The sequence below is a fragment of the Streptococcus sp. Z556 genome, from assembly GCF_053010225.1.
Genome location: NZ_JBRKNU010000001.1, coordinates 1 through 57,671, shown reverse-complemented (window position 1 = coordinate 57,671; position 57,671 = coordinate 1). Strand labels below are relative to the sequence as shown.

The following is a 57,671-nucleotide window of genomic DNA, read 5'->3' as shown; positions in this document are numbered from 1 at the left end:
AAGTCAGAGAGATACTGCTAGTAGCAGGAACCATCTCTTTTTCTTTTTTCTTTCCCCAGTATTTGATAATGGCAATATTTGCGTAGGAACGTACTGTTACAGGCTTTCGATCCATGTCTGAACAGCTCCTTTCTCTTCTAATCGTTTTGCTAGTTCTTGTGCTTGATCCAGATTGGTTGCCAAGGCAATGATACAACCTCCTAGGCCACCACCACTCATCTTGGCACCCAGAGCACCGTCGCTCAGAGCCGTTTCAACGAGGGAATCTGCCTCAGGGCTACTGACACCAATTTCTTTTAGATGTAAATGTGCCTGACTGAAGATTTGTCCCAGTTTTTTAGCATCTTTTTGTCTAATCGCATCTTCTGCCTGCTGGGTCAATTCTCCCAAGGCATGCAAAAACGGTAGGGCATCCTTCCCCTTGCTTTGAACCACTTGGATGGCTTCACGAGTGTGACCATACACGCCCGTATCTGCAATGACCAAATAAGCGGATAGGTCCATCTTAAGCTCTGTAAATCCAACATTTTTAATAAAGCGAATAGGTTGGTCACTGAGGCAGGTCTTAGCATCCAACCCGCTTGGATTCATATGGGCAATCATCTCAGCCCGATTGACCAAGATTTCTAGTATATCATGAGGCAGTTCGGCTTGATAGTAGTCAAAAACCGCACGAATGGCTGCTATGCTGATAGCTGCTGACGAACCCATCCCTCGTTTTTCAGGAATAGCTGAGTCAATCTGACAACGAATGCAAGCATCCTTGATATTTAGATGCTCAAGCGAAGCATACACCGCCATAGACAAGGTATCCTCCTCATAAAGACGCCATGGACTTTCAGCAGGGACCACCTTACAAGTCACCTCCACCTCTAAGAGAGGCAGGGAAATGGCTGGATAACCGTAAACAACAGCGTGCTCTCCTATTAAAATAATCTTACTATGTGCCTGACCGACACCAACTTTTTTTGTCATGTTTTCCTTTAACCAGACGAAAAGACCGTCTCATTTCATACAGTAGTATTTCTCCTATCTATTTTATTATATTTTCACAAAAAAAGCGATTGTTTCCTTTACAATCGCCTCTTTCATTATTGAACCCACTCGCCATTATAGTTGACGTAGTAGCCATCTACAGTGGTATTCACTGCTAAGGCACCTGAGCTATAAGCGTAGTACCATTTGCCATTAACCTGGAACCAGCCTGTCTTCATGTCACCATTATTTGCGTTTAGATAATACCAAGTTGAACCTTCTTGATACCAACCTGTTGCCATAGCTCCTGATGAACGGAGATAGTACCAACTGTTAGAAACATAAGCCCAACCTGTCTTCATATCACCATTTTGAGCATCTAGATAATACCAAGTTGAGCCTACCTGATACCAGCCAGTCGCCATTGCTCCTGATGAACGGAGATAGTACCATTTATTACCAAGATGTTGCCAACCTGTTTGCATTGCAGCGGTTGTTGGATCTAGATAGTACCAAGTCGAATCATCATTTATCCAGCCACGCGTTCGTTCTCCGACCTTTAAACTGTTGATACGAGATTCGAATCCGCCATTCTTTTGTAAATAATACCATTGCCCGTCGTCATATACCCAACCAGTTTTTAAGGTGTGATAACTTCGTTGGTCTTCAAAATAATAGACTCGTTTCTCTGCTGGGCTATCATATTGTTCACCATGATATTTATCGATATTTGTATCAGTTTTCGCTTCTAAAACTTGCTTGCCAACAAATTCTTGTAGTACCCCATCTTGACCAAAGTAGTACCATCTTGACATTGGCATATATTCTAATCTGATACCATTTGGGTAAGGACCAATTGTAGTACCTTTATCTGGCATGGGAATATACTGCCATCCAACAACCATCTCACCTGATACATGATCAAAATAATAGTACTTCCCATCAATCACTCGCCAGGCCGTTTCTTTGAGATCCCCCTTCTTGTAGTAGGTTCTACCATTTTCTTGGACAAATTGCCAGCCTTCTGAATCAGCATCATCCGCAAAGACGGTGCTTGTCGCTAGCAAAGCAAAGAAAAAGACTGCCAGTCCAACTTGCGTCATTATTTTAAATTTTTTCATTAGATCTTCCTCCATAACTGATTGTAGCAAAGACCCGACTGTATGTCAATATATAGAAATCCCTCAAAAAAAGCAGTTACACAACTGCAACTGCTTTTCTATTCTTGCATGGTGTAACCAACACCACGAACGGTTTTAATGTAGCTTTTTTGACCTTTAACATCAAGCTTGCTACGTAGATAACGGATATAAACATCCACGATATTGGTTTCTGTCGCACTTTCGTACTTCCAAACACTTTCCAACAACTGCTCACGAGTCAAGACTTTCTTGCTTCCCATGAGAGTAGCCAAGAGGTCATACTCACGGCGCGTCAGAGCAATCATCTCCTCGCCACGATAAACGGTATGATGTTCTACATCCATACGTAGGTTGCGGTAAGACGTTGGAACCTTCATCTGACTACAGTGTTGGTCAATGAAGTCCCGACCTCGGAAAATCGCTGAAATACGAGCTACCAGATTATCAATAATCACTGGCTTATAGATGTAAGAAACGGCGAAGCGCTGGATTGTCTCAATCTGGTCTTGCAATTCTTCGCGATGGTCCAAGACCATAATCACTGAGGCTGGTTTTGTCCGACTCAGCTTGTCCGCAAAATCCTGGGCCGTCATATCCCCCAGATGAGCATTCAGTAAAATCAAGTCATAATCTGTCTGGAGAGCCATGGAGAGGGCTTTTTGCCCCTCCTCTACCAAGTCAACACGGTATTGCTCTTTTTGGAGTTCCAGACTGAGAAAATGAGCTAGATTTCGTTCTTTCTCAAGTAATAAAATCCGTTTCCCCATGGCAGACCTACTTATTTTTCGTCATACCAAGAGTAGTGGAAGGTTCCTTCTTTGTCTTTACGTTGGTAAGTGTGGGCACCAAAGTAATCACGTTGCGCTTGGATCAAGTTAGCTGGAAGGTCAGCTGAACGGTAGCTATCAAAGTAAGTAATAGCTGCTGAGAAGGTTGGCACTGGCACACCAGCTTGAACCGCAAGAGCTACGATATCACGCACTGCTTGTTGGTACTGAGCAGTGACATCCAAGAAGTACTCATCCAAGAGAAGGTTGGCAAGATCTGCATCACGGTTGTAAGCATCTGTGATCTTTTGCAAGAAACGAGAACGGATGATACAGCCATCACGCCAGATAGATGCGATGTCTGCAAATGGCAAGTTCCAGTTGTTTTCTTTAGAAGCCACACGCAATTGGGCAAAACCTTGTGCGTATGAGATAATTTTTGAGAAGTAAAGGGCTTGACGGATCTTTTCAATCAACTCAGCCTTGTCTCCTTCAAACTTGAAGGCAGCTGGTTTTGGAAGCACCTTGCTAGCATGTACACGCTCTTCTTTGTATGTAGAGATGTAGCGAGCAAATACTGACTCAGTGATAAGTGACAATGGCACACCAAGGTCAAGTGATGATTGGCTAGTCCATTTACCAGTTCCCTTATTACCTGCGGCATCAAGGATGTAGTCTACGATTGGTCCAGCTTGACCTTCATCGTCTTTGCGTCCAAGAATATCAGCTGTGATTTCAATCAAGTAGCTATCCAATTCACCCTTGTTCCACTCAGTAAAGATTTCAGCCATATCTTCTGCAGAAAGACCGAGCAAGTGTTGCATGAGGTCATAGCTTTCTGCGATCAATTGCATGTCACCATACTCGATACCGTTGTGGACCATTTTCACATAGTGACCAGCTCCATCAGGACCGATGTAAGTCACACATGGTTTGCCATCTTCTGGTGCTTTAGCTGAGATTTCTTCGAGAACATCAGCAACCAATTCGTAGGCTTCTTTTTGTCCACCTGGCATGATAGAAGGACCTTCAAGGGCACCTTTTTCACCACCAGAAACCCCAGTACCGATAAAGTTGATGCCTGAGTTAGCCAACTCTTCGTTACGACGGATGGTATCTTTGTAGAAAGTGTTTCCTCCGTCGATCAAGATATCACCCTTGTCAAGGTGTGGAAGAAGGGCTTGGATAGTTGCGTCTGTACCAGGTCCAGCTTGAACCATGAGCATGATACGACGAGGTTTTTCGATTGAGTTTACAAAGCTTTCCACGTCATAGCTTGGTACAAAGTTCTTTTCAGGATGGCAAGCAATCACATCTTCTGTTTTTTCTTTACTACGGTTGTAAATGGCAACTGTATAGCCACGAGATTCGATATTTAGGGCAAGGTTACGACCCATCACGGCCATACCTACGACACCAAAGTTAGCTTTTGTCATGTGACACTCCTCTTGTTTAATATGTTTTATTTTATCATTTTTACCTATGAAAGGAAAGAATTTTGTAACGGTCTCCTAGTAGTCCAAGTCGTCAGCGTGACCAGAACCATTCCCTACAAAGTAACCCGTCTTACAGTTGAGGGTGAAAAGATAGGTTCCATCTGGTTTGTAGAGGTTGTAATAACCATTTCCGTTTACGATATTGACCCGTTCTAGGATATATTGGTTGCCAGTGATATAACCGCGAGCACGTGATGTTGCTAGGATTTGTTCCAAAACACCATCCGCAAACGTCCAAGCAGGGTTGTTGCTATCGTCTACAGCTGTTTGGTTGTACGGTACACGACTAGCACTTCTTTGAAGGTTGACACCATCGCTAGACAAACCACCATTCGTTTCTCTAGCTGGTGCTGTGGTACTTGTTGAAGGCGTCGTGCTGCTCGCATTGCTTTCTGTAGCTGAACTTGAACTTGCTTGACTAGAGCTTGAACTTGAACTTGAAGCACTTGTTTGTTGGCTCTTACCGAGGCTAATAGCTTTATCCAAGAGCTTGTCTAATTCTGTGTTACCTGTTTTGATTTCTGTAAACTTAGCGTCTGCTTTAGCTTTCGCATTGGTATCCAAGACACCGTCAGTGATTGCCGGACTTTCAAAGAGGGCATTGACATCTTGGATGGCCTTGATTTGAGTTGCTAAACTATCGTATTTTGACTTAGCTAATGTATGATTACGACTACCTTCTAACTTATCTAGCAAGGTTTTCAGTTGACTCAACTTATCGAACTGGCTATTTTTCAAAGCTGTCTTATTTTCATCTGTATAAAAGGCATCATAGAGCGTATTAAACTCTTGCAAGTCGGTTTGCGATTCCTGATTGCTTGAAGATGATTGAGAAGCCTGAATTTCTTGATTTGAACGAGATACTTGTCGGTAGACATAATACGTTCCAGCAAGAACAAGAATTGCAGCCACCACTGAGGCAATGATGATGACACCTTTCTTCTTAGAGCCTTTCTCAGGCTCTGCCTGAGCCGAGCGTGATAGAGGAACAATCACTTCTTCCTCTTCTAGACTTTCTGTCTCTTCTTCTGTTGATGTGTTGGTTAATACAAGTGGTTCCAGTTCTTCATTTTCTTCATCTAGAGGAGACAGAACAACACTAGCAGCCTCCGTTTCCTCTGTATCGCCAGAAACTTCCTCCGTAACAAGATGTGTTTCTTCAACTTCTTCAGAAGCCTCGCTAGATTCTCGCACTTCTTGAATCATGTCTTCTAAACTTTGAGTGGAAGCTAGTTCTTCTTTTTTAAACTGACGAGTTTCAAACTTGTCAGCTTCAATCTCTTCACGGTGTTGTTTGATGTATTTGTCCAAGATATTGTCCTCAGGCAATACTCCTGCCTCCACCTCTTCATTCTTACGAATCACTTGACCAACAGTCAAATCTTTTGCTTCATCAAAGTCAAATTTGGGTTCTTGATGTCCTTTTTTATGACGATCACGTCTTTTCTTACTCATGAGTTCACCTTTCTATTTTACCTCCTGACGTTTCACACGCTGACCAAAGTATTGATATAAATCCACTTTTAAGGTCCCGTTATACAGTTTTCGTTTTTTATCAGCTGGTCTTCCGTACTTACTTTCAAAAGCTTCATCACTGGTCAGGATAAATTTACTCCAGGTTTTCAGTGGCGCAAATACTTGTCCCATCTCAGCATATAGCTTGGTAACTCCTGCATCATCAGACAAACGCTCACCATATGGCGGATTGGAGATGATGACACCATTTACCTTGTCCGAGCGCAAGTCTTGTACCCGCATTTGTTTAAAGGTGATATCACCTGCCACACCTGCTGCTTGGGCATTGGCTTTGGCAATTTCCACCATACGAGCGTCTATATCACAGCCCATGATATCCAGTTCCAGTTCACGGTCAATTTTCTTGGCAGCATCCGTACGCACTTCTTGAATTAACCGATCGCTGACCCAGTTCCATTCTTCAAAAGCAAAGGAACGGCGAAGACCAGGGGCCATCTTCTTAGCTATCATAGCCGCCTCGATACAGAAGGTTCCTGAACCGCAGGTTGGATCAATCAAAGGCTTGTCTGGATACCAGTTTGAGAGTTGTAAAATGGCTGCTGCCATGTTTTCTTTGATAGGAGCTCCACCCTTTTCCGTACGATAACCACGTTTAAAAAGGCTAGAACCTGTCGTGTCAATCATGACAGTTGCCACATCTTTCAGGATAGATACCTCAATCTTAAACTCGGGACCAGTTTCCATCAAGGGAACACCTTCTGGACGGGCATAGTGTTTTTGCAGTTTCTTGACAACGGCCTTCTTGGAAATAGCCTGAACACTGGGCTCGTTATGGAGTTTAGACTTCACACATTTTGCCTTTGATATCGGGAAACGTGCACCTAGCGGGAGATAGTTTTCCCAATCTAGAGCAAAAACTCCTTGAAAGAGCTCTTCAAAGGTCTTTGCAGGGAAGTTTCCAACTACAATCTTGATGCGATCCGCTGCACGAAGCCAAAGATTGGTCTCAATGATTGCCCGCACATCACCGTGGAAACGAACACGGCCGTTTTCAACCTGGCAATCATAGCCTAGTTCTCGCACCTCACGTCCAACGACAGCCTCAAGACCCGCTGCAGCAGTTGCGATTAAATTAAATTCTTTTTTCATTTTACAGTCTTGTAAGACCTTTCTTTTGTTCACTTTAAAAAATGAGGTTGAGAAAGATTTCTCAGCCCCAACCTATATGCAATTTTCTATAAGCCATGTTTTGTTCCAGAAGTGACTAGGACCACTTCCTTCGATAATCATCTGTCTACCACTAACAGCATCTAGCTACTAGCAGTCAGAGTACTACGTTCGTTTCCGTGCACTCCATGCCCCGACCAAAATTTGGGTTGCTAGCTTGAGGGGTTTACCGCGTTCCACTCTCTCCGTTTCCAGAGAGACTCCGTCACTGTGGCACTTTCAAGCCTAATCTGACTTATCCGAAGACTTAGCCATTTCGGCTGCCGTAACGATCTCTCGTCCCTAGGCTTATGGTTTCGCCTAGCACAAACACTACAGGCATCACAGCCTGTGCTAGCATGGACTTTCCTCATGAAAAGAGAATCTCTTCACGCGATTATCCAAAAATTGCATTTATGCACTTGATAGACACTCAATTATACATCTTCGTTGTCTAAAATTTGTTTACCAAACACTTCTTTTTCGAGTCTATTCAATCGTTTCAAGATATCAAAGTTTGTCATCGAGGTAGAAGCGGTAACTTCGATAGAATCAGGCTGAGTTGGAACTGACTGTGGTTTACGAGACAATTCGTCCTTCAAATCCGCTATCTCTTGACGAAGAGATTTGACCAAAGCTGCATAAGTCTCATAATCCTTAATCACATCATCAAGGAATTCATCCACTTCTGCTTTGCTATATCCACGAACTTCACGTCCGAAGTCTTGTTCAAAAATATCTTTCGCTGAAAATATAATACTTGCCATGTCTCTCTCCATTCTGGGTTACTAGTATTATTATATAAAAAAAGACAAGTAAAAATCAAGGTCAAAGCCTTACTTTTCGGAAAAATTTTCTACTATTTCATTCAAGTCCTCAAATGTTAATCGTCTTGTAACATAGTCCGCTTGATTTTTCATCATTTGGTAAAAATATCGTAACTTGGTTTCCTTTTCTTCGTCGTAAAAAAGATAACAAGTATCTGTATTCTCCAGCAGAAATTTCTGATAATCACGCAGTTGCCCCTTGTGCTCATATTGTGGATAGGCATATTTGACGAAGTCAACCTGCTTAAACTCACTCAATTTGGCTTGATTTGCTTCATTCCAATTACTGCCATGGGTTTCAAAATCAAAAATGGTCGCCAATTGAAATCCATAGTCTTCTTTCATTTCTTTAGCTACTTGAAGCACCCAGTATTCAAAACCCAGAGTCCCTGTAAAGACAAGCCAGGTCACCCCTTCCTCTGCTAGACCTTCCAAGTCTCTACCAATGGCTTTTTTGATAATGTCAATACGAATATCCTTGTCATTAAAGAGACCAAGGTCGAAGGCAGAATAGCCTAAAATCAAGGCTGTATGCATTTTTTCATCCTTTCTGTATACTTTTATGGTATAATAGAGTGATGTTATTGTACCAATAAGGAGAATTATGGTCAACTATCCACATAAAATTTCATCACAAAAAAGACAACCATCCCTTTCAAAAACTAAAAATTTCGCAAATCGGGGGATGTCCTTTGAAAAGATGATCAATGCTACGAACGACTACTACTTGTCGCATGGGCTGGCTGTTATCCACAAGAAACCGACTCCCATCCAAATCGTACGTGTCGATTATCCCCAAAGAAGTCGAGCCAAGATCGTTGAAGCCTACTTCAGACAGGCCTCAACAACAGACTATTCGGGGGTTTATGATGGATACTACATCGACTTTGAAGCAAAGGAAACTAGGCAGAAACATGCGATTCCGATGAAGAATTTTCATCTCCATCAGATCCAACACATGGAACAAGTCCTTGCCCAACAAGGGATCTGCTTTGTACTCCTTCACTTTTCTTCTCAGCAAGAAACCTACTTATTGCCGGCCATTGACTTGATTCGTTTCTATCATCAAGATATGGGACAAAAGTCAATGCCACTTGGATATATTCAAGAAAATGGATATAGGATTGAGCCTGGTGCCTTTCCTCAGATTCCCTATCTCGATATTATCAAAGAACATTTACTGGGTGGTAAAACAAGATGAACAAACAATTTTTCCTGCGAATAGCTAAGTATGTCAGTATCTGTCTCTTAACTGTATTTATCGCAGCAGTTGTGCTAGGCGGGGGACTCTTCCTCTACTATGTCAGCAAGGCTCCGGCCCTATCTGAAAGTAAACTAGTCGCTACAACGTCTAGCAAGATCTATGACAAAAACGATGAACTCATTGCCGATCTTGGATCAGAACGTCGGGTCAATGCGCAAGCAAACGAAATCCCTACTGAGTTGGTTAATGCCATCGTCTCAATTGAAGACCATCGTTTCTTTAATCACCGTGGGGTTGATACTATTCGTATCCTCGGTGCCACTCTACGAAATCTTCGTGGTGGTGGAGGCCTTCAGGGAGCTTCAACCTTAACGCAGCAGCTGATTAAATTAACTTATTTCTCTACATCAACGTCGGACCAGACCCTTTCACGTAAGGCTCAAGAAGCTTGGCTGGCCGTTCAACTAGAACAAAAAGCAACTAAGCAAGAAATCCTGACCTACTACATCAACAAGGTCTACATGTCAAACGGTAACTATGGTATGCAAACTGCTGCCCAAAATTACTATGGCAAGGACCTCAAAGATTTGAGTATCCCGCAGTTGGCTCTCCTTGCCGGAATGCCTCAGGCGCCAAATCAGTATGATCCATACTCACATCCAGAAGCGGCTCAAGAACGACGCAATCTCGTCCTCTCTGAGATGAAGGGACAAGGTTACATTTCAGCTGAGCAGTATGAAAAAGCAATCAATACTCCAATTACGGACGGACTTCAAAGTCTAAAATCGGCTAATAGTTATCCTCCACACATGGACAACTATCTCAAAGAGGTAATCGATCAAGTCGAACAAGAAACAGGCTACAATCTCTTAACGACTGGTATGGATGTCTACACCAACGTTGATCCTAAAGTTCAACAACATCTCTGGGATATCTACAATACTGACGAGTATGTCAACTATCCAGATGATGAAATGCAAGTGGCATCAACAATCGTTGATGTGACAAACGGGAAAGTCATTGCCCAATTAGGTTCTCGTCACCAATCAAGCAATGTTTCTTTTGGAATCAATCAAGCTGTTGAAACCAACCGAGACTGGGGATCAACGATGAAGCCAATCACAGATTATGCACCTGCTTTGGAGTACGATATCTATGATTCAACTGCTTCAATTGTTCACGATGTTCCTTACAATTATCCTGGAACAGACACTCCCGTCTACAACTGGGATAGAAGTTACTTTGGAAATATTACCATCCAATATGCGCTCCAACAATCACGAAATGTTACAGCCGTAGAAACCTTGAATAAAGTTGGTTTAGACAGAGCCAAAACCTTCCTAAATGGACTTGGTATTGACTATCCAGATATGCACTATGCAAATGCCATTTCAAGTAATACAACTGAATCTAATAAAAAGTATGGAGCAAGTAGCGAAAAGATGGCTGCTGCTTACGCAGCTTTTGCTAACGGTGGTATCTACCGCAAGCCGATGTATATCAACAAAATTGTCTTCAGTGATGGCAGTTCAAAAGAATTCTCTGATCCTGGTACTCGTGCCATGAAAGAGACAACAGCCTATATGATGACGGATATGATGAAAACTGTCTTGTCATACGGAACTGGTCGTGGCGCTTATCTCCCTTGGCTACCTCAAGCCGGTAAAACTGGTACATCAAACTACACGGATGATGAGATTGAAAACTACGTCAAGAACACTGGTTATGTAGCTCCTGACGAATTGTTTGTTGGCTATACCCGTAAATATTCAATGGCCGTTTGGACTGGTTACTCGAACCGCCTGACTCCTATTGTTGGTGATGGCTTCTATGTTGCTGCTAAGGTTTACCGTTCGATGATGACTTATCTATCTGAAGATGATCATCCTGGCGACTGGACTATGCCAGAAGGACTCTACAGAGGTGGAGAATTTGTCTTTAAAAAAGGTGCACGTCCTGCTTGGACTGCTCCTGCTCCTCAGCAAAGTCCAACACCTGAAAGCTCTAGCTCAACTTCAGAGAGTTCTAGTACACAAGCAAGTACAACAACTCCAAATTCAGGTACAAGCGAGAACAATACGCAACAACCGAATACCACTCCTGGTCAACAAAACCAGAACCAGAACCCGCAACCAGCACAACCATAAAATATGATCCACCCAAAATTGGGTGGATTTTTTTCATACCATACAAACTTTCTTTTTTATTAAATTCGAAAAACCTGAGAAAAAATCTTCTCAGGTTTTTCTATTCTATAAACCTCACTATTATTGATTTAGAGAATATACTCTTAGTCAATCTTAGAAGGTTTTATAATCCTAATCTTTCTTCGTTTTTGCTACAAAGAGAGCAGATAGGGCTAGGCTAACTCCTGCTAGGAAGAGGGTTGTGTCAGATTGACTCTCACCAGTTGCTGGCAAGCTTTGTTCAGCTGTTTCTCGGTTCGTCACTTCTTGTTTTAGATCCGGTGCCGGTTTCTTACCTTCATCTGAAGCAAGTGAGCTAAGTTTAAACTCAGGTTTCTCTACTGTTGGAGCAGCTTGGTCGCCTACTGTCGCTACTGGGCCTGTGTATTCTGGCAATTCATGCACTAGAGCCATCACTGCATTGACACCGCCCTTGAACTCAGGTTTCTCTACTGTCGGAGCAGCTTGGTCACCTACTGTCGCTACTGGACCTGTGTACTCTGGAAGTTCATGTACTAGAGCTTCAACTGCATTGACACCGCCCTTGAACTCAGGTTTCTCTACTGTCGGAGCAGCTTGGTCACCTACCGTTGCTACTGGGTCTGTGTACTCTGGAAGTTCATGTACTAGGGCTTCAACTGAATTGACACCGCCTGTGAATTCAGGAACCTCAAGAACAGGTGCTGGCTCTTCGCCCTTACTTGATTGAACAGGTTCTTCTGTTAATTCTTGATGGAAGCTCGCCAATTCATAAAACTCGGCCTTGCCACCTTCCCAGACTAATTTGACGTCTAAAAGAGAGCCGCCATTTCGGATAGCGAAGGTTTGGAGACTAGATGTAATGGCACCGAGGTCTGTCCAACTGTCTTGACCATCCTTGAGTGTTCTAGCAAGAACACGTGCCTTAGCTCCTTCAGGAAGACTGGAAACGAGACGAAGGTGGTTAGCATTGGTCGGCTCAGACAAGTGATAAACCAACTCGCCCTTCTCTTTTTCAGACTTATAGCTAGTCAAGACTTTTCCGTCTACAAGATTATTATAAAGGTTGCCTTGGCTTTCTCCACCACTTCCTTCTACTGTTGGATCATTGATTGGTTTGACAAATTCACCATCGTTGATGACCAATTCTGTAAAGCCTACAAAACGGGCATCATAGTCTGCCGTATAGAGGACACGGAGATAGTTGGCTTTGACTGGTGTCGTCAATTCGCCCTCGATGTAGCGATTTCCTGGCATCTTAGAATCATGTGTCCAACCATCTGTCAATGAATCATCGTGTGTGCTATTGGCCACACCATCTCCTACTGTAACGACATCAGTCCAAGTTTTACCGTCTTGGCTGACTTGAATTTTACCATCACGAAGATAGTTTTGCGTTCCGTCTTGGATATAGGCTCTAATCTTCTTGATAGTGCGTTCGCTGCCAAGTTTCAAGGTCACATGACCATCTTTACGAGCATAGTCTGAAAACTCAACGAAGTTGTTGTAAACACCATCAAATAATTGATCTAGGTTGTTCAGTTTACGAACATCATTGCTACCATATGCTGGGTGAATTCCCATTGAAGTTGATTCCAATTTTGTTGGTTGCACTTCTTTAGTCGTCACAAGAAGAGAAGTTGCTGTAATAGCTTGTTCCTGATCTGTTTTGTTGACCAGACGCACATAACGTACTAAGTGGCTTGCTGCAGATCTGTCTGTCAACTGGCTAGCTGGCAGCCATTCTTGAGCGTTTGCAGAGTACTCAAGGCTAAGAGCTGGGTTGGCTTGGCCTTGGAGCTGGATGCTCTTGACCTGATGGATACGGTCGAGTTTCATACCTAGATAGCTATTTGCAGGAAGTTTGGTTCCAGCTGGAATTTGAAGCTCATAATGTCCCAAACTATCCACTACCGGCGTTTCCTTCAAGGCATCGACGTTGGTGTCCGTCAACTCACTGTTTCCAGAGCGTGTCTCAACAGAGAAGTCTTGGATACGCCACCAGAGGTCGAGCGCCTTAGTATTGCGTACTCGGATGTAACGAGCATTGATTGCTCTAGTCACTTCCTTGGTTTGCTCACCTGACAAGCGATCGAGTTCCTGCCAAGTAGTACCGTCTGTAGAATACTCAAGCACACCTGCTGCAAGTTTATCACCCGTTCCTTGGCGAAGTCGTACTTTAGTGACTGACTTGACTTCACCGAGGTCCAGTTGTGCCCAGGCATCTACTGGAGTGGTATTACTACCGTCAGCATTTGCCATCATGGCTTCTGTATTGTCCTTGCCATCAGTGATTTGACGGGCTGAGGTATTTAGTTTGTAAACTAAGTTTGAACTTAGACTAACTGTCGTTGCTTGTTGGCTACGAGCTTTTTCAACTGGACGGTTAACTGCAATTTCCTGAACTGCAAACCAGGTATTTTCACGATCTGCTGTCGCAATCATACGAACTGCTTTGGCCTTGATAGTGAGATTTTCAAACTTAAGAAGGGATTCATTTCCGACATAGCTTGGCTCTTTCAAGGTTACCCAGTTGTCATTTTCATCTTGATACTGCACTTCTGCCTTACTAAAGGTATCACGTGGATTTGCCTGCGTTCCCATAGCAAAGGTCAAGGTTTGGATTGATACCGGCTTGTTGAACTTCATACCAATATAATCACCTGTCTTGATGCTGTTTGGTGATTTAATAATCGCATGGGTTGCCAAGTCGCCATCCGTTACTTCTGCCAAACCACCTTCTACACCTGTTCGATTGGTGATAAAGGTGCTGATGATTTGGTCTGGATGCAAGACTTTTTGAACTTCAGATGCTAGAACTTCCTTCAAGGATAGGATAAATGGACGAATATGTTGAACACCCAATTCAGCTTTTTCCATATGGTCTACATAGTGGAAGGTGTGAGTTTGAGACTGTTCATACAATTTCAATCCTTTATAGTAGCTATCCCAGAGTTTGGCTGCATCGTTTGTAGCCATGGCTTCAGTTCCTGTAAGGAAGGCATCGAGAGCATTCATTTGGTCGATTGCATTATCCAACCAATAGTGGATTTGGGCAACCATTTTTTTATCGCCTGATGCTTTATAGAGTTCAGCTGCTTCTTTAATCTTGGCAAATTCTGCACGCAAGGCTGCACGTTCTGCAGTCACATCCTGACCTGCTTTGAGTTTGGTCATGAAGTCTGTTAATTTTGGAGCCAAATCTACAGATTCTTCTAGTTTGACGACACGATTATCCATGTTTTGGTTGATCATGTGCTTACCAAGTTCGCGGAAGGCTGCTGATACCTTGCTATCTTCAAAATGACCATTTTCTACAAAGTTGAAGGCAATGTCATTGATTTTCTTAGCTTCTTCTTCTGATTTCCACTGTTTCCATGAGTATTGAGCTCCTGAAAAGAGGGCTATCTTAGATGGTTCAGACTGTTGCATTGGGTTCAACATGATACCAGATAGCAAGCTTGGATCCACATTTGGATGAAGGAATTTCTCACCACCGCCTAGAATCAAGTGTTGTTTAGAGTTGTCTGTTACCGGCCAGTTAATCCAAAGTGAAACTGGGCGATAGGTCTTGCCACCTGCGGATAGATTGTTCTTGAGAGTGGAAAGGAAGCTTTCAGAGACTTCACCCCAAATCTTACCACCCGTCAAGGTCATGGATGCTGAACTTGGGAGATTTTCATTGAGGGATTTCAACTCATCTTCACGTCCATTACCCCAATACTGACCAGGAACAAAGATCATTTCTTTACGAAGACCGCTGTAAGTTCCCTGCATTTCAGTCAACCAATCCGTCATATCTTTCATCAAGCGGTTGTAGCTATTGTAGCCTCCGACTGGGCTCGGTGCATCATCTGCTAGAATACCAAACTCACGGACACCCACTTTCATCAACTGGGTAAATTTAGCCTTGATGGTTGCCAAATCTTCTTGGTAATGCGCTTCATTTCCAAAACGGATACGGTTGTTCATGAATGGGTGGATGGTCCAGACATAGCGGGTTTTACTTTGATTTCCGACACGAGCAAGTTCATGAATTTCAGCTAATTTTTCTTCTGGATAGAGTTCTCGCCATTTCTTGTTGTGGTATGGATCATCTTTTGGTGCAAAGAAGTATTGGTTCAATTTCAAATCGCCACCAAAACGCATGAGTTCTGCACGATCTGCGTTAGACCATGGATTTCCATAGTAACCTTCGATGAAACCACGGTTCTTGAGCTCTGCGTAATCTTCTACTGTCACATTGCGAAGGACTGGAACTTGACTTTCCTTGAGCATGTGTTTCAAGGTTGTCAAACCATAGAAGACCGCATCTGTGTCTTTTCCGACGATGGAAATCGAGTTATCCTTAATCGTCAAGGCATAGGCATCAATCTTATCAAAGAGGCCTGCTGAAACGTTAGACAAGTTTTGTTCTGCTTGTGAACCTTGTCCATGCACTCCAAGATAGATATTGGTTGCACCAGCGATTGCCGCCTTACCAGTTGTATAAGATACTTGATTGTCCTGCAAGACACTCTTCAAACGATTGCGAGTATAGATATCGAGTTGATCGCCCATAACCAGATTGACTTGCTTACGAAGAGCCGTAACACCTTCGCCATAGGTCACTTTTTGTGGCGTTGGGAAGACCTTGTACTCTTTCTTAAGATAGTCATTGCTCTTGCTAGCAGCTGCAATGCTGTCTTCGCTAGCTGGTTTGCTTGCAGTGAATTGATCCGCCAATTCAACTGTTCCATCACCAGTTTGGTCTACTTTTGGTTTTTCAGGAGTAGATGGTGGTTGAGGCTGGCTTGGTTCAGGTGTTTCTTGTCCTTCTTTGGCAGGTTTCAATAGATGAACTTCAGCTGCACTTGCAAAACCACCAACGCCTTCCAATACTTTTAACTCAATCTTGTTGGTATGTACCGCCGCAAAGTTGACTGTTTTTTCTTGGGCGTTGTTGTCCCAGCTTCCTTCTGAAACCTTGACCATTTGGCCATCTTTTTGTGCGTAGATTTCGTAGCGGGTAACGACACCATTTCCACCACCAGGACGTGGGAGATAAGTCAAGCCATTGACTTTTTCTGCTTCTTTCAAGGTCATAGTAAGAGTGTATGGCGCAGTGTCACCAGTCCACTTAGTATGCCAGAAGGTATTTGGATCATTGTCAAAGGCCTTTTCAACAGCGCCTTCAGTCGCATTTCCTGGAAGTTGCTGACTGCTTGCGGTTGCTGTAATCTTATCATTCGAAATCAAACGAGGATTTACAAATGGTTTGTCTGACAACTCTGCACTATGCAGAATTCCTTTGAAGCCACCGATGCTTTCAAGTGGTAGAACCAAGCTATTGTGGGCAAAGCGAGGGTAGGCTGGATTTGCGATACGCTCAATCTTCTCACCATCCACATAGACTTCAGTTGATTGTGGTTTGGTCACAATAGAGATTTGATAACGTTTGTTCTTCTCAAGTTTTTTCTTGAACTGGATATGGAACTGTTCAAACTGGTAAGCAAGGTAGCCGTCTTTATCAGCTAGATAGATACGGTTGTCACCACTTGTTGAGAAGGTTTGTTCCCCATCTCCAGTAACAGTCACATCAAACTTCAAGACGTGACTTGGACCAACATCACCTGCCAAGCCTTCGATACTGCTGTCTTTCTCAAAAGCCAACCCCTGCTCGCTTGTCTTCACTTTCTTGCTTGCATAGTTCTTGACTGTTTCAGAATTGATGGTAAACAAATCACTTTGATTAATCGCTCTATCAGGATTTGACTGTGGTGCATAAGGGCTAGTTGGTAGGGTACGTTCTGCAAAGGTCGCAGCCGCACGATCAGATCCCCAAGTACGTTCTGCAGTAGTTTGCATGCTCTTGAAGAAGCGTTTAAAGATATCATAAGAGGTCAAACCTGTCTCATGAAGGTCGATATTGTCATTCCAAACTGCGTGCCCACCACCAATAATACTTGGATGAGAAGCTGCTAGAAGCGGACCTCCACCTGTTCTGAAATCATTCGGTGTCCAGCTATTGTACTGACGTTCGTAGTTGGCATAGTCCCCATAGGCTGCTTGACTATTGCTTCCACTTGGTACACTATATGTAGGTACATCCGTGATGTTGATAATCTTAGCTCCCTGAGCAATGGCTTCATTTGGTCGTTGCCAATGAATACTCCAAATATCAACTTCTACTCCGTTCCAATCAACAGGAGTGTTCCCACGTTTCGCACTGAGCGAGCCCCAGATACGAGGGGTATAGCCTTTTCCTTTAATGTATTTGATAAGGTCATTGACATAGCGACGGTAACTTTCTCTGCTACCATAGTATTCGTCCGTTCCGATATGAACAGTGGATACACCATGCAAAGGGGCATCTGGGCCATCTAGGAGTTTGTCATAGACGGATTTGACAAATTTAAGAGTTTCTTCATACTTAGTATCCAAGTCTAGCATGGCAACTCGTTCGACATTGTGCTTGCCTGCATAATCGCTCAGGCTACCTTGATACATGAGGTCTGGGCGAACTTTGACAAAGGACAAGGCATGACCTGGTGTGTCAATTTCCGGCACTAGGTTGATATGCAAGGCCTTGGCCAATTTAATCAGGTTTTGCATTTCTTCCTTGGTATAATGCTCATCTGATGTTAATTTTTGACCATTCTTACCGACAATATCTGTCTCCAAACGGAAACCAGTCTTGGCATGTTCAAGTACATACTTGAGTTGTTCTTCTGGACTTAAATTCTTACCTGCCAAGTGTTCCTTAAGGAAGATATAGTTATCATTAAGGTGCAACTGCAAGTCGTTCATCTTGTAGTAGGCCATGTTTAGCATGATGTCTACAAGGGTGTCATAAGGGATAAATTTACGACCTGTATCTAGCATAAAGCCACGGTGGCTGAAACTTGGGAAATCACGAATTTCGCCATTTTGTAGGTCTGTTTCTCCCATTTGAAGAAGCGTACGAGTTGCGTAGAAGGCTCCTGTGTTTGTTGCAGCTTCGATGGTAATCACATCATCTTGGATAGTGATGCCATAGCCTTCCTTACCGTAACCCTTGTTTTCAACCTTTTTAAATTCGATTCGTTTTTGAGCCTGTTTGTCACCTGTTGCCAGTTCCAATCCACGGCTTGCAAGGTCTGACTGGTAGAAGGTTGCAGCCTGATCAAAGCCTGAATCTCCTGTCGCAAGAACTGTATCTGAAGTGATAGAAGATTGACCTTCTTTCCCATACCATTGTTGAACAGCTGGTGCTACTTTTGGTTTCACACCCACACCCTCGTCCTGATGTAGACCCTTGATGACTACTTCAAATTCCTTAGTGAAAGTATGGCTGTCTTTGATTTGCTGCACCATAACCTTAACGCGTTGATCTGTCAGAGGTTTATGGATACGATTTTGAAGGTCAATTACACCTTGTTTGTTGCTTCCGATGAGACTGACTTTCCCTGGTAGACTAGGCAAGACAAGAGACTGTCCGTCTTCTGCTACTGTTAGTTCTGTTACTTGGCGGATATCCGTTACCTTACTATGGTCCGGAACGTTAGAATAAGCTCGAATTTCTTGGATTCCAACGTTTCTCCAGCCCATTGTCCCCGCTTGGTAATCATTGATCTCCAATTTGAGATACTTAGCTTGGATACTGTCAGCCAGGTCTACTTTCTCGTCTAAAACTGGATCTCCAGTTTTGGTATGAGCTAGTTTCCATTGTTTTTCTCCATTAGCGCCCACGTCTTCTTGACCTGCGTAGTAGAGACTCCAAGATTTGATATTGGGGTCATTTTGCCCATTACGAAGACGACGATCCCAATCAATTTCTACATGTTTGATCAAGGTAGTCTTTGGCAGAGTTAGTTCAAAAGTTGGTTTTGGTACATCTTTGTCTGTAGCCCAACGAGTATTGTCATCTCCGTCGATGGCCTTATCCGCAGTAAAGTTGGTACCAGTCTCATGGTTGCTCGCCTGAGCAGTAGCACCTTCGAGATGGTTGACATCTTCTCTATCTTCGATTGGCTTTTCAGCTGGTTTTGGTGCGGGCGTAGCAGTTTCAGCTGGTTTATTGTCTGCCTTTGGTGTTTCAACCGGTTTCGGCGTTTCTGCTGGCTTAGGACTTGCAGGACTTGTCTCTGGTTTTGCCTCTTCACTTGTTGCAGGATTGCTTCCTTCGTCAGTCGCTGGAGTCTCTTCATGACTTGCTTCTGTTGCAGCTTCCGCATTCGCCTTTTCAAGCGCAGCGGCTAAATCATCAGGTAACTTATCCAGTGCTTGAACATGGGTGATGCTTCCCTCTGTTTCTGAAGGCGCTGCTGTTTCTGCCGCCTGAACCATATTGGCACCAAAGATACTAGCACCAATCATAACGGAGGCTGCACCGATTGCAAATTTTCTTATACTATAGTGACAGCGTTTCTCAAAAAAATGTCTATCCATCTTTCTCCTATTCCTTTCATCCGCGTACATGAGTAAGCGGTATCATTTCTCCTTTGAAAAAGGAGAGAACCTAGAGGTCCTCTCCGGCTGTTTGATCCTATTTGATTCTAGATCTTTTAGACTTCTAAAACCAAATCTGTTTAGTCTTCTTTTCGTTTTGTCGTAAGAACAGCAGCAGATAAAGCGATACTCACACTTGCTAAGAAGAGGGCTGCTTCTGAACCATGTTCTCCTGTAGCAGGAAGCTTCTCTTCATCTTTAGCTCTTGGAGTTTTGGCATCAGCTACTGGGCTTGGAGTGAGCGGGTACTCAGGTTTTTCAACTGTTGGTGCTGCTTGATCTCCAGCAGTAGCCAATACACCTGTGTAGGCTGGTTTTTCATTTACCAAGGCCTCAACTGCATTGACTCCACCTCTATACTCTGGAACTTCATTTGTAGCTGCTAGAACTGCATTGGCTCCACCTTTATATTCTGGCAATTCGTTTACCAAGGCTTGAACAGCATTGACTCCACCCTTGAACTCAGGGACTTCATGTACAACTGCTTCTGCTGCATTGACTCCGCCCTTAAACTCAGGTAGGTCATGAACAGCCGCTTCTTCTCCAGCTGTTCCGTAAGGGCCTGTGTATTCAGGAACTTCAAGAACTGGAGGTTGCTCCTCACCCTTGCTGCTTGTAGGAGCGTCTGGTTTAGCAACCTTATCTTGTAATTGGTTGAGATAGTCTGAGAAGAACTCGACCATTCTTTCAGTCAAGAGATGATTATCCGTCGCATATTTCATGCTGGCCTGAACTCCAGCCACTTCCTCTTGATTTTCTTTGTCTGTCAATTTCTGCGCCTTAGCTAAAGCCACTTCATAGCCTGACAAGTCAAGAGGTGTCTCTGCTACTTGTGGACGAGTAAAGATGAGTTCCGCTGCAGATTGGTATTTATCTCCACCATCTCCGTATGTCTTGGTACCAGTAAGGACAATTTTCTTAGCCTTGATTGTCTTACCAAAGTCAATGTCTTTTGGCTTATTGTTATTTGGCCAATCTGTTACGGTAAAGGTATGTTCCTTGCCAGACTCATCTGTGACAACCAGTTTCACATCTCGCAAGTTTCCATTTGAATCAGATGCACGTGGAACATAGCGAAGTCCTGTGATTTCAGTAGGTTCTTTCAAGACCATTGTTGCAGGCTTGCCTACATCTCCACCACTCCAAGATGTATGCCATAGGCTAGATACATTGCCATCAAAGGCATTCTCTAGGCCTTCACCTGGTTGGGCAGGCGCATCCAAACTTTCAAAGTCTTCTGCTACCAAGGCTGTTTTCTTCTGAACCAAAGCATTCTTCAAGGCTTCAATCTTGGCAATCTCTGCACGCGCTTCTTCTACGCTAATGTCATCATCTGCTTGGCTGAGGTTAAAGACCGCCTCTTTCAAAGCATCCATAGACTCTTTGGTGTAGTTGGTCATGGCTACAGTTGGCAAGTAGTTTTTCAGAGCATTTTCTGTCAACATCTTACCTGTTAGAGTAATTTCTTCGATTTGAAGATTATCCATCATGAAGTCGTTGTAACCACGGAAGTTGGCATTTCCACCAGAATCACCACGAGTATTGCTTGCGTTTCCAGTTGAGTAGATACCTACCCAAGTATCGCCTGTTTCTGCACCTGTCACGAGGAAGGTTGCCTTCTTGGCTTTCTTAGAATCCGTCCAAGTATTTGGCAATTCATGCATTTCTATGTTGCTTGCTTGAGTGCCACGACGACCTGACTGGAATTCTCCCTTACCGACTACAAAGGCATAGGTATTGTCTGATCCTGCTTCGTATTCAAAGGTTACACGGTAGGTCTTACCAGCTTCAAAGCGGAAGTTTTGTGGGATGGTTTGGTAAACCAAGTTACGACGGCTAACCAGTCCATTGGTCTTGAGTGACCAATTTCCATCGATAACATCATCAACTTTCTTACCGTTCCAACCACGTTGTGTATATGGATCATGCTTTTCAGACAAGTGAGTGCGGTTGTCTTCAACACCTTCGACACCGCCCACTACGAATGGGAAGATACCCTGAGCAACATTTTCAAAGTCTTGTTTGAAGGTTCCTTGACCTGTATCGTGCTTGTCTCCATACATGCTTGAATTATTTTCAAAGGTACGAATTTCATCAAAGTAAGTTGCTTCATCACCAGCTTCGCGACTCAAAGTAAGAGTGACATTTGAGACGTCCGATCCAGTTGTAAAGAAGGCATACATGTTTTGGAAGTAACTTGTATTGTCAACTGTAGCATTGTCACGACGTGTATTGTGGGCGTAGGCCTTAACATGGTTGAGTGCGAGAGACTTATTGGTATAAGTAGTCACTTCTTTTTCACCAGTGTTTACAGTGATGCTCGCCTTGGCATTACTACGGTTATCGACACCGACATAAACGGCATACTTAGTATTTGGTTTCAAGCCAGTTAATTTCTGAGTGAGACTAACTTTTTCTTTGTTTCCTTGAATACGAAGCATATCGTTTGCGCCTTGAGACTTGACGATTTCTGCCTTAGAAGCATCGCCTGAAATGGTCCAGTGTTTCAAGGTTCCACTGTTAAATCCTTGGTCATAGATGTGCATGCCTTCGCTCCATGACATTTCAGGATTGGTTTGTTTTGAACGGTAAAGAACGTATGGTTGATTTGCGAGAAGGTCTAGGGTAATCTTACCATCTGTTACAGTGAGTTCTTTCTCTTCTGTCTTACCTTGGTCCGTTAGCTTGTAAAGGTAAACCTTGCTATTTGCCCAATCGCTTGGAAGTGTCCAAGTTGTTGCACCGGCTTGCGTATTGAAGTAGTACATTTTTTCCTTATCAGTAGGAAGTTTCTTACCATTCGCATCCCAGTTCCAAGGAGTCAAGTAAGCTGAACCATCTTGGATGACACGTCCGTTGAGCGTTACTGTTCGTTCACGGTATTGTGGGCTATTGACATCGTTTGACTTACGAGTCACAACAACCTTGTTACCTGCTGCATCGACTAGCTCAACCTTCATTTCTGGAGTCCATTTATAGGTGCTACCGTTATCGGTCATGGTAACTGGTGTGCCATTTTCCCACTTGCTTACAGTGAAGTGTTGGAAGTACTTAGTCATGACGTCATGGGCAAAGAGGTTGGTTACATAGCCATTGTAGTCGCTTCTTCCTTGCCAGCCTTCAAAGTCCTTCATGCTGTAACCACCTAGAAGTGGGTAGTCTGCAGCACCACCGTAACTTCTGTAGTCACCTACCCAAGCATCTTTTTGGTGGTTACGGATAAAGCGCGTGATGGCACTGTTGATACCTTTGTTAGTGTAGCCACCATAGGTCAAGTCAGCTGCCCAATGATGGAAGGTAGAGTCGTACTCACCACCATGGCCCCACTCAATCGCAAAGCGCCAGCCTTGTTTGTTGATTTCTTTAGCAAGAACGTGAGTAGCCCAGGCACCGTTGTCACCAGATTGGCCATTGCCCCAAACGTCCACATAGATAAAGTCGAGGCCTTCACCAAGTTTATTCTTCAAATCTTCCCAACGTGCCAAACGGCCATGTGCCAAGTCATAAGCTGCATCAATGTTGATCCCTTGGTCTAGCCAGTTCCAGCCATAGCTATAGCTGCCATCTGGATTCTTACGAAGAATATTTTCATTGAAGTATTTAGATTCAGGATAAGTTTCAGAAGCGTTAACGTGGATACCAAGATATGCACCATACTTCTTAGCTTTCTCAATCAAGGTCTTAAAGTCTTTAGCTCCACCAATACGTTGTCCAATATCTGCGTAGTTCAAGTGACCAGAGTCATGTCCCTCACTACCATATCCTTTAAGGAGAACACCCTGTCCAAGACCATCTGTATGGAGATTGATCTTCTTGATACCATCTAGAGTCATAAGGAATGGGTTTTGTGCTTGTGAACCAAAGTTCATCGCGATACGGTAAGCCGTGATATCCTTGACTTTTTCCCAACCTTGAGGGTTGTTCATAATGCTACGGTAAGCAATAGCTCCATCCTGCCAGTCGACCTTATTATCCGCATTGGCATCCTCAGTAATGACAACTTTAGCACTTGGAAGTTCCTTAGTGTACTCTGGATATACAATCCCTTTATAGGCTTTTTCCCATTGCCATTCAGAACTTTGAATTCCCACATAGTTTGTATTTCCAACAGTTTGTTTGAATGCTGTCAAACGAGTCCAGTCATTCGAACCACCACCGTAGCTGTTTTGAGAGTTACTCCAAACACCTGCAGCAAGCTTATCTGTAGAAACAAAACCATACATGTAACCCTTAGCCAAATTTTTCATTGGATTTGTTACAGCAATATGTTCATCTCCACTGACATGGGTATTGTTTGACATCGTTGCTCCGTCAAACTTAGCTCCAGTTTGGTCGCTTGAAACCGACACAAGTGAGTTCCCTAAGAAATTGATAGAGGAGAGAAGTTTTCTTTCATCATCAATCTTCTGACCTGGAGTAACTTGATTGTGGTTGACAATCTTGGTCACATCAAAATGCAATTGATTTTCCACAACTTGCAAGCGTACAATCATATCTGCATTGATGAAATTCTTCTCATCACGAAGCTTCATCAAGTACTCTGCAGTAGTATCATTGATCTTCTTATAGGTGACTTCAGGTGTAATTTCGTGATTGTTTACTAAGATTTTCTTAAGTTGTTGAACTTGTCCTGGCAAAGTATGACCATTCAAAGTATATTCTTTCACACGAGGAAAGGCTTGGTCAATCACTGCCTTGAGAACCTTAGACTGGATCGTATCATAAGTCACCTTGCTATCGTCAACAACCGGACCTGTTTCTTTCTGGGCAGGAGTATCATCCGCTTTTACGCCTTCTTGATTGTCTGTTTTAACGCTGACAACCGTACGGTCATTGCCATAAGTTCCTGCCTTGAGAAGGATCTTCTTCTCATTTTTCAGATTATCATTGACCGCCCCTGGCAAGGTCACTGTATCAAAGAGATTGACATCGTTATTGCTGGCATTAAGCTGGCCATCTGACTTAAGAGTGATTGATAGACGGTTTACAGAACCTGTTTCTGGTGCTGCTACACGGTTGCCTTTATACCAAGTGCTATTTCCTGGTGTTTTGTATTCCCAGAACCAACCACCTGAGTCATATCCTACAAAAACATTGTTATTGGTATCTTTAAATTTCAAGAAGACACCAAAGCGTGATTTGCCTTTTTCCGAATCTTCTTTGAAGGTTAGAGCAACAGTCGCATTTCCATTAGCGTCAACTGTCAATCCTTGTTTTTCAAACAAGGCTGGTTTATCGCCATTGTCGTTCTGTGCAGTTGAAGACAATTGATTGTAACGAACACCCTTTTCTTCGCGAATAGTGACGGTTCCTTGTTGCTCTTTATTCGCTACTGTTTGCCATTCAGGAGTGACTGTCTTAGGTGTTTCAGGTTTCGCAGCTGCAGGTTTATCCTCTTTTGGTTTTTCTTCAGCCGGTTTTTCTTTTTCTTCCAAGTCTGCTGGTTTCACACTTGAAATCCCTTGCATGTGGTCTTGGATCCATTTTAGTTGAGCTGGTGAGAAGAGAATGCCTCCACTCCGTTTTCCAACTACACCATTTTGGTGAACACCGACGAGTTTTCCTTCTGTATCAAAGATACCACCGCCACTAGCACCAGGTTTTCCTCCTTGGTACCCAATTCCTTGAACGCCTTCTCCATATGGTTCTGCAAAATCAACTGTAGTATTGACAATCGGTTCCAATTTCCCTTCTGGATAACCAAAGACATGGAGTCTATCTCCGATTTTCTTAACAACTGGCTTTTTAGTCACTTCTACTGGAGTGTTTTCAAGAACCGTACGCAATCTCACAAGCGCCAAATCATTCTTAAAGCCTTTTAGATAGCCCTCACGATCCCAGTGGATGACGTCTTTCTTGCCAAACTTAACATCTGGCATACCTGGGTAGGAAATGCTATAAATATCTCCATCCCCTTGGTCATTGTCAACAACCTTACGGATATTTCCATCTTGGCTGTCCTTGATAAAGTTATGGGAAACAGTCAAAACAAGGTCTTTCCCAATAACAATACCGCTACCTTCGCCAGATGGCGTCTTGATTTTAACAGTTGCTCCGTAGTTTAATTCCCCGTTAGTCGTTTTAGCCACATCTTCTGGGACAAGCTTCCCAGTATCTTGGGCCAATTGATCCTTGTCAACTTCGCGCCCATTGTCTTCAGCTTTCTCCAACTTATCTTCTAGTTCTTTTGGAAGATTGCTTGGTTTTTCTGACTTTTCCTTTTCTTGAGCTAACAATTCCTCTTCAGTCTTAGGTCCGTCAGTTATTTCATCAGAACCAGGATTCTGAGCAGCAGCTTCTTGATCAAAATCTCGCCCCTCATCACTAGCCCGCTTGTCCAAATCAGCCAGTTCGCTCGGTAAATTATTTGTTGAGCCGACAGTTGCTTGATCTGCTAAGACTGGAGCAGCAGCAAAGAAAGTCGCCCCAATCATTACCGAAGCTACTCCAAGCGTAAACTTACGAATACTGAACTTACAGCGTTTTTCAAAAAATCGTTTATCCATGAACTCCTAAATCCTTTCGTTTTCACGTAAGCGTTTACATTTCTTTTTTAAAAAATACTCCTTCCTCCGAAAGTGCAATGCTTAAGCGTAATAAAAAAATAATTGTACTTTTAATATAACAAATAATGAGGAAGAAAGCAATAGGAAAAACTAAAAATGAAGAATTTTTTCTCTATTCTGAAAAATTCTGTTTCTCATCTTACAGAGTCTTATAGCAATGATAAAAAAGGACCTAACCATCATCTCAATGGCTAAATCCTTTATTTTTAAAAAGTTATTTCACATGGTTTGCGAGATCTTCTTGAGCCTTTTTATTTGACTCTTCTTTTTCTTTCAACCATTTTTCTTGAGCTTTTTGGTATTCATCTGCTGTTACTGGTTTATCTTGTACATCTAGGTATTTATACAAGAGGGCTTCGCTCATACCCTTGTTACCAGAGTATGCAAACGGAAGTGTAAATGGTACCATCTTAGACAACATTGGACGACCAGTTTGAGAAGTTGTTGGGATGAGCAAGGCGCTGTCGGTCAACCAAGCTTGGGCAGCAGCATATTTTTCATAACGTTTTGAAACGTCATTCACTTCTTCACCAGCTTCCACAACCATTTTTTCGTAGTCTTCCAAACCAACTTGCTTAGCTGCAGCGTTGTTTGTTCCAGAGTCAAATCCTAAGTAAGTCTTTGTATTTTCCCCTACAGATGGCTTGATGATATCAAGGTAAGTAGATGGGTCTGCAAAGTCTGGAGACCATCCAACGTTATCTGAGATATCCCAGTCTTCTCCAGCAGCTGTTTCAGCAAAGTAAGTGATATTCAAGACATCATCTTTTTGAAGTTGTTGGATATCGACAACGACGTTCTCTGCCCCTAGAGTAGCTTCAAGCGATTGTTTGAAGGATTGAACACGTTGAACTTTTGTTGTATTGGTTTGGTCTACAGGCATATCCAAGTGAATTGGGAATTGCACACCTTCAGCTTGAAGAGCTGCCTTAGCTTTGGCAAATTCTGCTTTGGCCTTATCTGGGTTGTAGAGTCCATCTTGAGCATCGGCCAAGTTCACGTTGCTCCACTCGTCACCATAAGTCACCAATTTCTCTTTGACCATTTCGCCAAAGTTCTTTCCATCTGCCTGCACGAATGCTGGCGGTACAAACAAGTTACGAAGCAGCTTAGTAGCACCACTTGCACCATTGACTTGAGAAGCATAGGCTGTTCTATCAAAACCAAAGGCAAGTGCTTGACGGAAGTCTTTGTTTAGGAGAGCTTTCTTGGTAGAAGTTTTTTGTTCATCAGTTGTTTTAGACGAGTATTGATAAGACTGACGATCGATATTGATACCAACTAAGAAAGTTGATGAGTCTTGTTGTGTATAAACAATATTGTCTTTATATTCTTTTTCAGTCTCTGGGTAGCTAGCGCTTGTTGGGAAGAGACGGGCCATTGTAAAGCTGCCATCTTTGAAGGCTTCGGTTGGTTTGTTAGTATCTTGACCATCCCAGTAGGACAATTTCACTTTATCGAGATGAACATTGTCCTTATCCCAATAGTTTGGATTTTTTTCAAACTCAACAGAAGATTTGGCTACGATAGATTTTAGCAAGAATGGGCCATTATATAGGATGCTACTTGGATCTGTTCCTTTAGCGAAATCATCCCCTTTAGAGTTTAAGAACTCTTCATTAACTGGAGCCATTACCCCCATCGTTGTCTTAGAATTCCAGAAGCTTTCTGGCTTGTTCAAGGTGTACTGAACAGTGTGGTCATCAAGAGCCTTAATACCTACTTCAGCGAAATCTTTGATTTCTCCTTTCACATAGGCATCCAATCCTTTGATTGATTCCTGAACAAGATAAAGACCATCTGATTTTTTATCAGCAGCATATTTTAGACCAGTTACAAAGTCTTGCGCTTTAACCGTTGCATACTCTTCTCCTTCAGAAGTATACCATTTTGCATCCTTCCGAATGGTATAAGTATAGGTCAATCCATCCTTGGATACTGACCAATCCTCGGCCATTGACGGTACAAAGTTACCATAGCGGTCATTTTCTAGCAAGCCATCAACAACGTTACTGGTAATATTTGCAGTAGCCGCCTTACCAGTTGTCAAATAGTTGAGGTTGTCAGGGTCTGTTTCATAGATATATGAGAATGTTTTCTCAGATTTTGCACTCGATCCTGATCCAGAGCAAGCAGCTAGAGTCGCAGCCGCCAATAAGGTTACACCCGCAAGGGCAAATATTTTTGAACTTTTCATTTATTTCTCCTTTAAAACTTTCTCTCCATTATAGACTCTTTTTAGAGAGATGTCAACAGAATTTTCTGAATTTTTTACTTAATTTGGTAAATTCTGATAAAATGATTTTCTATTAAAAAATTTACCTCACATTCATATCTCCTAGCACGATTTTTTTCTAGCATAAATCCTTAAAATAAGACCGAATAACAGATTTTTTATCATTTTTTTGCTATGATTAGTTAGAGAGAAGAAAAGTGAAGGAGAAGACAATGATATTAATTACAGGTGCGAATGGTCAACTCGGTACTGAACTACGTTATTTACTAGATGAACGAAATGTGGACTATGTTGCAGTGGATGTGGCCGAAATGGATATCACGAATGCTGAAATGGTTGAGAAGGTATTTGCTGAGGTTAAACCAACTCTGGTCTATCATTGTGCAGCCTACACTGCTGTTGATGCAGCAGAAGATGAGGGGAAAGAACTGGATTTTGCCATCAACGTAACTGGAACTGAAAATGTAGCCAAGGCCTCTGAGAAATACGGAGCTACTCTGGTCTATATCTCAACAGACTATGTCTTTGATGGGAAAAAACCCGTTGGACAAGAATGGGAAGTTGATGACCTACCTGATCCTCAGACAGAGTACGGGCGTACCAAGCGAATGGGGGAAGAACTTGTTGAAACCCTTACGTCACAGCATTACATCATCCGCACTGCTTGGGTTTTTGGAAATTATGGAAAAAACTTTGTCTTTACCATGCAAAACCTAGCCAAAACCCATAAAACGCTCACAGTGGTCAACGACCAACACGGTCGCCCAACTTGGACACGTACCTTGGCTGAGTTCATGACCTACTTGACTGAAAATCAAAAAGCATTTGGCTACTACCACTTATCAAATGACTCCACTGAAGACACCACTTGGTATGACTTTGCTGTCGAGATTCTTAAAGACAGTGATGTCGAAGTAATCCCTGTAGATTCCAGCAAGTTTCCTGCCAAGGCCAAACGACCTCTCAACTCAACTATGAGCTTGGCAAAAGCAAAGGCGACAGGTTTCGTCATTCCATCCTGGCAAGATGCCCTTAAAGAGTTTTATAAACAAGAAGTAAGAAAATAAAAGATTACGACATACATAAAAAGCAAGAGACCTTGAGGCCTCTTGCTTTTTAGTGTCTGATTATTTAATCACTTGTTGCGTTTTAGCATAGTTAGCCTCTACCGCTTCTTTCTCAGATTTCCACCAGTCTTGGTTATCTGTGTACCACTTGATGGTCTCTTTGAGACCTGCTTCAAAGTTGGTAAACTCGGGTTTCCATCCTAGTTCATCACGAAGTTTGCTGGCATCGATGGCATAGCGGAGGTCGTGACCAGCTCGATCTGTCACGTGGTCATAAGCATCAGCAGGTTGTCCCATTTCCTTGAGGATGAGTTCCAACACTTCCTTATTGTTCTTCTCACCGTCAGCACCAATCAAGTAGGTTTCACCGATTTGACCCTTTGTCAGAATCGTCCAAACCCCTGATGAGTGGTCATTGGTATGGATCCAGTCACGGACATTCTTACCTTCACCGTAGAGTTTTGGCTTGATACCACTCAAGATATTGGTGATTTGACGAGGGATGAACTTCTCGATATGCTGGTAAGGACCATAGTTGTTTGAACAGTTAGAAATAGTCGCTTTGACACCAAACGAGCGAACCCAAGCTTTGACAATCAGATCTGAAGCTGCCTTGGTTGATGAGTAAGGCGAGCTGGGATTGTACTTGGTTTCAGCCGTAAATTTCTCACCTGGACCTTCTCCATGACCTGGCAAATCTTCACGCAGAGGTAGGTCCCCATAGACTTCGTCAGTTGACACATGGTGGAAACGAAGGTCGTATTTACGAGCTGCTTCCAAAAGAGTGTAAGTCCCAATGAAGTTGGTGTGGATAAATGGACTCGGATCATTGAGCGAGTTGTCATTATGGCTTTCTGCCGCATAGTGAACAATGGCATCTGCTTGAGCAGCTAGCTTATCGACCAAGGTTGCATCTGCAATATCTCCAACAACCAACTCAACACGATCACCTAAAATTGCTTCAATATTGGCACGATTACCCGCATAAGTCAGCTTGTCCAGCACTGTCACATGGACATCTGGGAAGTTGTTATAGACATAATGAACAAAGTTAGAACCGATAAAACCAGCCCCACCTGTCACGATGATATTTTTGTATTCAGTCATTTTTATTCCCTAATTTTTTTACAAATCTTCTTTTCTTAGTGGTTTGACATCCTTAAGTAGCGGATGATTCTTATCTGCTTCCGAAACTTCTGCTTCTGCTAGGTTTTCCCACTGGATGCCCAAAGCTGGGTCTGCATAGTTGACGAAAGCATATTTAGGCTTGAGTTCAAGTGCCCAGTAGTCATTGACCAGATAGCTATAAGAAACTGTATCCGAGAGGACTTGGAAACCATTGGCTACGCCACGAGGGACAAAGATTCCCTTACTTGCATCAATCTCGGTCTGATAAACATTTCCAAAAGTCTCGCCTTCACGTAGGTCAACCCAAGAACCCAGAACCTTGCCACCATCTGCTACTGAGATATACTTGTCCCAAGGTTCAGCATGGAGACCTCGAAGAACATTTTTGCGAGAAAAGCTGACATTGTTTTGCAGTTTTCCTTCAGCAAAGAAGCTTTCAGGAAAACCAAGCGGTAGCATCTTTTCTTTCTGAAAATTTTCCTTAAACCAGCCACGATTGTCACCATGAACCGGAATGTCGAACTCTAACAAACCTGGAATGGCATCAATCTTGTGCACTGCAAGTGTTTTGCCGAAAAAATTATCTGTCATCTAGATTTCTCCAATCAAACGGAGCAAGTATTGCCCGTATTCATTCTTCTTGAGAGGTTGCGCCAACTTCAGCACATCTTCGCGGCTGATATAACCCATTCGGTAGGCAATTTCTTCTAGGTTGGCAACCTGAACATTTTGCATCCTTTGAACCGTTTCGATATATTGGGATGCTTCTAACAGACTCTCATGTGTCCCAGTATCCAACCAGGCAAAACCACGTCCCATAACTTCAACTGACAAATCCCCTCGTTTCAAATAAGCATTGTTAACATCTGTGATTTCCAACTCTCCACGAGCACTCGGTTTTATCTGTTTGGCAATCTCCACAACGTCATTGTCATAGAAATAAAGACCGGTCACTGCATAGTTAGAGCGAGCATTCTTCGGTTTTTCTTCTATGGAAATAGCATTCATGTCTGTATCAAACTCGACCACACCAAAACGCTCTGGATCCTTCACTTGGTAGCCAAAAACAGTCGCACCCTTCTCTTTCTTAGCTGCCTTTTGAAGCATTCTGCTCAAACCAGGTCCATGATAGATATTATCCCCCAAGATCAATGCAACACTATCGTCACCGATAAATTCTTCACCGATAAGAAAAGCCTGAGCAAGTCCATCGGGACTAGGCTGTTCCGCATAGGAAAGCTTGATCCCAAATTCGGAGCCATCCAAGAGCAGGTCCTTAAAACGGGGTAAATCCTGTGGTGTTGAGATGATCAAAATGTCCTTAATCCCAGCCAACATCAAGGTTGACAAAGGATAGTAAATCATGGGTTTATCATAAACCGGCATCAGCTGTTTTGACGCAGCTCGAGTAAGTGGGTACAGGCGCGTTCCCGAACCACCCGCAAGAATAATACCTTTCATAATAGGTTTCCTTTCTGGCTAATTACCTATCCTATATTATATTTCATTTTGTCCCAAATTCCCTAAGGAATTTACTTCAATTTGGATAAGGCAGCTTTTAAATAGGCTCCATCTCGAAGAGCAGCTCCAACTTTCCTAGCCTGTTCTGAAAGTTCCTTGTAATCTTGAAGTGTCAAATCATCTAGTACTCTTTGGAGGTCATGTAAAGAATCAACTGCTATTCCACACTGTTTGTCCAGTACAAAGTGGGCCAGAGCCGATTCCTTCCACACTACTAGTGGGAAACCTGATGCCAAATAAAGAGAAGCCTTGTGCGAGTTGTTAAAGCGTAGGTAGTTTCCGTAAGAACCTTGACAGGTTTTTGAGCTGTCTCCGTCCCAGACCAAACCAAAACTACCTTCAAGAGCAGCTGGGAGGTCATCTGGCATAAAGGAACCAAAGTAGCTAGTGTTTTTCAATGCACGACTTTCATCATAGCCCACTCCGTACAAGTTATAGGCTGGCTGTTCTGGCAAGTTATAAAGATAACCTGACTTTGCAGGGTTCAAATTTCCAGCAACTATGATAGGTTGATCTTTTTGAGGAAGAGATTTTTCTTGGAAGTCTGGAATCAAATAATCAAAAATCTCTAGACTTACCATTTTATCAGACGGAAATCCTTGACCGGCTAAAACATTTTTCATGATATCGTTATGAACGATAATCCCATCCACTGACATCAAAGCTTTCTTTTCCTGGAAGTAATTTCTCACTTTATGGCGAAATTTCACTTCTGAACCTGCTGCATGACGCAAGGTTTCAATATCATGGATCAAAAGATAGAATTTAACTCCTCTTTTTTGCGCCTGCTTGATGAGTTGTAAGATGAAAAATGTATGGTGGATAATCGGGAACTGAATCAGCAATTCATCTCCAGCCCCCAACTGATCAAACACAGACTTGGTCGCCCGATATTTGTGTTTCTGAGCTTTAAAGAAATTCATCTTATACCAATTCTCAACCTTGAGTTCCAACCCCTTATAACCCTCTGAGATTAGAATAGCTTCCACGTCATTCCGTGCCTTACTCCCTGCATTCTTTTCATGTGCATTATGCAGAAATGAATCCTTCAGATAATATTTCACCTTTTCTCCCCTTTATCTGTGAAGTTCTTAGATGCTCCCTAGTTCTTCTTCTACCACATCCAATGCACGTTCAACAGTCACATGCATATCATAGTATTTATAATCTGCCAAGCGACCACAGAAGATCACGCGTCCATTTTTCTCGGCTTCTGCTAGATACTGCTCATAAATAGCATTGTTTTTGGCATCATTGATTGGATAGTAAGGTTCATCTCCTCTTTTCCAATCTGCTGGATATTCACGAGTAATAACCGTCTTGTCCTGAGTCCCAAACTCAAAATGTTTGTGTTCGATGATACGCGTATAGGGAATATCTCGCTCAGTATAGTTGACTACAGCATTTCCTTGATAATTTTCTTGGTCCAGAATCTCATGCTCAAAACGGAGACTACGATACTCTAGTTCACCAAACTGATAGTCAAAGAACTGGTCAATCATCCCTGTAAAGACAAGCTTAGTTGCTGAAGCCTCCAAGTTCTCACGATCAGCAAAGAAATCTGTATTAAGCTCTACTTCGATTCCTTCCAACAACTTTTCGATGATGACATTGTAACCACCAATTGGAATCCCTTGGTAACGGTCGTTAAAGTAGTTGTTATCATAGGTCAATCGAACTGGCAAACGCTTGATGATAAAGGGTGGCAGTTCAGTAGCGGAACGTCCCCATTGCTTTTCGGTATAGCCCTTGATTAGCTTTTCATAGACATCCATACCAATCAACTTAATGGCTTGTTCCTCTAAGTTTTTTGGCTCAACATCTTGCATGTGAGTCGTCTGCTCAGCAATCTTGTCCTTGACTTCTTGAGGTGTCTTTGTTCCCCACAAGGCGTAGAAAGTGTTCATATTAAAAGGCAGATTGTAAAGATTCCCTTGATAGTTGGCGATAGGGGAATTGATGTAATTGTTAAACTCTGCAAACTGATTGACATAGTCCCAGACCTTTTTATTGGATGTATGGAAGATATGAGCCCCATACTTATGGACATTGATACCCTCAACATTTTCACAGTAGATATTTCCACCGATGTGGTCACGTTTGTCAATCACCTTGACTTTCTTGCCACGTTTGTTAGCTTCGTGGGCAAAGATTGCACCTGACAAGCCAGCACCAACGATAAGATAATCGTACATAAGTTCTCCTTATTTTTTTAAAACACTTTTTAGTTCTTGAAAATCCAAAACTCGTAAGACCAAAATCAAGCCACCGTAGACTAGGAAACCAAGCACAGCATAGATCAAGACATTCACAACAGATGAGAAGTGGATGAAAGCTTGTACAGAATACAAGGCGCCGTACATCAGGAGTGATGCTAAAAGTATTTTTAGCATAGACGGTAGAATCTTGACCTCTTTTAGATACGAACGTGTAAAGTAGAGCTGGATGAACCAGACTAAACCTTCCGTTGCAACAGATACGATTGACGCCCCAATATAGCCTAGAGGTGGGATCAAGAGGAAATTCAAGCCAACACTAAAGACAGCTGGAATGGTTGTTGATAGCATAAATTCACGATTGCGATTATGAGGTATCAGAATCTGGATTCCCATTATGTTAGTCCAGCCAATAAAGAACATTCTAAAGACCATGATGGCAATCGCATAACGAGCATCTTGGAAGTCTTGCCCCAAGAAAAATTGAACAAAATCTTTGTTGACAATCAAAATCCCCGCAATCATCGGAAAGATAACCAAGTTATAAACCAGAAAGGACATTTCATGTAACTTGTTAACCGCCTTTTTATTCCCTGATGAGAGGAGGTTGGAGACCCGAGGCAACATAACACTACCTAGCGACGTTACCAAGGTCAACAAAATATTCAATAATTTCAAGGCTTGGTCATAGATCCCGACATCCTTGGTCGAAGACAAGGCACCTAACATTGTGCGATCTAGCGTGATGTAGAGCGAAATGGCAATCTGCGGCAGAAACAAAAGAATGACTGGTTTGATATGCTCTTTGGCATAGGCTATATCCAGATGTGGCTTGCTAATGTGTTCCCGAGCAGGAAGCCACATACTCAACTGACCTAGTAGATCATAGGCAACCAGGAGGATGATATACAAGTACAAGTCAGATGGTTTCTTAACAAATAGGAAAATCGAAACAACACCTAGAAGTTTGACCATTGTGTTACGAGCTGTAATTTTTTTGAAATCTTCTAATCCTTGAAAAAGCCAAGAAATATCAAAACCACGAGACAGCAAACTAAAGCCAAGAATATAAGCAATTGGATTGTTCATTGACGGTACAAGCAAGCAGACAATGATATAAAGCGTAACTGCTAAACAGGTTGAAAGAACTTGTAAACTGTAAATGCCCCAGAAGGTCTTTTCGATTTTCTTACGATGGCCGGAAATTTCCTTGGTCCCATAATTCGCTACTCCAAGCGTCGCTAGTAGGATAAAATAAGTCACGATAGAGTTATAGTATCCGTAAGACCCCAAATCATCCGAAGAAAAAACCCGAGTGATATAGGGAGTTGTAATCACTGGCAAGACGATGACAAGTAGTTGATAGGATAGATTGTACAAATAATTTTTTAAAACTCTCACACAGCTTCCCTCATCTCAGATTTTTCCCCTTCAAATTCCATCACTGGGATAGTAGCAAAGAGAAGGAACATAAAGATATTGTATGATGGACGAACCCAGAAGGCCTCAAACATACAATTGACCGCTACTAAGGCCAGACAGGTTAACAATAAATAGTTCTTTCTACGGTAGAGAGACCAGGACTGAACCATATAGAAGCATACCAGCATAACAACTGGAATCAAACCGTAAGTAAATAACATTTGTACATAAGACGAATCTACATAGTCATAGTTCAAAACCGTTTCTGTCTTTCCTCCATATCCAACAAAGGAAATTCCGCGAATCCCAAATAACTGTACGCCATATTTCTTAAGCGCTTCATGTCCCAAATACAATCGCATGCTGAAAAAGTTATTCAGAGCAACATATAATGGTTGAGACCAACTAAACTTGTTGGATAGATAAATCATGACCGAAGAAGCGATACCAGCCGAAAAAGGCAGTAGGGTAAATAAACGCCATTCCGTCTTGTTACGATAATAAAAGTAGAGAAAGACTCCCGTCGCTACCAAGATAGATAGAGCATTCAGACGAGCATCACAATAATGAATAATAAAGGCTGCCAAGGCTACACCTGATAGGGTTCTTAGTAAGATAAACTTCTTTCTCAGAAGATAGGACAGAGCAGTAAAGAGATAGAAACAATGCGAGGCAAAATCTGTTGGATAGATGAAACCAAAAGAGTTACGTACAACTACACCCACAGGACGAGTTTGAACAAACTGTAAATTGGGAATAACATTGACTAACGATAGTAAAATAATAAGCACTATAAAAGATAAACTCGTCCAAGTATAAATTTTAAGTATAGACTCTAAATCTGCTTTATAAAGAAAAACAATCAACAGCAAAAACATTAAACCATTTAAGTTTCCTGCCTTATAATAAACCATACTTCCAACTAAAATGAGGGTAGGTGCAAATATTAAAAAACTCAAAGAATAGCTACGAATATATAAAAAACGCACAGCTAGTAACATGATTGCAAAGAAAGGAACAAAATTAGGTATACTAGGTAATACAGGTGCTAACATTGAAGTGTTTATCATATCTATAGAAATTATCACAAATAAAACTGCTGTCACGAGCAATTTATCACGTTCTATCTTTAACATCTTCATTTTCCTTTTCTAATTTCTGAACTTTTTTCATTCAGTAGTTTATTTCTTCCACTTTTTAAAGTAAAAATAGAGGCGTGGATACCTACTAATCAAAACATAGAGAATCTTACGTTTCTTACTAACTCTAGCATTCTTCAAGACAAGAGGTACATATGGTCTTGTCTTCTCCTGAAGTCGCTTGAACTCTGCTGGATTTCCATCATGAATCATTGTAAAGATAAGAAGACTTCCTGTAAAGAATCGAGAAATAATGGCTTCTTGGAGTTCTGAACTCTCAGGATAGGTTGCATTCACAACCTCTTTTAAATGATCAATTGCTTCATAAAACTCGTATTGTTTAGGCGTGAAAGCCGATGCAGTAATGCTACCGGGTCTATGGTAATAATGGTAAATCGGAAGATGGTACAAGGCAACTGATTGGGCTTGGTTGAGATGCTCACTGATTACATAGAGGTCTTCGTAGATGCGCCCCTTGGGGAAGGGAGCTTTCTCCAGAAGTTTTTTCCGATAGAGTTTCCCGCAAGCAGAGACCGTCACAAGGTCTCCGTAGAGCATTTCCGTCAGAGCCTTCGCCTTATCATAGACTTTAACCTGGTCTAGATCAAGCTGATCCAAGCGAAAATTTTGATAACGATGATAGTGGGCTGTCGGCTCCACTTTACCACTAACCATATCTGCTTGGGTACGACCTTGTAGCTCTGCTAGCAGTTCCAAGGCGCAAGGTTCCAAATAGTCATCCGGATCTAGGAAGGTGATCCAGTCACCCTTGGCTTTCAAGACCCCATAGTTGCGAGCATCAGATAAACCACCGTTGACCTTGTGGTAGCTCGTCACCCAATCATACTGCTGGGCATACTGGTCACACAAGAGTCCTGAGCCATCACTCGATCCGTCATCAATCAAGAGGACCTCCATATCCTTGTATGTCTGATGTTCCAAACTCTCCATAGCATAATGAAGGTAGTCCTCCACATTGTAAACAGGTACAATTACCGAAATCATCTATTTTTTCTTTCTCTTACTTATTTTTTCAGTTTAAATCTCAAATGAGCTTTTATCTGGAAGCAGTTGGTCCATAGCCTTGACGAAGTCTGTCATCACCTGTTCCTCATCTTGAACGTTGTGTCCGTCATTGATACACATAATTTGGTATTTACCAGAATTCAGTAGCTTCCAAAAATCTGGTCCGGCATTATCCAAAGAAAAGAGTCCCCCTAACTTAGGATTTCCGATAGCGTATTGACCACTAGCGATCTGCCAATATTTAAAGAGCCAAACATTGGTATCAGAGGGACTTCTGAAGCGACTCGCTGAGGTTGTCTCCAAAACTGCTTTTTCCTTTTCCCATACCAAGTCCATTGTTGATTTTAGTAGGGGATAGGGCAGGTGACTCTCCCAGAAACCACAGATAAACTGACTATTTCTGTATACTAGCGACTTAACAATACTCTTTAATCCCTGCTTAGGATCAAAGAATTGTCCATTCTTCAAAATTTCATTTCGACTGAAATAGCTAGTGACAATCTCCATGTCATTTATCTGAAAATTCCCCGTCCCATATCTTTCAGGAATAATCGGAGAAAGAGCCGTATTATATTTGGGTAAACCATCCCCTGAGAAAAAATCTGTCGGTTCAACTGGAGCCGTCAAATACATATCGTCATTAAAAAAGACAAAGTGCTCAGAGAGACCAGGAATGCGATGGATATTACTTTCGATCGGATTGGCAGAAAAAACTGGTAGGTAATCCTTACAGATAATCTCTGTATGATCTACCAAGACCAATTTTTCACTGTTTATATCTAACCAGCTTGGCTTTTGCTGGTCGGTCACGAGGTAGATCTTATTGACCCAAGGAGCAAATCTTTCAACTCCTCTAAACCAGTATTTAAAGGTTCCCCATTCACGATAAGCTTTATCCGAATTCATGCTCTGTTTAGAAGTATTGACCGAACCATCATACCGTGATTTTTTTCCTTGCCATACAGGGTCATTCCCATCAACCCAAGTAACAACAAAATCTATTTTATTCATAACTAATCTTTTCTATCTGTTTTATACAACTCCGAGAAGTTCTTGATGTAACTCTCCAAAGAAAACAGCTCTCTTTGTCTCTGATATCCTACTCGCCCAAATTTTTCTCTTTTTTCAGAACTATCTAGTAATAGAGAAATGGCATTAGAAAGTTCTTGAGGACGATTTGGTTTGACTAAGTAACCACTTTTGTCATCTACTACCATTTCAGCTATTCCCCCATTGTTATAACCAACAACTGGTTTTGAACAAGCCATGGCTTCTAGGACTACTGTAGGTAGGGAATCAGGTTTTATACTTGGTAAGACAAAGATATCAAACATATTATAAAGTTCAGAAGTCTTATCGTAGTAATCAATACGATGAATTTGTGACACAACAGATGAAGAAGCTATTCTATTATCTAGTTCTTCTAAGCGCCATTCTTCACCATGAAAAACACCTCCAGCTAGGAAAGCCACCGCTTTCTCATTCTTTTCCAAAAGTGGCTCGACTGCTTCTATGAAATCATTTTGCCCTTTGATAGCATTGACCCGACCAATCATGCCAATCACAAGTGCATCTTGCGCAATGTCAAATTTTTCACGAATAGAAGACGCATCCATTGGATAATAGACGGCATTATCGACACCGTTATAAATCACTTCCACTTGGCTATCTTTTATAAAGGGAGACTGCTTGATATGATTAGCAACCGCTTGGGACACCGTCACAATCTTGTCTGCATATCGTCCCATGAGCATATTGATAAAGTCAGAAATAGCTTTGGGTTTGACGATAATCTCATGAACATGCCAAATCAAAGGCAGCTTGAGCTTGCGTTTCAAATAGATACCCTCCAAAACAGCCGCTGTATTATTGTGAACCATATCTATACTGCGTTCTCGAGCATAGAGGGCGATTTGCTTAGCATAGAAATTATAAGAGCGAATATAGTCGGCAATGCCTTTGGGATTAAAATACTTCCTTCGTAAAATCGGATAATCCAACACGCTGACCTGAGCCCCAACTTGACGTAAGGCCTCGACTAAAACACCATCATTTGGTAGGATGACGTGAGCTTCAAATTCTTGGCGATCTAATCCTTTGATCAATTCCAGTAAAACCTTATCTGCTCCATACATTTCTGCACCAGCATGCAAGTATAAAATCCGTTTCATTCTTTACCCTTTAAACACTTCTTCATAATCTGACACAATCTTTTCCCATGTGAAAGCTGAGAGAATTCTTTGGCTTGACTTGAAATCCAAGTCAGCTATCACTACCTGATCAAATCCCTCTACTTCCTCAATGACGTGTGCCAACTCGTCTTTATTCCAATAAATAGCCCCGTCTTCACCAACCTCACGGTTAAAGCCAACATCTAGCAACAAATTCAGTTTTGTAGATGCTAGGGCTTCCAGTAGAGAAGGGTTAGTCCCTCCAACCTCATGCCCATGCAAATAGGCAAAAGCATTTTCACGAATGTACTTGAGCAATTCTTGGTCATAGACCGTACCGACAAATTTGACCCTAGGATCTTTGTCAAAACCAGTATCCTGTAACAACTGATCGTAAAATTTATTCTGCTCGACATTTGTGATGAGGACGAAGTCCTTCTTGGACTTGGACTTGATAAATTCACGAATCATGGTTTCATAGTTGTTTTCAGGAACGAATCGTCCCACCACTAGATAATAGCCATTTTCGCTAACACCTTTTTCCTGATACCAGTTCCGAACCTTGGTATCTTCTGCCTTCAGGCTTGAAGGAGCAGTATCCGTTCCATAGGCAATATAGGTGGTCTTTGGCTGATACTGTTTATAGTCCTCTTGGATATATTTTTCAATATTTTTGCTATCACATACCAGTAAATCAGCATGCTTGACCATGAGTTGCTCTGAGAATTTCCAGTACTTACGAACTGGTAAGCTCCATTTTGCTCGTAGCCATTCATGACCATCTGGATTTACCAGCAACCGGCCACCGATCGCACGAATCTTTTTCTTAAGGCCAGAAATAAAGGGCCCGATGCGACAAGCTAGAATGTAAAAAATAGGAGTCTCGTCCTTGTTTTCCTTAGCCAATTCAATAGCCTTATTGACCGCTGCAATATCGTAAGCGATAGCACGAGCCGGCCCAATATTAGGCACATCAATGTTGAAACAAACGGCGCCATTGTGCTCAAACTGGTCATCCGTGATACCAGATTTAGCTGAATTTTCACGCATACAAGCAACATAGTATTGTATGTTGCTGTCTTTTTGGTATTCGGTTAATTTTTCAACAAAGGTTTCAAATCCTCCATACTTGGCAGGAATCCCCTTTGAACCAATGATATAAACTGACTGTTTCATCTCTCTCCTAACAAGACTGAGGGGCAGAAATTACTTCGCCCCATCTCTCATAAATACAACCTTAACGGTCTTCAGTAAAATTTCAATATCTTTCCAAATAGTCCAATCATCAATATAGGCTACATCTAATTTGACAACTTCATCGAAATCCTTGATTTCGCTTCGTCCACTGACTTGCCACAAGCCTGTTATCCCAGGTTTAAAACTGAGACGACGTTTCTGTTCAGGAGTATATTTCTCGTACTCATCCACTGTTGGGGGACGGGTCCCTACCAGACTCATATCTCCCATTAAAACATTCCAAAACTGAGGTAACTCATCTATGCTGGTCTTACGAATAAAGCGACCAATTGGTGTAATACGAGGATCATCATCAACCTTAAACATACCACCTTGCATGGTATTTTGAGCCAGAAGTTCTTGTTTGCGCTTCTCAGCATTCACGCACATAGATCTAAATTTATAGAAAGTGAAATGTCGACCATTTTTCCCAATACGAGTTTGAGAAAAAATCGCTGGTCCACCATCTTGTCTGATCATCGGAACCAGAACAATACTCACCAAACCACAGATAATCAATCCGACAATCGCACCGCAAATATCAATGATCCGTTTAGCGACCACATGACTAGGTTTATAAAATTTTGTTGAAAAAGTTACGACATTCAAACCTGCCATTTCACGAATTTTTTTATCGCTACCTAAATTATCGTTAAAAGCATTGAGATTGACTGTCACATCTATCCCCATTGTTTCAAAGAGGGAAATATAATCTTCAATGTTATACTCCTCACTAGGTAGATTGATAAAGACTTCATCAACAACTTCATGAGTTGTATAGTCTAAAATATTTTCAGCAGGAATGACTTTTAAATGTTCATGACGGAAGTTAGGTTGATCTAAAACACTAACCGCTTCTAACTCCCATAAAATGTCACTCGCTTCTATCAGTCTATCCATTACTTTCTCAACTCTAGAAGTTGCCGTTATCAAAAAGACTTTCTTTCTCCCTTTTAAGTTTGGGAATAGGCGTTTCCAATAACGTTTGATACATACATTCATCAGATAAAGCAAAATGGAATGTATTATCAAAAAATAAACCATCCCTCGTCTTGAAATGCTAAAACGCTCTTCTAAGAAAAAATTCGAGATGCTAATCGCTAAAGCAAAATAAATGATATATTTTGCTGTTCTGATAAACTCAGCCAAGTACCCTCTTTTGAAAAATTCTTGTCCATAATCACTAATATGAAAGACAACATAATGGAGAATGTACAGAATTACCATTGAGGTATATACAATATCTGTTTCTTTAACAAAACTGAGCAAATAAGCTAAAATAATGACAAGAAAACTCTGGAAAACTGCCAAAGAAATCTTCAATCCCTTTTCTTCCATAATATCTTCCCTAGGCTATTTGTTATTTTTTGCCATAATTTCCGTAAGAGCCATAAGCACCGTAGGAACCATATTTTTCAACAGAGGTATTCAATTTATTGAGCACAATTCCTAAGAATGGTTTGCTTGTTTGTTCGAGCTGCCCTTTCGCCTTCTGAACATCTCTTCTATTAGCTTCACCTACTGCCGTTACCAAAACAGAAGCATCACATTTTTGAGTGACGATAGCTGCATCGATGACAACTCCGATCGGGGCTGTATCCACAATGATGTAATCAAAGTACTTACGCAAGGTATCAAGCATGGTTGCAAAATTTTCACTTTGTAGCAAGGCTGTTGGGTTTGGTGATATAGAACCCGCTTGAATAACAAACAAGTTTTCTACATTGGTGTCACATAGCCCTTGTGATAGGTCTGTCGTCCCAGATAAGAACTCTGTTAGTCCAGTAATCTTCTCGCGTGATTTAAAAACACCTGACATGACAGAATTACGAATATCGGCATCGATTAACAGTGTCTTATAGCCTGCACGCGCAAAGGCCCAAGCAATATTTGTAGAAGTAGTTGATTTCCCTTCACCCGGTTTCACAGACGTGATCGAAATAACTTTCAAATTATTCCCACTCAACTGTATATTGGTACGAAGCGCGTTGTAATACTCTTCAGCTTTTCTCGCCAAATCTAATTTTTTTTGTACAATCTCTAATGTTGGCATCTCTCTCTCCTATTTCAATTTATCCAAATTTGGAACTACTCCCAATAGCGCAATTTGCATCACATCTTCGATATCTTCTGGACGTTTCACTCGTGTATCTAAGAGTTCAACTAGGAGAACCGTAACAACCATTACAACCGCTCCAGCAAGAAATCCAACCATGGTATTGCGACGGATATTTGGAGACGATGGGGATGTTGCAGGACGCGCTTCTTCAAGCGTTGTCACATCTGAAACTCGCGTGACACTGATGATTTTTTGAGCAGCAACCTCTCTCAAAGAGTTGGCAATACGGCTAGCTTCCTCAGGTGCACGGTCTGTAACAGAGATAGAAACAATACGCGTATCCACTGGAACTGTCACCTTAATTTTACTAGCTAGACCTTTTGGAGGGAGTTCTAGTTTCAAGTCAGTCGCAACTTTTTCTAAAACGTCTTGCGAGAGAATGATTTCACGATAGTCTTTTACCAAGTAAGATCCAGCTTGCAAGTCTTGGTTGGTCAAACCTGGCTTATCTCCCTGATTACGGTTGACCACATAAATGCGGGTAGTACTGGTAAACTCTGGTTTCACAATAAAACTACTGTAAGCAAATGCTACTGCCCCTGTCACGAATGCTACCAAAGCAATTAACAATTTTCGTTTCCAAAGGATTTTAAGCAAGTGAAATACATCGATTTCCATCATATTTTGTTCTTTCATTTTTTCTCCTAAATCAATTGATCCATTATTATTTTTCGGGGATTATCCTTAAAAAGTTCCTTGGCCTTGTTTTCACCGTATTTTTTGGCAATGATATCATAGGCTTCTTCCATATGAGGCGGTCTATGATCCAAGTTGTGCATATCACTAGCGATTACATGAACGAGGTCACGCTCTAAGAAATACTGAGCTCTCTTTTTCATGAATTTATAAGTTTCTCCGAAGAGTTTAGGTTTCAAGACATGAGAACTATTGACTTGAGTGTAACACCCCATGTCAATCAACTCTTGTACGCGCTTTTCATTATTTTCTAAAGCATCGTAACGTTCAATGTGGGCAATGACTGGCGTAATACCCAGCATTAGAATATCACTCAACCCCTTATGTATATCTCGATAGGGTGTATTCATGCTAAATTCAATCAAGGCATAGCGACTATCGTTTAGCGTGGGGATTAATTTCTTTTCCAACTTCTCAACGACATCCGGAGTATAGTAGATTTCAGCCCCATAAGCAATGATTAGGTCATTAGCAACTTCCTTAGCCATTTCCCGTACCTTGAGAAAGTTGGTTGCGATCTTTTCTTCAGGAGTTTCAAACATTCCTTTTCGTCTATGCGATGTTGAAACGATTGTTCGCACTCCTTGACTATAGGCCTCTCTTAGAAGGTTTTTACTTTCCTCTATCGACTTTGGACCATCGTCCACATCAAAAACGATGTGCGAATGAATATCGATCATTCTACTTCCCCTCCATCACATCATTGATAGCAGCTTTCGCCGCAGCCAAACTACTATCGTCGATTTCCATCATGTAGAGGTTACTATCTGGCATGGCGTAAGAAGGAAGATCCATACGACCAGTCCCCTTCAAGTCTTGAGAGTTTACTTTATAATTTCCTCCACTCTCTAACTGAGTATTGACTAGATCCATCATGGTTTCCAAAGGCATATTAGTTTGAAGAGAATCTTGCAATCCTTTAATGATATTGTCATAGTTCTTCAAAGCCTCAGTTGACGTCAATTTCTGAATAACAGCTACAATAACCTTTTGTTGGTTTCGTCCACGGTCACGATCTCCATCTGCTAGAGAGTAGCGCTCACGAACAAATCCCAGAGCCTGCTCAGAATCTAAGTGGACATTTCCAACTGGGAAATGGAACTTCCCGTGTAAAGATGTGAAATCTTGGTCATTATAAACATCTACGCCACCTAAAAGGTCAATCAACTTCAAGAAAGAAGTGAAGTTCAAACGGACGTAGTAATTGATATCCACACCATATAGGTTTTCCAGGGTATGAATCGACGAGTCTACTCCATAAATCCCTGCATGGGTCAATTTATCCTTTTGATTGTTTCCTCCATCTGCGATTGGTACATAGGAATCACGAGGAGTTGTAGTGAGAAGGATCTTTTTGGTATCACGGTTCACCGTCATCAAAATATTTACATCTGAACGCGAAACTGAGCTGATTGGACCGTAGGTATCAATACCACTCACATAAATATTGAAAGCTTTATTCTTCGATACCTTAGGTGCAGCAACTTCTTTAATCAAATTTTTAGTGTAAATCTTCTTGATTTTAGAAGCATAGTCAGGATACTCTGCTTCAATAATATTTTCAAAGACACTATTTAAGACGATTGCTTTCGTTTCACCAGAAAGCAGACTCTTATAAGCTGCTAGGTAAGAAGTCGCATTCTCAACCGTCAAGTCCTTACTTTGGCTGGTCTTAATATCTGCTAACAACTTTTGAATATTGTCATTGTCTGTCTCTGTTGGCCCCGTAACCGTATCCAGTTGGGTCACATTATTGATCTCACTATCTTTCAAAACGACCACACTAATCGAATACTCTGAGTAATTTGACGTCGAATTGATATGATTGGTAAAACCGACAAACTGTTGCAAAGCATAGAGAGAAAATGAACTAACTAAGATGGCAAGCGTCAAAAAGAAGACCGTAAACTTCTCAGCTTTTTTATAAACAATCAGCAGTAGTCCTACTAAAGCAGCTAATAAAACGAGAACTGCAGAAATAATATTCAGGTATCTAAAAGCTAAAATGTTGTGTCTAAAAATCAAGAACAGCAAAAAACCACCCAACAATAGATAAATGGTTAATAAGACTATGTTAATATTTCGTTTCATGTTGCCAGAACGAGTTCTCTTTGAACGTCTATTCATGTTAATCCCCTATACGTTAATAATTAGGATTATTATATCACAATTATGAAAGAAATTCCAATTATTCCCACCATTCTCAGCGTTTTCATTCACTTCTGTATGCTTTATTTACTTTAAAAGTATACTAACTTCATTTCTCGATGACAAATTAAAAAGACAAGGGCATTTTATCTTGCCAGCTTGTCTTTCATTTTTATTTAACGTGGTTTGAAAATTCTTTTTGACTCTTTTCGATAGCCTTTTTACTTTCTTCTTCCCACTTAGCCTTAGCTTCATCAAATTGTTTCTTGGTAACAGGATCTTTTTGCAGTCTCATGTACTTGTAGTTATTTCCATCACCTTTGATTCCCACTAGAGAGTAAGCACGTGTAAAGGGAGTTACTTTGGTTACAGAGGCTGTACCACCATTTGACATCGTAGACATGATCAGAGAACTATCAATCATCCAAGCTTGAGCTTCAGCGTATTTTTCATAACGCTTAGCAACATTTTGATTCTCAGCGTCTGCTTCTTTTAGAAGTTTCGTATAGGTATCAAGTCCTAGACTCTTGATGAGTTCTTGGTCTTCCTTAGCATCTAGACCGAAAATTTTGAGATAAAAACCATCTTCGGCATTAAATGGATCCAGATAAGTTGACGGATCTTGGTAATCACCAACCCAGCCATCAAAGTTCAAATCGTAATCACGAGCTGCTGGATTTGGTGCTAGGAAAGCGACATTCCCAAACTCATCCGTTGAAAGTTGCTGAACATCAATAACGACATTATAAGAACCTAGTACTGTTTCAAGTGTTTGTTTAACCGAATTCATACCAGAAACCGCATTTTTATTGGTTTGATCAACTGGGATGTCCAAATGAATCGGGAAGGTCACCCCTTGGGCTTCCAATTCCTTTTTAGCTTCCGCAAATTTTGCTTGGGCTTTTTCCTTGTTGAAATAACCGTCTTGGGCATCTGCTAAGTTGATTCCTGACCATTCTGTTCCATACTGAACAAGTTTAGAAGAAACCACTTCTCCAAAACTCTTATCTCCCACCTGCACAAATGTCGGGGGAACAAGGGTATTACGAAGGGTCTTACTTGCTGCTTCTTGCCCGTTAGATTGAGCAGAGTAGGCTGTCCGATCGATGGCAAAGTTCAAGGCCTGACGGAAATTTTTATTTGAAATCGCTGTTTGAGTTGATTTCTTTTGCTGGTCTGAGTTTTTTGCAGTATGGTTATAGGCTTTACGGTTAACGTTAAAGTTGAAGTACCAAGAAGTCTTGTCTTGTAAGCTATAAACAATATTGTCTTGGTATTTTTCTTTTGTCTTAGCATAGCTCGAGCTATTTGGATAGACTCCCGCAAGCGTATAGGCACCACTTTCAAAGTTTCGAATGGTCATCTCCTGATCAGAGCCATCAAAGTAAGCCAATTTAACTTTTTCAATGGTGACTTTCTCATGATCATAGTAGTTAGGATTCTTCACATATTCGATGGAAGATTTTGATGTGAAATCTTTTAACAAGTAAGGTCCATTGTAAAGGATACTGTTTGGCGTCAAGGTTCCAAATTCTTTATCTTTTGATTTCAAAAACTCTTCGTTAACCGGGAAAAGGATACTATTGGTGGTCTTTGAGTTCCAGTATGGCTCTGGTCGAGTCAAAGTGTACTCAACCGTATAGTCATCCAAGGCTTTGACACCAACTGTTGTGAAGTCATTGGTCGCACCTGTCACATAGTCATTCAATCCCTTAATAGAGTTTTGGATGAGATCCATGGCTTGACCCTTGTTGTCCGCAGCATACTTAATCCCAGTGACAAAGTCTTGGGCTTTGACTGGAGCGTACTCTTCTCCATCAGCAGTGTACCACTTGGCATCTTTTCTGAGTTTATAGGTATAGGTTAAACCATCCGCCGAAACTGACCAATCTTCAGCTAGAGCTGGCGTTAGATTCCCATAGCTATCATTTTCTAGCAAACCATCCACAAGATTGGTAATCACTGAAGTGTTATCTGCATAATAGTCTAAAAGATAGTTAAATGTCGTCGGATTTGCACTAAATGTTGATGAGAAAGTGCTTGTATCAGTATTTGACTGTCCACAAGCTGTCAGTAAAATTCCTGTAGCTAGGACAAGACCAGTTCCGATGAGTCTTTTTTTCATGTTCATCCTCTACTCCTTTATGTTACTTTTTATAACATAGACATATTTTATCAAATTTATCTTAAATTGTAAAGTTTCCGATTCTTTTATAGATGAATGATGAACCTAGTCAAATAAAAAGAAAGGAAGCGCTGCATTTTGCATCTTCCTTTCTTATAGATTATTTAACGTGTTTTTCTAGCTCTTTTTGGTATTTGGCATTTGTTTCAATCTTTTCTTTCTGCCATTTCTTGAGAGCTTCTTCGTATTCTTTTGTAGTCACGACATCATTTTGCAACTCCAAACCTTTGAACACAAATGGATCTCCCTTGATTCCGACTTGAGAGTATGCTTTTGTGAATGGAACAGTACGGCTAACAGTTGGAGAACCACCTGAAGAAGCAACTGGGATCAAAAGCGAACTATCAGATACCCAAGCTTGCGCTTTAGCGTATTTTTCGTAACGCTTATTGAGGTCGCTTGTTTCAGCTGCGGCATCATCCAAGAGTTTCTTGTATTCGTCTAGACCTACTTGAGCCATCACTTCTGGATCTTTTCCACGAGTGATACCCAAGTGTTTAAGGGCAGAACCCTTCTTAGCATCAAGAATGTTTAGGTAGGTAGCTGGGTCTTGATAGTCTGGTCCCCAACCAGTTCCATTCAAGTCGTAGTCTTTTTGCGCTGGAACCTTAGCTTGAGACGTAATGCTCATTTTCTCATTATCGGTCATTTGAAGGACATCGACAATGACATTCTCCGTACCAAGTGTTGATTCGATAGACTGCTTGAGTGAGTTGGTTTGTTGAACGGCAATGACATCAGTCTGTTCAACTGGAACATCCAAACGGATTGGGAAGGTCACACCCTTAGCCTGCAATTCTGCCTTAGCCTTCGCAAAGGCTGCCTTGGCTTTTTCAGGACTGTAAAGCGTATCCTTACCATCAGTAAGGGCTACATCTTTCCATTGGTCTCCATAAGAAACCAGCTCTGCTTGTGCCAACTCTCCAAATGTCTTTTCACCTACTTGAACATAGTCATGAGGTACTAGACTGTTACGGATAATTTTATCCGCACCTTCTTCACCATTCAACTGAGCCGTGTAAGAATGACGGTCAAGGGCAAAGTTCAAGGCTTGACGGAAGTTCTTGTTGAGAAGAGCTTCTTTTGTTGATGTTTTTTGAGCCTCGTCTGTTTTGGCTGTTTTATTGTAAGACTGGCGGTTTACGTTAACAGTGAGGTAGTAGCTTGTCGCTTCTTGTGGACTATAGACAATCTTATCTCCGTACTCTTTCTTAGTTGACTCAAAGTTTGAGCTTGTTGGGAAGAGACGAGCTGTTGTATAGGCACCCTGCGTAAAGCTTCGAATCAAGGATTCTTGGTCGGAACCATCATAGAAGGTTAGTTTGATGTTGTCAATCTTAACATTGTCCTTGTCCCAATAGTTTGGATTCTTTTCATACTCAATGACTGATTTTGAAGTCAATGATTTCAAAAGGTAAGGACCGTTATAAAGAATACTTGATGGTGTTGGCGCACCGTAGTCGCTCCCTTTAGAATTCAAGAATTCTTCATTAACTGGCATCATAGTAGCAGTTGTAACCTTAGAATTCCAGAAACTTTCTGGTTTGTTAAGCGTGTATTCTACCGTGTAATCATCAACAGCCTTAACTCCTACAGTAGAGAATTCATTGCTTTCTCCACTGATATATTCTGCCAAACCTTTGATAGAATCTTGAAGGAGAGAGAGGCCGTCTGATTTGCCATCAGCCGCGTGTTTCAGACCAGTAACAAAGTCCTTGGCCTTGACCTCAGCATACTCTTCTCCTTCAGAAGTATACCATTTTACACCCTTACGGAGTTTGTAGGTATAAGTCAAACCATCTTTAGAAACGGACCAGTCTTCTGCAAGTGATGGAATTAAGTTTCCATACTTATCATTTTCCAAAAGGCCATCGACAACGTTGGCTATAACGTCAGAAGTTGAGCTCTTGCTCGTCACGCTGTAGTCCAAAGATGATGGATCCATAGCATAGACATATGAAAATGTCTTGGGAGCATCAGCCTTTTTTTCACCTTGCCCACAAGCTGTTAACAGAAGGGCTGCACTCAAAACAGCACCTGCTCCTAAGAGCCACTTTTTCGATCTCATAAGTAATCTCCTTTAAGATAGTATTTTCACCATTATACCCTATTTTTTTATAAAAGCAAGGGCTTTCGCATAATTTTTTAGAAAATTCTAACAAATATTTTTTAAAGATTTTTCAATACAATTTTTAGTAAAAAACCTCAAGCTTCAAAAACTTGAGGTTTGCTCATTTTAGTCAGTCAGTTCCACACAGAAAGCATCCCACGGAGCCAAGACCTGTTTTTCAACTGCTTCTTGAGTCACAGTGTTTTCAATCAAGACAGATTTAACTTTTCCTTCTACTGAAAAGTTTTGTTTTTCATTGGACAAGTTAGCCACAACTAGGAAGCGACGGTCTCCATCCTTACGGATATAAGCAAAGACCTTATCAGCTGTATCAAGCAATTCAAAATCAGCTCGAATCAGCCAGTTGTTCTCCTTACGGATTTGAACCAGTTTTTGGTAGGTATAAAAAATAGAATCTGGATTTGCTAGTGCTTCTTGAACGTTGATTTCTTCGTAGTTTGGATTAACTGCCAACCAAGGTTGACCAGTTGAGAAACCAGCATTTTTGCTTTCATCCCATTGCATCGGGGTACGGGCATTATCACGTCCGATGACACGGATACTATCCATAATTTCCTCGAGCGGAACACCTTTTTCAAGTGCCTCACGCGCATAGTTGAGGGATTCAATATCTTCTACTTGATCCAGTGTTTCAAAAGGATAGTTGGTCATCCCAATCTCCTCACCTTGGTAGATATAAGGAGTCCCTCTCATCAAATGAAGCAGAATTGCAAAGGCTTTGGCAGATTTTTCACGGTATTCTTGGTCATTTCCCCAGATAGAGACGATACGAGGAAGGTCATGGTTGTTCCAGAAGAGGGAATTCCAGCCGTCTTCAACTCCTAACTCTGTCTGCCATTTGTTGAAGATTTCTTTTAACTTACTGATATTCAGTTCTTTTTGATAGTGCCACTTAGGTTGCCCTTCCTGATACTGAAGACAGATATGCTCAAACTGGAAGACCATAGACAATTCTTGCCCCTTTGGATCAGAGTAGAGTTTGGCAATTTCTGGTGTCGCCCCCCAAGTTTCTCCCACTGTCAAGAGATCTTTATCCCCAAAAGTTACCTGATTCATTTCCTTGAGATAAGGATGGAGCATAGGACCGTTATTAACTATCTTCTCATTAGGAATCTTACCAATCATGTCAATGACATCCATACGGAAACCACCAATACCTTTATCAATCCAGAAGTTCATCATCTCATAAATTTTCTTGCGAAGTTTTTCATTTTCCCAGTTGAGATCGGGCTGTTTCTTACTGAAAAAGTGGAGATAGTATTGACCCGACTTCTCATCGTATTCCCAAGCAGACCCACTAAAGATAGACTCCAAATCATTGGGCTCATCTCGCCAGATATAGTAGTCACGTTCAGGGCTGTCAGGATTTTCACAGGCCTCGACAAACCAAGCATGTTCATCCGAGGTATGATTGACCACCAAGTCCATGATGATACGGATATCACGTTTCTTAGCTTCTGCGATCAGTTGGTCCATGTCCTCCATGGTCCCGAAAATAGCTGCAATCGCTTGATAATCAGCAATATCATAACCATTATCATCCATAGGACTGTCATAAACAGGAGAAAGCCAAATCGCTGTAATTCCTAACTTAGCTAGATAGTCCAACTTACTTGTAATTCCTAGCAAATCACCAATGCCATCTCCGTTGCTGTCCATAAAACTCTTGGGATAGACTTGATAAACCACGGCATTGTGCCACCATTTTTCTTGCATCTGTTTACCTCATTATTTTAATATTCTACAGTCTATGATAGCGCTTTTTAAAACTTAGTGCAAGCGTTTGCCTAATCTTTTTGATTTCTTTTTTAGCTCCGTAGTTTCCTAACTCCCATTTTTTTTATATAATAGAGGTCAGAGGTAAAAAAATGAAAAAACAAGCTTTTAGTTCTGAACAATATTTAAATCTACAACGCGACCACATTTTGGAGCGTATTAACCAATTTGACGGCAAGCTTTACCTGGAGTTTGGCGGCAAAATGTTAGAAGATTTCCACGCTGCTCGTGTACTGCCTGGTTATGAACCTGACAACAAGATCAAGCTCTTGCAGGAGATGAAGGAGCAGGTTGAGGTTGTGATTGCTATTAACGCTAGCAACATCGAGCATTCCAAGGCACGTGGCGACCTAGGCATTTCTTATGACCAAGAAGTGCTTCGTTTGATTGACAAATTCAATGAGCTGGGGATCTTTGTCGGTTCTGTTGTCATCACACAATATGCCGGACAACCCGCTGCAGATACCTTCCGAAACCAGCTCGAGAAAAATGGAATTGATTCTTATCTTCATTATCCAATTAAAGGATACCCGACTGATATAGACCACATCATTTCTCCCGAAGGTATGGGGAAAAACGACTACATCAAAACCAGTCGCAACTTGATTGTCGTAACCGCTCCTGGACCTGGTTCTGGAAAATTGGCAACTTGTATGTCCAATATGTACCACGACCAACTTAATGGCATTAAGTCTGGTTACGCTAAGTTTGAAACCTTCCCAGTTTGGAATCTTCCCCTTCATCATCCAGTCAATTTGGCCTACGAGGCTGCAACCGCAGACCTTGACGATGTCAATATGATTGACCCTTTCCATCTCCAAACCTACGGAGAAACCACTGTCAATTACAACCGTGATATCGAAATTTTCCCAGTGCTCAAACGTATGTTGGAACGCATTCTCGGTGAATCTCCATACGCTTCACCAACAGACATGGGTGTCAACATGGTTGGCTTCGCTATTACAGATAATGAGGCTGCTATCGAAGCTTCTAAACAAGAAATCATCCGTCGCTATTATCAAACTGTTCTTGATTTTAAAGCTGAAAAAGTCGGAGAAACTGCTGTCAAGAAGATTGAACTTCTCATGAACGACCTCGGTATCACACCTGCAGACCGTAAGGTTGCTGTCGCAGCACGTCAAAAAGCGGAAGAAACTGGCGGACCTGCCCTAGCTCTCGAATTGCCATCTGGCGACATTGTCACTGGTAAAAACTCTGAACTCTTTGGCCCTACAGCTGCTGCCTTGATCAACGCCATTAAGAAATCTGCTACTATCGACAAGGAAGTGAAATTAATCGAGCCTGAAGTTGTCAAACCAATCCAAGGCCTTAAAATCAACCATCTAGGTAGCCGTAATCCGCGCCTGCATTCAAATGAAATTTTGATTGCACTTGCCATCACAGCTATGGAAAACCCTGACGCCGCGCGTGCCATGGAAGAACTTGGTAACCTCAAAGGTAGCGAAGCCCACTCTACCATCATCTTGACCGATGAAGACAAGAATGTCCTTCGCAAACTAGGTATCAACGTAACCTTTGACCCTTACTACCAATACGATCGCTTGTATCGTAAGTAAAAACTCAAACCTCTCCTTTCTCGGAGAGGTTTTCTCTCTATCTCAACAGCATCCTTTATGTTATAATGAAAGAAGAAAACTGAAAGGAACGACCATGTCAAAAGAAGTTATTGTCGAAAGTTTTGAACTAGACCACACCATTGTTAAAGCACCCTATGTTCGCTTGATTGGGGAAGAAACAGGGCCAAAGGGAGATGTTATCTCCAACTTTGATATTCGCTTGGTACAACCAAACGAAGACTCTATCCCTACCGCTGGCCTTCACACCATTGAGCACCTCTTAGCCAAACTCATTCGTACCCGCATTGACGGCATGATTGACTGCTCACCCTTCGGTTGCCGTACTGGTTTCCATATGATTATGTGGGGACGTCACACCAGTGCTGAGATTGCAGCTGTTATCAAGGATTCTCTAAAGGAAATTGCTGAAACTACTACTTGGGAAGATGTGCCTGGAACAACCATCGAATCTTGCGGAAACTACAAAGACCACAGCCTCTTTTCTGCTAAAGAATGGGCTAAACTCATCCTAGAACAAGGTATTTCAGATGATGCCTTTGAACGCCATGTCATCTAAACGCAAAAGAACCAGTTACAATAACTGGTTCTTTTTTATTCTCAAAATCTTGATTTAGGCTTTCTCGCGAATGACCAAGACTCCATCTTCCATGTCTGCTTCCAGATGTTTGGCATCTAGGTGATCCAAGTGGAAGTCCGTCACCTTATCACGGATTTGTTGTTCAACTACACGACGGAGAGGACGAACACCCATGATTTCATCATAACCTTCTTCTGTGATAAAGTCCTTAGCTGCTTGGCTGACTTCCAAATCAATGTCTTTCTTAGCCAAGGTTTGGTTGACCTCAGCCAACATCAAGTCCACAATCTTAGAAAGATCTTCCTTATTTAAGTGTGAGAACTCGATAACAGCGTTAAAGCGGTTAAGGAACTCTGGACGGAAGAATGGTTTCAAACGATCCATCAATTCTGGTTTGTCCGCATCTTCTGTCAAGTTGGCTTCATAACCAAATCCAGCATTTGATGTTGCGATAATGACAGTGTTTTTAAAGTTCACGGTATTTCCTTGGCCATCTGTCAAACGACCATCATCCAAGACTTGGAGGAGAAGGGTAATGACTTGAGGATCCGCCTTTTCAATCTCATCCAAGAGAATGATAGAGTAAGGATTACGACGAACACGTTCTGTCAAGGTATTGCTATTGTCATCATACCCCACATAACCAGCTGTTGTACCGATTAGCTTAGATACAGCTGTGCGGTCACTGTATTCAGACATATCTAAACGGATAATCGCATCCTTAGTTCCAAACATATCGAGCGCCAATTGCTTAGCAAGCTCCGTCTTACCAACCCCAGTTGGCCCTACAAAGAGGAAGCTACCGATTGGGCGATTGCCTTCATCAAAACCAGCACGGTTACGACGAATAGCACGAGCCACTGCTTCTACTGCCTTATCTTGACCGATAACCTTGTGTTCCAAACGATGAGCCATATCCTTGAGACGTTCGATGTCTGACGCTCCCATTTGTGATACTGGAATACCTGTCATTCGTTCCACAGATTCAGCCACATCATTGACAGTGGCAGTCACTTTCATATCTTCTGTGTGGTTTTCGACTTTTTTCTCCAATTCTGCAATGCGAGTCTTGGCATTAAGAGCTGCTTCAAAGTCCTCTGCCTCAACTGCTTTTTCTTGCTTGTCTTTTTCTGCCTCAATTTCCCGTTCAACAGCATGAACATCTGTTACTGGATGTTGAGCTGCCAAGTGAGCCGCCGTTACATCGACAAGGTCGATAGCCTTATCAGGCAAGCTACGTTGAGGAATGTATTGGATCGAATAATCCACTGCTGCTTTCAAGACTTCATCTGGCAAGATGACATTGTGGTGTTGTTGATAGAGGTCACGAATGCCTTGAAGGATTTTAAAGGTATCCTCTGCTGAAGGAGCATTGACCTTGACTTCGTTGAAACGACGAGCAAGGGCTGCATTCTTCAAGATAGTGTTACGGTATTCGTCCTGAGTTGTTGCCCCAATAACAGTCAACTCACCACGGGAGAGAGCTGGCTTGAGAATATCTGCAAGACCTTTAGAACCACTATCACCTCCGATTGAACCAGCGCCAAGGATTTGGTGAATTTCATCAAAGAAGAGGATAATATTCCCTGCTTCTTTTACTTCATTGACTAGGTTTTGAACGTTTTCTTCAAAGCTACCACGGTATTGAGTACCAGCCTCAAGACCTGAGATATCAATGGAAATGATTTCCTTATTCTTAATAGCAGCTGGAACATCTCCGTTCACAATGGCTTGCGCTAGACCTTCGACAACTGCTGTCTTACCAACACCTGCATCTCCGACCAGAACAGGATTGTTCTTGGTACGACGTGAGAGGATTTCAGAAGTTTCTTGAATTTCCTTGTTTCGACCGATAACAGGATCCAACTTGCCTTCACGAGCTTCCGCTGTCAAGTTACGACCTAGTTTAGCAAGGACACCGTCTTGTTTCATACCTGAAGCGTGTTGTTGCATTTGCGCATCAGATTCTGCATTTCCTGGTAATTGACCAGTTGCACGATACTGAGCAAATTCCTCAGGTGTCACTTCGCGTCCATTAATCAAGTAGCGACGGTTTTCAGAACTGTATCCTCGCATACCACCCATCAATTGGTTAAATAAATCATCCATGTTGTTAAAGTTATTAAAGTTGTTGTTCATATTCTTTACCTCGTTTAATATTGATTATTTGCGATCACTGATATTGACTATCTTTGACCTTTGTTTTAAAAAATTTAGACTAGCTATCTAGCTACTCTACGTATAATTTCTGGTTTTTCTTTTTTAAATAAGCCTTTTATCATCTTCTTTTCACAGTCTGTTAGATTAAACATAGGCCTCACCCCTTTCTCGGGATTCTATAGCTCATTATCAAAGACTAATTTCTTGAAAGTAAGCTATTTAAGGAATTCATTTTCCTTATGTTTCTACTATATCACATTGGTCAGTAAAAGTCAATAACTTTTTGACCAAATTTGACTATTTTTAAAAAATTTTTTGAAACACAAAAAAAGCCCCTAGAAAATAAATTTTCTAGAGACTTTCTCTATCAAGTTTAAGAGAGAAGTAGAATTCTCACTTACCAAGTTTCATGTTTCTTCTACGAAAGCTTAAGCTTTACGTTTTACGAAGAATACCAGTCCACTCAATGCCAAGACTACAAATCCAATTGCTGAGAAGATAGATGTTGCTTCACCTGTTTTTGGAAGTTCAGCTTTACCTTTAGTCTCCGTAGCTGGAGGTGTTGGTTTTGGTTCCTCTTTTTCTCCTGGAACATTTGGTTTTGTTCCTGGTTCATTTGGATCTGGCGTCGGAGCTGGATCTGGTGTTGGATCTGGCGTTGGTGCTGGATCCGGTGTTGGATTTGGATTTGGTGTTGGATTTGGATTTGGTGTTGGGTTTGGATTTGGTGCTGGGTTTGGATTTGGTGCTGGGTTTGGATCCGGTGTTGGGTTTGGAACAGTGTATTTATTTGTAAATACAACTGCTTTACCATCCGCATACGAAA

Annotated in this window: 38 protein-coding genes and 1 other RNA gene (1 of these 39 running past the window's edge); 5 read left to right on the top strand and 34 right to left on the bottom strand. The window is 41.8% G+C overall.

Annotation, left to right across the window (positions count from 1 at the left end; genetic code table 11):
* The 10 genes from mvaD to ACVC7S_RS00150 all read right to left on the bottom strand — a co-directional run.
* On the bottom strand, nt 1-115 hold the start of the coding sequence (gene mvaD / locus ACVC7S_RS00195) for a diphosphomevalonate decarboxylase (RefSeq protein WP_447265756.1). Its footprint begins 839 nt before the window's first position; the window shows 115 of its 954 coding nt (coding positions 1-115); its start codon is at nt 113-115; its stop codon lies off the left edge, out of view.
* Complete coding sequence (mvk, locus tag ACVC7S_RS00190; RefSeq protein WP_447265755.1) at nt 97-975, bottom strand: mevalonate kinase; 879 nt, start codon at nt 973-975, stop codon at nt 97-99. Before mvk ends, mvaD begins: the two co-directional genes overlap by 19 nt.
* Nucleotides 976-1,091: 116 nt before the next feature.
* A complete protein-coding gene (cbpJ, locus tag ACVC7S_RS00185) occupies nt 1,092-2,096 on the bottom strand; it encodes a choline-binding protein CbpJ (RefSeq protein WP_447265754.1) in 1,005 nt (334 codons plus the stop codon).
* Nucleotides 2,097-2,194: 98 nt separating this feature from the next.
* Entirely contained in the window at nt 2,195-2,884 is a 690-nt protein-coding gene (locus ACVC7S_RS00180; RefSeq protein ID WP_000518001.1) for a response regulator transcription factor, read from the bottom strand.
* 11 nt (nt 2,885-2,895) lie between these two features.
* Entirely contained in the window at nt 2,896-4,320 is a 1,425-nt protein-coding gene (gene gndA / locus ACVC7S_RS00175) for an NADP-dependent phosphogluconate dehydrogenase (RefSeq protein ID WP_447265753.1), read from the bottom strand.
* 75 nt (nt 4,321-4,395) lie between these two features.
* Nucleotides 4,396-5,835: a cell division site-positioning protein MapZ gene (gene mapZ, locus ACVC7S_RS00170; RefSeq protein ID WP_447265752.1), complete on the bottom strand. Its 1,440-nt coding sequence runs from the start codon at nt 5,833-5,835 to the stop codon at nt 4,396-4,398.
* A 12-nt stretch (nt 5,836-5,847) separates the two neighbouring features.
* Nucleotides 5,848-7,005 (bottom strand): THUMP domain-containing class I SAM-dependent RNA methyltransferase, encoded by a 1,158-nt coding sequence (locus ACVC7S_RS00165; protein ID WP_447265751.1) that lies wholly within the window; start codon nt 7,003-7,005, stop codon nt 5,848-5,850.
* Between the two features lie 84 nt (nt 7,006-7,089).
* An RNA gene (gene rnpB / locus ACVC7S_RS00160) (RNase P RNA component class B) lies at nt 7,090-7,471 on the bottom strand.
* Nucleotides 7,472-7,499: 28 nt separating this feature from the next.
* Nucleotides 7,500-7,829 (bottom strand): cell division regulator GpsB, encoded by a 330-nt coding sequence (gene gpsB, locus ACVC7S_RS00155; RefSeq protein WP_000146521.1) that lies wholly within the window; start codon nt 7,827-7,829, stop codon nt 7,500-7,502.
* A gap of 69 nt (nt 7,830-7,898) precedes the next feature.
* Nucleotides 7,899-8,426, bottom strand: a complete 528-nt coding sequence (locus tag ACVC7S_RS00150; RefSeq protein ID WP_096408281.1) for a DUF1273 domain-containing protein — start codon at nt 8,424-8,426, stop codon at nt 7,899-7,901.
* Between the two features lie 67 nt (nt 8,427-8,493).
* Between ACVC7S_RS00150 and recU the strand changes: the two genes are divergently transcribed.
* Together recU and pbp1a are read left to right on the top strand one after the other, a co-directional pair.
* Nucleotides 8,494-9,090: a Holliday junction resolvase RecU gene (gene recU, locus ACVC7S_RS00145; protein WP_000248765.1), complete on the top strand. Its 597-nt coding sequence runs from the start codon at nt 8,494-8,496 to the stop codon at nt 9,088-9,090.
* Nucleotides 9,087-11,240: a penicillin-binding protein PBP1A gene (pbp1a, locus tag ACVC7S_RS00140; RefSeq protein WP_447265750.1), complete on the top strand. Its 2,154-nt coding sequence runs from the start codon at nt 9,087-9,089 to the stop codon at nt 11,238-11,240. Before recU ends, pbp1a begins: the two co-directional genes overlap by 4 nt.
* A 171-nt stretch (nt 11,241-11,411) precedes the next feature.
* On the opposite strand, the gene ACVC7S_RS00135 is transcribed toward pbp1a, so the two are convergent.
* From ACVC7S_RS00135 to ACVC7S_RS00125, 3 genes are all read right to left on the bottom strand, one after another.
* A complete protein-coding gene (locus tag ACVC7S_RS00135) occupies nt 11,412-19,667 on the bottom strand; it encodes an SIALI-17 repeat-containing surface protein (RefSeq protein WP_447265749.1) in 8,256 nt (2,751 codons plus the stop codon).
* A 140-nt stretch (nt 19,668-19,807) separates the two neighbouring features.
* On the bottom strand, nt 19,808-26,233 hold the full coding sequence (locus tag ACVC7S_RS00130) for a SpGH101 family endo-alpha-N-acetylgalactosaminidase (RefSeq protein WP_447265748.1): 6,426 nt from the start codon (nt 26,231-26,233) through the stop codon (nt 19,808-19,810).
* Between the two features lie 274 nt (nt 26,234-26,507).
* Nucleotides 26,508-28,490: a peptide ABC transporter substrate-binding protein gene (locus ACVC7S_RS00125; RefSeq protein ID WP_447265747.1), complete on the bottom strand. Its 1,983-nt coding sequence runs from the start codon at nt 28,488-28,490 to the stop codon at nt 26,508-26,510.
* A gap of 251 nt (nt 28,491-28,741) precedes the next feature.
* On the opposite strand from ACVC7S_RS00125, the gene rfbD reads away from it, so the two are divergent.
* Nucleotides 28,742-29,596, top strand: a complete 855-nt coding sequence (rfbD, locus tag ACVC7S_RS00120; RefSeq protein WP_447265746.1) for a dTDP-4-dehydrorhamnose reductase — start codon at nt 28,742-28,744, stop codon at nt 29,594-29,596.
* Between the two features lie 60 nt (nt 29,597-29,656).
* On the opposite strand, the gene rfbB is transcribed toward rfbD, so the two are convergent.
* The 19 genes from rfbB to ACVC7S_RS00025 form a co-directional block, all read right to left on the bottom strand.
* Nucleotides 29,657-30,703: a dTDP-glucose 4,6-dehydratase gene (rfbB, locus tag ACVC7S_RS00115; RefSeq protein ID WP_049501012.1), complete on the bottom strand. Its 1,047-nt coding sequence runs from the start codon at nt 30,701-30,703 to the stop codon at nt 29,657-29,659.
* 18 nt (nt 30,704-30,721) lie between these two features.
* Nucleotides 30,722-31,315: a dTDP-4-dehydrorhamnose 3,5-epimerase family protein gene (locus ACVC7S_RS00110; RefSeq protein ID WP_447265745.1), complete on the bottom strand. Its 594-nt coding sequence runs from the start codon at nt 31,313-31,315 to the stop codon at nt 30,722-30,724.
* Nucleotides 31,316-32,185, bottom strand: coding sequence for a glucose-1-phosphate thymidylyltransferase RfbA (rfbA, locus tag ACVC7S_RS00105; protein WP_447265744.1), 870 nt, complete (start codon nt 32,183-32,185; stop codon nt 31,316-31,318).
* Between the two features lie 71 nt (nt 32,186-32,256).
* A complete protein-coding gene (locus tag ACVC7S_RS00100; protein ID WP_447265743.1) occupies nt 32,257-33,309 on the bottom strand; it encodes a galactofuranosyltransferase in 1,053 nt (350 codons plus the stop codon).
* Between the two features lie 27 nt (nt 33,310-33,336).
* Nucleotides 33,337-34,440, bottom strand: coding sequence for a UDP-galactopyranose mutase (gene glf / locus ACVC7S_RS00095; RefSeq protein ID WP_447265742.1), 1,104 nt, complete (start codon nt 34,438-34,440; stop codon nt 33,337-33,339).
* A gap of 9 nt (nt 34,441-34,449) precedes the next feature.
* Nucleotides 34,450-35,862 carry a flippase gene (locus ACVC7S_RS00090; protein WP_447265741.1) on the bottom strand — a complete coding sequence of 471 codons (1,413 nt, stop codon included), beginning with the start codon at nt 35,860-35,862 and terminating at the stop codon, nt 34,450-34,452.
* Nucleotides 35,859-37,019 (bottom strand): polysaccharide polymerase, encoded by a 1,161-nt coding sequence (locus ACVC7S_RS00085; protein ID WP_447265740.1) that lies wholly within the window; start codon nt 37,017-37,019, stop codon nt 35,859-35,861. Before ACVC7S_RS00085 ends, ACVC7S_RS00090 begins: the two co-directional genes overlap by 4 nt.
* 45 nt (nt 37,020-37,064) lie before the next feature.
* Nucleotides 37,065-38,027, bottom strand: coding sequence for a glycosyltransferase family 2 protein (locus tag ACVC7S_RS00080; RefSeq protein ID WP_447265739.1), 963 nt, complete (start codon nt 38,025-38,027; stop codon nt 37,065-37,067).
* A gap of 33 nt (nt 38,028-38,060) precedes the next feature.
* Nucleotides 38,061-39,059 (bottom strand): Stealth CR1 domain-containing protein, encoded by a 999-nt coding sequence (locus tag ACVC7S_RS00075; protein WP_447265738.1) that lies wholly within the window; start codon nt 39,057-39,059, stop codon nt 38,061-38,063.
* A gap of 2 nt (nt 39,060-39,061) precedes the next feature.
* Nucleotides 39,062-40,219 (bottom strand): glycosyltransferase family 4 protein, encoded by a 1,158-nt coding sequence (locus ACVC7S_RS00070; protein ID WP_447265737.1) that lies wholly within the window; start codon nt 40,217-40,219, stop codon nt 39,062-39,064.
* 3 nt (nt 40,220-40,222) lie between these two features.
* Nucleotides 40,223-41,395, bottom strand: a complete 1,173-nt coding sequence (gene cps2T, locus ACVC7S_RS00065; protein ID WP_447265736.1) for a beta 1-4 rhamnosyltransferase Cps2T — start codon at nt 41,393-41,395, stop codon at nt 40,223-40,225.
* A 30-nt stretch (nt 41,396-41,425) separates the two neighbouring features.
* Nucleotides 41,426-42,793 (bottom strand): sugar transferase, encoded by a 1,368-nt coding sequence (locus ACVC7S_RS00060; RefSeq protein ID WP_447265735.1) that lies wholly within the window; start codon nt 42,791-42,793, stop codon nt 41,426-41,428.
* 22 nt (nt 42,794-42,815) lie between these two features.
* The gene (locus ACVC7S_RS00055; RefSeq protein WP_001142577.1) at nt 42,816-43,508 is read right to left on the bottom strand and encodes a tyrosine-protein kinase; all 693 of its coding nucleotides are present in this window, start codon (nt 43,506-43,508) and stop codon (nt 42,816-42,818) included.
* A gap of 9 nt (nt 43,509-43,517) precedes the next feature.
* Entirely contained in the window at nt 43,518-44,210 is a 693-nt protein-coding gene (cpsC, locus tag ACVC7S_RS00050) for a capsular polysaccharide biosynthesis protein CpsC (RefSeq protein WP_084939336.1), read from the bottom strand.
* Between the two features lie 8 nt (nt 44,211-44,218).
* On the bottom strand, nt 44,219-44,950 hold the full coding sequence (cps4B, locus tag ACVC7S_RS00045) for a capsular polysaccharide biosynthesis protein Cps4B (protein WP_447265734.1): 732 nt from the start codon (nt 44,948-44,950) through the stop codon (nt 44,219-44,221).
* A 1-nt stretch (nt 44,951) separates the two neighbouring features.
* A complete protein-coding gene (cpsA, locus tag ACVC7S_RS00040) occupies nt 44,952-46,397 on the bottom strand; it encodes an LCP family glycopolymer transferase CpsA (RefSeq protein ID WP_447265733.1) in 1,446 nt (481 codons plus the stop codon).
* Nucleotides 46,398-46,590: 193 nt separating this feature from the next.
* Entirely contained in the window at nt 46,591-48,549 is a 1,959-nt protein-coding gene (locus ACVC7S_RS00035; RefSeq protein ID WP_447265732.1) for a peptide ABC transporter substrate-binding protein, read from the bottom strand.
* Between the two features lie 154 nt (nt 48,550-48,703).
* A complete protein-coding gene (locus ACVC7S_RS00030; protein WP_447265731.1) occupies nt 48,704-50,671 on the bottom strand; it encodes a peptide ABC transporter substrate-binding protein in 1,968 nt (655 codons plus the stop codon).
* A gap of 168 nt (nt 50,672-50,839) precedes the next feature.
* Nucleotides 50,840-52,450 carry a glycoside hydrolase family 13 protein gene (locus ACVC7S_RS00025; protein WP_447265730.1) on the bottom strand — a complete coding sequence of 537 codons (1,611 nt, stop codon included), beginning with the start codon at nt 52,448-52,450 and terminating at the stop codon, nt 50,840-50,842.
* 152 nt (nt 52,451-52,602) lie between these two features.
* Between ACVC7S_RS00025 and ACVC7S_RS00020 the strand changes: the two genes are divergently transcribed.
* Nucleotides 52,603-54,087, top strand: coding sequence for a DUF1846 domain-containing protein (locus ACVC7S_RS00020; RefSeq protein WP_447265729.1), 1,485 nt, complete (start codon nt 52,603-52,605; stop codon nt 54,085-54,087).
* A 94-nt stretch (nt 54,088-54,181) separates the two neighbouring features.
* On the top strand, nt 54,182-54,664 hold the full coding sequence (locus tag ACVC7S_RS00015) for an S-ribosylhomocysteine lyase (RefSeq protein ID WP_000032557.1): 483 nt from the start codon (nt 54,182-54,184) through the stop codon (nt 54,662-54,664).
* Nucleotides 54,665-54,718: 54 nt separating this feature from the next.
* Here ACVC7S_RS00015 and ACVC7S_RS00010 read toward each other — a convergent pair whose 3' ends face one another.
* The gene (locus ACVC7S_RS00010; protein WP_447265728.1) at nt 54,719-56,824 is read right to left on the bottom strand and encodes an ATP-dependent Clp protease ATP-binding subunit; all 2,106 of its coding nucleotides are present in this window, start codon (nt 56,822-56,824) and stop codon (nt 54,719-54,721) included.
* A 449-nt stretch (nt 56,825-57,273) separates the two neighbouring features.
* Nucleotides 57,274-57,671: LPXTG cell wall anchor domain-containing protein (locus tag ACVC7S_RS00005; protein ID WP_447265727.1), on the bottom strand; the 398-nt coding region annotated here is incomplete at its 5' end.

What these genes read in the sequence shown, in the direction of transcription:
- mvk (WP_447265755.1), bottom strand. Translation starts at nt 975, where the DNA reads ATGACAAAAAAAGTTGGTGTCGGTCAGGCACATAGTAAGATTATTTTA.
- cbpJ (WP_447265754.1), bottom strand. Translation starts at nt 2,096, where the DNA reads ATGAAAAAATTTAAAATAATGACGCAAGTTGGACTGGCAGTCTTTTTC.
- ACVC7S_RS00180 (WP_000518001.1), bottom strand. Translation starts at nt 2,884, where the DNA reads ATGGGGAAACGGATTTTATTACTTGAGAAAGAACGAAATCTAGCTCAT.
- gndA (WP_447265753.1), bottom strand. Translation starts at nt 4,320, where the DNA reads ATGACAAAAGCTAACTTTGGTGTCGTAGGTATGGCCGTGATGGGTCGT.
- mapZ (WP_447265752.1), bottom strand. Translation starts at nt 5,835, where the DNA reads ATGAGTAAGAAAAGACGTGATCGTCATAAAAAAGGACATCAAGAACCC.
- ACVC7S_RS00165 (WP_447265751.1), bottom strand. Translation starts at nt 7,005, where the DNA reads ATGAAAAAAGAATTTAATTTAATCGCAACTGCTGCAGCGGGTCTTGAG.
- gpsB (WP_000146521.1), bottom strand. Translation starts at nt 7,829, where the DNA reads ATGGCAAGTATTATATTTTCAGCGAAAGATATTTTTGAACAAGACTTC.
- ACVC7S_RS00150 (WP_096408281.1), bottom strand. Translation starts at nt 8,426, where the DNA reads ATGCATACAGCCTTGATTTTAGGCTATTCTGCCTTCGACCTTGGTCTC.
- recU (WP_000248765.1), top strand. Translation starts at nt 8,494, where the DNA reads ATGGTCAACTATCCACATAAAATTTCATCACAAAAAAGACAACCATCC.
- pbp1a (WP_447265750.1), top strand. Translation starts at nt 9,087, where the DNA reads ATGAACAAACAATTTTTCCTGCGAATAGCTAAGTATGTCAGTATCTGT.
- ACVC7S_RS00135 (WP_447265749.1), bottom strand. Translation starts at nt 19,667, where the DNA reads ATGGATAGACATTTTTTTGAGAAACGCTGTCACTATAGTATAAGAAAA.
- ACVC7S_RS00130 (WP_447265748.1), bottom strand. Translation starts at nt 26,233, where the DNA reads ATGGATAAACGATTTTTTGAAAAACGCTGTAAGTTCAGTATTCGTAAG.
- ACVC7S_RS00125 (WP_447265747.1), bottom strand. Translation starts at nt 28,490, where the DNA reads ATGAAAAGTTCAAAAATATTTGCCCTTGCGGGTGTAACCTTATTGGCG.
- rfbD (WP_447265746.1), top strand. Translation starts at nt 28,742, where the DNA reads ATGATATTAATTACAGGTGCGAATGGTCAACTCGGTACTGAACTACGT.
- rfbB (WP_049501012.1), bottom strand. Translation starts at nt 30,703, where the DNA reads ATGACTGAATACAAAAATATCATCGTGACAGGTGGGGCTGGTTTTATC.
- ACVC7S_RS00110 (WP_447265745.1), bottom strand. Translation starts at nt 31,315, where the DNA reads ATGACAGATAATTTTTTCGGCAAAACACTTGCAGTGCACAAGATTGAT.
- rfbA (WP_447265744.1), bottom strand. Translation starts at nt 32,185, where the DNA reads ATGAAAGGTATTATTCTTGCGGGTGGTTCGGGAACGCGCCTGTACCCA.
- glf (WP_447265742.1), bottom strand. Translation starts at nt 34,440, where the DNA reads ATGTACGATTATCTTATCGTTGGTGCTGGCTTGTCAGGTGCAATCTTT.
- ACVC7S_RS00085 (WP_447265740.1), bottom strand. Translation starts at nt 37,019, where the DNA reads ATGTTAAAGATAGAACGTGATAAATTGCTCGTGACAGCAGTTTTATTT.
- ACVC7S_RS00080 (WP_447265739.1), bottom strand. Translation starts at nt 38,027, where the DNA reads ATGATTTCGGTAATTGTACCTGTTTACAATGTGGAGGACTACCTTCAT.
- ACVC7S_RS00075 (WP_447265738.1), bottom strand. Translation starts at nt 39,059, where the DNA reads ATGAATAAAATAGATTTTGTTGTTACTTGGGTTGATGGGAATGACCCT.
- ACVC7S_RS00070 (WP_447265737.1), bottom strand. Translation starts at nt 40,219, where the DNA reads ATGAAACGGATTTTATACTTGCATGCTGGTGCAGAAATGTATGGAGCA.
- cps2T (WP_447265736.1), bottom strand. Translation starts at nt 41,395, where the DNA reads ATGAAACAGTCAGTTTATATCATTGGTTCAAAGGGGATTCCTGCCAAG.
- ACVC7S_RS00060 (WP_447265735.1), bottom strand. Translation starts at nt 42,793, where the DNA reads ATGGAAGAAAAGGGATTGAAGATTTCTTTGGCAGTTTTCCAGAGTTTT.
- ACVC7S_RS00055 (WP_001142577.1), bottom strand. Translation starts at nt 43,508, where the DNA reads ATGCCAACATTAGAGATTGTACAAAAAAAATTAGATTTGGCGAGAAAA.
- cpsC (WP_084939336.1), bottom strand. Translation starts at nt 44,210, where the DNA reads ATGAAAGAACAAAATATGATGGAAATCGATGTATTTCACTTGCTTAAA.
- cps4B (WP_447265734.1), bottom strand. Translation starts at nt 44,950, where the DNA reads ATGATCGATATTCATTCGCACATCGTTTTTGATGTGGACGATGGTCCA.
- cpsA (WP_447265733.1), bottom strand. Translation starts at nt 46,397, where the DNA reads ATGAATAGACGTTCAAAGAGAACTCGTTCTGGCAACATGAAACGAAAT.
- ACVC7S_RS00035 (WP_447265732.1), bottom strand. Translation starts at nt 48,549, where the DNA reads ATGAACATGAAAAAAAGACTCATCGGAACTGGTCTTGTCCTAGCTACA.
- ACVC7S_RS00030 (WP_447265731.1), bottom strand. Translation starts at nt 50,671, where the DNA reads ATGAGATCGAAAAAGTGGCTCTTAGGAGCAGGTGCTGTTTTGAGTGCA.
- ACVC7S_RS00025 (WP_447265730.1), bottom strand. Translation starts at nt 52,450, where the DNA reads ATGCAAGAAAAATGGTGGCACAATGCCGTGGTTTATCAAGTCTATCCC.
- ACVC7S_RS00020 (WP_447265729.1), top strand. Translation starts at nt 52,603, where the DNA reads ATGAAAAAACAAGCTTTTAGTTCTGAACAATATTTAAATCTACAACGC.
- ACVC7S_RS00015 (WP_000032557.1), top strand. Translation starts at nt 54,182, where the DNA reads ATGTCAAAAGAAGTTATTGTCGAAAGTTTTGAACTAGACCACACCATT.
- ACVC7S_RS00010 (WP_447265728.1), bottom strand. Translation starts at nt 56,824, where the DNA reads ATGAACAACAACTTTAATAACTTTAACAACATGGATGATTTATTTAAC.